Source organism: Streptomyces sp. NPDC048352 (assembly GCF_040651895.1).
Lineage (GTDB): Bacteria > Actinomycetota > Actinomycetes > Streptomycetales > Streptomycetaceae > Streptomyces.
Genome location: NZ_JBEZKZ010000049.1, coordinates 1 through 54303 on the forward strand (window position 1 = coordinate 1; position 54303 = coordinate 54303).

Annotated in this window: 42 protein-coding genes and 1 pseudogene; 17 read left to right on the forward strand and 26 right to left on the reverse strand. The window is 74.4% G+C overall.

Annotated elements, in window-relative coordinates:
* From AB0D45_RS23365 to AB0D45_RS23395, 7 genes and pseudogenes are all read right to left on the reverse strand, one after another.
* Positions 1-514: pseudogene (locus AB0D45_RS23365) on the reverse strand (hypothetical protein); the annotation flags it as partial.
* The gene (locus AB0D45_RS23370; RefSeq protein WP_362462125.1) at positions 511-4059 is read right to left on the reverse strand and encodes a DUF5682 family protein; all 3549 of its coding nucleotides are present in this window, start codon (positions 4057-4059) and stop codon (positions 511-513) included. The gene AB0D45_RS23370 and the pseudogene AB0D45_RS23365, both read right to left, overlap by 4 nt.
* Entirely contained in the window at positions 4056-5210 is a 1155-nt protein-coding gene (locus AB0D45_RS23375; protein WP_362462128.1) for an AAA family ATPase, read from the reverse strand. The genes AB0D45_RS23370 and AB0D45_RS23375 overlap by 4 nt, the downstream gene beginning before the upstream one ends.
* A gap of 94 nt (positions 5211-5304) precedes the next feature.
* Complete coding sequence (locus AB0D45_RS23380; RefSeq protein WP_362462130.1) at positions 5305-10260, reverse strand: DNA-binding protein; 4956 nt, start codon at positions 10258-10260, stop codon at positions 5305-5307.
* The gene (locus tag AB0D45_RS23385; protein ID WP_362462132.1) at positions 10257-11117 is read right to left on the reverse strand and encodes a DUF4132 domain-containing protein; all 861 of its coding nucleotides are present in this window, start codon (positions 11115-11117) and stop codon (positions 10257-10259) included. Before AB0D45_RS23385 ends, AB0D45_RS23380 begins: the two co-directional genes overlap by 4 nt.
* A gap of 219 nt (positions 11118-11336) precedes the next feature.
* A complete protein-coding gene (locus AB0D45_RS23390) occupies positions 11337-12851 on the reverse strand; it encodes an MFS transporter (protein ID WP_362462134.1) in 1515 nt (504 codons plus the stop codon).
* A 143-nt stretch (positions 12852-12994) separates the two neighbouring features.
* The gene (locus AB0D45_RS23395; RefSeq protein ID WP_362462136.1) at positions 12995-13516 is read right to left on the reverse strand and encodes a MarR family transcriptional regulator; all 522 of its coding nucleotides are present in this window, start codon (positions 13514-13516) and stop codon (positions 12995-12997) included.
* A gap of 120 nt (positions 13517-13636) precedes the next feature.
* Between AB0D45_RS23395 and AB0D45_RS23400 the strand changes: the two genes are divergently transcribed.
* Positions 13637-14047 (forward strand): organic hydroperoxide resistance protein, encoded by a 411-nt coding sequence (locus tag AB0D45_RS23400; protein ID WP_007262362.1) that lies wholly within the window; start codon positions 13637-13639, stop codon positions 14045-14047.
* A 12-nt stretch (positions 14048-14059) separates the two neighbouring features.
* Here AB0D45_RS23400 and AB0D45_RS23405 read toward each other — a convergent pair whose 3' ends face one another.
* Positions 14060-14479: a hypothetical protein gene (locus AB0D45_RS23405; protein WP_361610308.1), complete on the reverse strand. Its 420-nt coding sequence runs from the start codon at positions 14477-14479 to the stop codon at positions 14060-14062.
* A gap of 176 nt (positions 14480-14655) precedes the next feature.
* Here AB0D45_RS23405 and AB0D45_RS23410 point away from each other — a divergent pair, with 176 nt between their 5' ends.
* The 3 genes from AB0D45_RS23410 to AB0D45_RS23420 are packed head-to-tail and all read left to right on the forward strand — an operon-like array spanning position 14656 to position 17374.
* Complete coding sequence (locus tag AB0D45_RS23410) at positions 14656-15921, forward strand: sensor histidine kinase (RefSeq protein ID WP_362462139.1); 1266 nt, start codon at positions 14656-14658, stop codon at positions 15919-15921.
* Positions 15909-16562, forward strand: coding sequence for a response regulator transcription factor (locus AB0D45_RS23415; protein WP_361610311.1), 654 nt, complete (start codon positions 15909-15911; stop codon positions 16560-16562). The genes AB0D45_RS23410 and AB0D45_RS23415 overlap by 13 nt, the downstream gene beginning before the upstream one ends.
* Entirely contained in the window at positions 16559-17374 is an 816-nt protein-coding gene (locus AB0D45_RS23420; protein ID WP_362462142.1) for a hypothetical protein, read from the forward strand. Before AB0D45_RS23415 ends, AB0D45_RS23420 begins: the two co-directional genes overlap by 4 nt.
* Before the next feature lie 19 nt (positions 17375-17393).
* Here AB0D45_RS23420 and AB0D45_RS23425 read toward each other — a convergent pair whose 3' ends face one another.
* From AB0D45_RS23425 to AB0D45_RS23470, 10 genes are all read right to left on the reverse strand, one after another.
* Entirely contained in the window at positions 17394-17909 is a 516-nt protein-coding gene (locus AB0D45_RS23425) for a DUF664 domain-containing protein (protein ID WP_362462145.1), read from the reverse strand.
* A 97-nt stretch (positions 17910-18006) separates the two neighbouring features.
* Positions 18007-18636, reverse strand: coding sequence for a hypothetical protein (locus AB0D45_RS23430; RefSeq protein ID WP_362462148.1), 630 nt, complete (start codon positions 18634-18636; stop codon positions 18007-18009).
* 124 nt (positions 18637-18760) lie between these two features.
* On the reverse strand, positions 18761-20827 hold the full coding sequence (locus tag AB0D45_RS23435; RefSeq protein ID WP_362462151.1) for an RICIN domain-containing protein: 2067 nt from the start codon (positions 20825-20827) through the stop codon (positions 18761-18763).
* Positions 20828-21210: 383 nt separating this feature from the next.
* A complete protein-coding gene (locus tag AB0D45_RS23440) occupies positions 21211-21543 on the reverse strand; it encodes a TcmI family type II polyketide cyclase (RefSeq protein ID WP_361610086.1) in 333 nt (110 codons plus the stop codon).
* A 35-nt stretch (positions 21544-21578) separates the two neighbouring features.
* Entirely contained in the window at positions 21579-22058 is a 480-nt protein-coding gene (locus AB0D45_RS23445) for an SRPBCC family protein (protein WP_361610087.1), read from the reverse strand.
* A gap of 1 nt (position 22059) precedes the next feature.
* Complete coding sequence (locus AB0D45_RS23450; protein WP_361610088.1) at positions 22060-22314, reverse strand: acyl carrier protein; 255 nt, start codon at positions 22312-22314, stop codon at positions 22060-22062.
* A gap of 77 nt (positions 22315-22391) precedes the next feature.
* On the reverse strand, positions 22392-23645 hold the full coding sequence (locus AB0D45_RS23455; protein ID WP_362462155.1) for a beta-ketoacyl synthase N-terminal-like domain-containing protein: 1254 nt from the start codon (positions 23643-23645) through the stop codon (positions 22392-22394).
* The gene (locus AB0D45_RS23460; RefSeq protein WP_362462158.1) at positions 23642-24913 is read right to left on the reverse strand and encodes a beta-ketoacyl-[acyl-carrier-protein] synthase family protein; all 1272 of its coding nucleotides are present in this window, start codon (positions 24911-24913) and stop codon (positions 23642-23644) included. Before AB0D45_RS23460 ends, AB0D45_RS23455 begins: the two co-directional genes overlap by 4 nt.
* Entirely contained in the window at positions 24910-25356 is a 447-nt protein-coding gene (locus AB0D45_RS23465; protein WP_361610092.1) for a cupin domain-containing protein, read from the reverse strand. Before AB0D45_RS23465 ends, AB0D45_RS23460 begins: the two co-directional genes overlap by 4 nt.
* 109 nt (positions 25357-25465) lie before the next feature.
* Entirely contained in the window at positions 25466-26563 is a 1098-nt protein-coding gene (locus tag AB0D45_RS23470) for a SchA/CurD-like domain-containing protein (protein ID WP_362462161.1), read from the reverse strand.
* A 292-nt stretch (positions 26564-26855) separates the two neighbouring features.
* Here AB0D45_RS23470 and AB0D45_RS23475 point away from each other — a divergent pair, with 292 nt between their 5' ends.
* Positions 26856-28487 carry an FAD-dependent monooxygenase gene (locus tag AB0D45_RS23475; protein WP_362462164.1) on the forward strand — a complete coding sequence of 544 codons (1632 nt, stop codon included), beginning with the start codon at positions 26856-26858 and terminating at the stop codon, positions 28485-28487.
* Between the two features lie 44 nt (positions 28488-28531).
* On the opposite strand, the gene AB0D45_RS23480 is transcribed toward AB0D45_RS23475, so the two are convergent.
* From AB0D45_RS23480 to AB0D45_RS23490, 3 genes are all read right to left on the reverse strand, one after another.
* Complete coding sequence (locus tag AB0D45_RS23480) at positions 28532-28741, reverse strand: acyl-CoA carboxylase subunit epsilon (RefSeq protein ID WP_361608137.1); 210 nt, start codon at positions 28739-28741, stop codon at positions 28532-28534.
* Between the two features lie 173 nt (positions 28742-28914).
* A complete protein-coding gene (locus AB0D45_RS23485; RefSeq protein ID WP_362462167.1) occupies positions 28915-30732 on the reverse strand; it encodes a galactose oxidase-like domain-containing protein in 1818 nt (605 codons plus the stop codon).
* Positions 30733-30798: 66 nt separating this feature from the next.
* The gene (locus AB0D45_RS23490; protein WP_362462170.1) at positions 30799-31398 is read right to left on the reverse strand and encodes a hypothetical protein; all 600 of its coding nucleotides are present in this window, start codon (positions 31396-31398) and stop codon (positions 30799-30801) included.
* Positions 31399-31706: 308 nt separating this feature from the next.
* Between AB0D45_RS23490 and AB0D45_RS23495 the strand changes: the two genes are divergently transcribed.
* The 6 genes from AB0D45_RS23495 (at position 31707) to AB0D45_RS23520 (ending at position 39271) form a co-directional block, all read left to right on the forward strand.
* Positions 31707-33926, forward strand: coding sequence for an ATP-binding domain-containing protein (locus tag AB0D45_RS23495; protein WP_362462205.1), 2220 nt, complete (start codon positions 31707-31709; stop codon positions 33924-33926).
* A 203-nt stretch (positions 33927-34129) separates the two neighbouring features.
* Positions 34130-35323: a cytochrome P450 gene (locus tag AB0D45_RS23500; RefSeq protein ID WP_362462173.1), complete on the forward strand. Its 1194-nt coding sequence runs from the start codon at positions 34130-34132 to the stop codon at positions 35321-35323.
* A gap of 108 nt (positions 35324-35431) precedes the next feature.
* Complete coding sequence (locus AB0D45_RS23505) at positions 35432-36697, forward strand: VWA domain-containing protein (protein ID WP_361608149.1); 1266 nt, start codon at positions 35432-35434, stop codon at positions 36695-36697.
* On the forward strand, positions 36697-37497 hold the full coding sequence (locus AB0D45_RS23510; protein ID WP_362462176.1) for a hypothetical protein: 801 nt from the start codon (positions 36697-36699) through the stop codon (positions 37495-37497). Before AB0D45_RS23505 ends, AB0D45_RS23510 begins: the two co-directional genes overlap by 1 nt.
* Before the next feature lie 109 nt (positions 37498-37606).
* Positions 37607-38524 carry a MurR/RpiR family transcriptional regulator gene (locus AB0D45_RS23515; protein WP_361608155.1) on the forward strand — a complete coding sequence of 306 codons (918 nt, stop codon included), beginning with the start codon at positions 37607-37609 and terminating at the stop codon, positions 38522-38524.
* A 357-nt stretch (positions 38525-38881) separates the two neighbouring features.
* A complete protein-coding gene (locus AB0D45_RS23520; RefSeq protein ID WP_361608158.1) occupies positions 38882-39271 on the forward strand; it encodes a hypothetical protein in 390 nt (129 codons plus the stop codon).
* 40 nt (positions 39272-39311) lie between these two features.
* Here AB0D45_RS23520 and AB0D45_RS23525 read toward each other — a convergent pair whose 3' ends face one another.
* The 4 genes from AB0D45_RS23525 to AB0D45_RS23540 form a co-directional block, all read right to left on the reverse strand.
* Complete coding sequence (locus AB0D45_RS23525; RefSeq protein WP_362462179.1) at positions 39312-40898, reverse strand: phospholipase; 1587 nt, start codon at positions 40896-40898, stop codon at positions 39312-39314.
* A 348-nt stretch (positions 40899-41246) separates the two neighbouring features.
* Entirely contained in the window at positions 41247-41750 is a 504-nt protein-coding gene (locus AB0D45_RS23530) for a GNAT family N-acetyltransferase (RefSeq protein ID WP_362462181.1), read from the reverse strand.
* A 29-nt stretch (positions 41751-41779) separates the two neighbouring features.
* Complete coding sequence (locus AB0D45_RS23535; protein WP_362462183.1) at positions 41780-44272, reverse strand: serine hydrolase; 2493 nt, start codon at positions 44270-44272, stop codon at positions 41780-41782.
* 275 nt (positions 44273-44547) lie between these two features.
* Entirely contained in the window at positions 44548-44727 is a 180-nt protein-coding gene (locus AB0D45_RS23540; protein WP_362462186.1) for a hypothetical protein, read from the reverse strand.
* A 132-nt stretch (positions 44728-44859) separates the two neighbouring features.
* Between AB0D45_RS23540 and AB0D45_RS23545 the strand changes: the two genes are divergently transcribed.
* From AB0D45_RS23545 to AB0D45_RS23555, 3 genes are all read left to right on the forward strand, one after another.
* The gene (locus AB0D45_RS23545; protein WP_362462189.1) at positions 44860-45330 is read left to right on the forward strand and encodes a VOC family protein; all 471 of its coding nucleotides are present in this window, start codon (positions 44860-44862) and stop codon (positions 45328-45330) included.
* 240 nt (positions 45331-45570) lie between these two features.
* Positions 45571-45828 carry a hypothetical protein gene (locus AB0D45_RS23550; protein WP_362462192.1) on the forward strand — a complete coding sequence of 86 codons (258 nt, stop codon included), beginning with the start codon at positions 45571-45573 and terminating at the stop codon, positions 45826-45828.
* A 150-nt stretch (positions 45829-45978) separates the two neighbouring features.
* A protein-coding gene (locus AB0D45_RS23555; protein WP_362462194.1) for an IS5 family transposase occupies positions 45979-46855 on the forward strand; the annotation gives its coding sequence in 2 pieces (ribosomal slippage) (positions 45979-46341 and positions 46343-46855; 876 coding nt in all).
* Here the strand turns inward: AB0D45_RS23555 and AB0D45_RS23560 are convergent.
* Positions 46836-47570, reverse strand: a complete 735-nt coding sequence (locus AB0D45_RS23560; RefSeq protein ID WP_362462196.1) for a hypothetical protein — start codon at positions 47568-47570, stop codon at positions 46836-46838. The two genes, AB0D45_RS23555 and AB0D45_RS23560, sit on opposite strands and share 20 nt — an antisense overlap.
* 331 nt (positions 47571-47901) lie before the next feature.
* Here AB0D45_RS23560 and AB0D45_RS23565 point away from each other — a divergent pair, with 331 nt between their 5' ends.
* The 3 genes from AB0D45_RS23565 (at position 47902) to AB0D45_RS23575 (ending at position 54270) form a co-directional block, all read left to right on the forward strand.
* The gene (locus AB0D45_RS23565) at positions 47902-48258 is read left to right on the forward strand and encodes a hypothetical protein (protein ID WP_362462199.1); all 357 of its coding nucleotides are present in this window, start codon (positions 47902-47904) and stop codon (positions 48256-48258) included.
* Positions 48259-48730: 472 nt separating this feature from the next.
* Positions 48731-50803, forward strand: coding sequence for an AAA family ATPase (locus AB0D45_RS23570; RefSeq protein WP_362462208.1), 2073 nt, complete (start codon positions 48731-48733; stop codon positions 50801-50803).
* A 239-nt stretch (positions 50804-51042) separates the two neighbouring features.
* A complete protein-coding gene (locus AB0D45_RS23575; protein WP_362462202.1) occupies positions 51043-54270 on the forward strand; it encodes a TIM-barrel domain-containing protein in 3228 nt (1075 codons plus the stop codon).
* The last annotated feature ends 33 nt before the right edge of the window (positions 54271-54303 follow it).

Sequence of the window (54303 nt, forward strand, 5' to 3'; positions counted from 1 at the left end):
CGGCGGGGGCCCCGGCCGCCGCGCCGGCCCGGGCCGCGGCGGCGTGCCGGGCCTGCGACCCGGCACCGGCCCCGGGCTCGTCCCCAGCTCCGTCCCCGGCACCGGCTCCGGCTCCGTCCCCGGCACCGGCTCCGGCTCCGTCCCCGGCTCCGGCTCCGTCCCCGGGCTCGCCCCGGAACTCGGCACCGGCTCCGGGTTCCGCCCCGGGCTCCTCCCCGGCCAGGGGCGCGGCTCCCAGTACCGCCGCCCGGTGCAGGCAGCGCGGTGCCAGCAGGCAGCAGCAGACGGCCTGGTCGGCCCGGGTGACCACCCCCGACGGTCCCGGCCGCACGGTGACCACCGCGTCCTCACCGAACCGGACGGTGACACTGCCGTCCGTCCCGGTCCCGGCGTCCGCACCGCCCCGGCAGCCCTCGATGGCGGCGTCCAGCTTCTTGCGCAGCCGGGCGCTGAGGTTCTCCACCGCGTCCGCGACCACCTCGGCGGTGACGGGCGGCAACAGCGGACTGGTCATCGGGGCTCCCCACGGAGTCGGTCGCCCACCCAGCGGGCGAGGGCGAGAGGGCTGAGCGCGGCCACCGGCATCCCGGCCGCGACGAGTTGCCGCGCGACCGGGACCGAGTAGCGGGGCGCTCCCGAGTCGTCGAGCGCGGCGCAGCCCAGCAGATGGGCGCCGGACGCGGCCAGGGCGCGGACCTCGGCGAGCAGACCGCCCACCGGGGCGCCCTCCTCGAAGTCGCTGACCACGACGACCAGGGTGCGGCTCGGCACCGTGATCAGCGTCCGGGCGTGCGCGAGGCCCGCGGCGATGTGCGTACCGCCGCCGACCCGCACCTCCAGCAGCAGGGAGAGGGGGTCGTCGACGCGGCCGCTCAGGTCCACGACCTGGGTGGAGAAGGCGAGGAAGTGCGTGGACAGGGTCGGGACCCCGCCCAGCACCGCCGCCGTCAGGGCCGACCAGACGACGGACGCCTCCATCGAGCCGGAGACGTCCACCACCAGGACGAGCCGCCAGTCCGCCTCCTGCGACGCCCGCGTGCGGAACACCGGCCGCTCCGGGACCACCACCACCCGGCCGTCGTCCAGGCGCCTGGTGTGCGCCAGGTTGGCCCGCAGGGTGCGCGCCAGGTCGAGCGGGCCGCCCGGCCGGCGGGTCGGGCGCGGGGTCGCCAGACCCGACAGGGCCGGGCGCAGCCGCGTGGCCAGCTCCTTGGCCAGCTCGTCGACGAGCCGCCGCACCAGCGGGCGCAGCCGGGCCAGGTGCGCCTCGGACATGCCGCCGGCCAGCGAGAGCACGGAGGTCAGCAGTTCCACGGACGGGCGCACCGAGCCCGGGTCGAGCTGGGCCAGTACGTCGGTGCGGCCCGCGCCGGCCGCGTCGGCGAGGACCTCCTCGCGGACGTCGGCGCCGAACAGGGACTCCAGCTCCGCCGACCACTCCCGGGCCGTCGGGAAGGAGGCCTCGTCCCCGCCGCCGGAACCGGGGCGGCCCACGTCCGCGGAGCCCTCCCCGCGCCCCGCGCCGTACAGCTCGTCCAGCGCGCGGGCGTAGGGCTGCGCCCCGGCGGGGAGCCGGTCGCGCCGGCGGCCGAGCAGCAGCCGCCACCGGTCGGCGGGCGCCAGCCGGGGCTCCTCCGGCGGCCCGGGCCGGGCCGGCTGCGCGGCGGCGGGGCCCGCGGCGCCGGCGCGCGGGTCGGCGCCGCCCGGGTCGGCGGCGGCGTCCGGCGAACTCCCGGGCAGCGCCAGCGTCTTGAGCGCGGCGAGCCCGGCCGCGTCGGCGGCGGCCCACAGGGCGAGCAGCGCGGGCGGCGCGTCGAGCGAGAGGTCGACCCGGTCGCCGAGCCGCTCGGTGACGGTGTCCAGCAGCCGCTCCCGCGCGGCCGGGCTCAGCACCTCGAACCCGGCGCGCAGTGCGGGCAGCCGCTCCAGGAACGCCGCGTCGGACAGGGAGTCCACCCGGTCCAGCAGCGGGGTGAGGGCGGCCGGGGAGGCGCCCAGCAGCGGCCCGGCGGCGGTGAGCAGCCCGGTGAGCCGGCGGGACAGGGCCCGCCGCCCGTCGGCGGTGGCCGCGCCGTCCACCCAGGCGGCGGCGCGGGAGCCGAGCCCGGCCGCCGGATCCAGATCGAGCAGCACCCGTACGGCCAGGGCCGCGCCCCGCATCAAGGGGCTGCCCTCGGAGGCGAGTTCGGCCAGTGCGGCGTCCATGCGCAGCCCCAGCCGGCGGGCGGCGGCCCGGTCGGCGAGGGCCACCAGGGCTTCCGCGTCGGCGGGGTCGTCGCTGCCGGCGAGACCGGGCAGCGACCGCAGCGCGGCGTCCAGCAGGTCGCCGACGAGCTCCCCGGCGGTGGCCCGCGCACCGTCCGGCGCGCCGGGCAGGTGGCCGCGGCGCAGCCCCTCCAGCAGGTCGGCCGCCTCCAGGAGTTCCGGCACGGTGGCGGTGTCCGGCAGTACGGCCGCCATCTCCTCCAGCCGTACGCCGACCAGTTCGGGCAGGTCGCACCGCGCGGCGGCCTCCAGCCCGGCCAGCACCTGTGCCGCCGTCGGGCCGCCTTCGGCCGCCTGGCGGCGCGCGGTGTCGCGCAGGGTGCCCGCGGCCGCCTGGGCGGCGCTCACGCCGCGGACCCCGGCCAGGTCGAGGCGGGCCGGGACCGAGGGGGTCCAGGACAGCCGCCACCTGCTGCCCAGGGCGGTGCCGTCGCCGGTGGCGGCCACGGCCAGGGGCTCCCCGTAGGAGGCCCCGCAGACCAGCAGCCGGCGCAGCAGGACCTCCCGGCGCCCGTCGAGCTCCGAGCGCAGCGGGTCCAGGCGCACCTCGCGGGGCTCCGGATCGGCGGGGCAGGGCAGCCGCAGCGCGGCCAGCTCCGCCTCCACGGAGGGGCCGAGCCCCGAACGCGGGGCGTGCGGGGTGGTGCGGCCGCGGCCCGTGCCGACGAACACGGCCTCGAGGGCGCGGGCCAGCGCCCGGCCCCGGCCCACGGGTTCGCCCTGCCCGAGCACGGTCGTGACGGCCTCCAGCAGCTCGCCCCGGCCGGGCGCGGGCAGCCCGCGCAGCACCGCCAGGTCACAGGCCAGCCGCAGCGTCTCGGCGGCCTCCCCGGTGCCGGCCGTGTGCCCGGCGCGGCGCAGCTCCCGGCACAGCCGGGTGAGGGCGCCCGCCGCCGCCTCACGCAGCCGGGCGGGGTCCCCGCCCGCTTCGAACACGGCCTGCTGCCACAGGGGGTCGCGGATGCCGGCGGGGTAGCCGGAGCGGGAGTCGAGCAGGTCGTACGCGTACGCCACGAACGAGGTCACCACCGGCGCGTCCGCCCCGCCGGAATCCCCGCCGGAAGCCCCGCCGGGTTCCGGCGCGGCGGCGCAGGCCTCCCCGTCCCCGCCGCCTTCCGCGAGCAGCGCCGGGGCGTGGAACGCGCCGATCACGGCGGCGACCCGGAGGCCGGCGAACCGCGCGAGCACGCCCCGCATGTGGGACTCCCGCGCCAGGTCCACCGCCGCAACGGCGCCGGCGTCCGCCCGCAGCGCCCAGCCGACGCCCAGCGCGGCGCGGCGCACGGCCTCGGGGGAGCAGCCCGGGGCCAGGACCTCCACGGCCCGGTCCCACAGGTCGTCGCCCTCGCGGCCGGTCCCCGAGGCCGCGAGCGCTCCGGCGTAGGACCGCTGCCCGGCCGCGGCGGGGGGTGCGGCCGCACCCCCGTCCGCCGACCAGCCCGGGTCGGACAGCGGCAGGTCGCAGCAGACGACCTCGACACCCCGCCGGCGGGCCCAGCGGAGCGCCGCCAGCTCCGGGGAGAAGTCCGCGAACGGGTAGAAGGCGAGGCGCCCGTCCCGTCCCAGGCCCGCCAGCGCGACCGGCGCGACGGTCTCCGGGTCGGCCAGGTGCGCCAGCCACGGCTGGAAGTCGGCCGGCAGCTCCACGCAGACGACCTCGGGGTCCGCCGCCTCCAGCAGCGCCGGGACCACTGCGGCCAGCGCGGGACTGTGGTGGCGTACCCCCAGCAGGTACGGGGCGCGGCGGGCGGCCAGCTCCTCCACCGCCGCCCGGGGCTCGGCGGAGAGCGTCAACGCAGGCTCCCGCGCAGGTCCCAGAGCCGGCGCCACATCGCCGAGCCGTCCTCGGCGCGGCGGCGGACCGGGCCGTCCCAGTAGCCCAGCAGCCGCCCGTGGTCGGCCGGGTCGTCCTTGCGCACGACGCCCAGCAGGTGCCCCGGCAGCAGGTCCAGCACGTCACCGCCCGGCAGGTACGCGGCCGCCACCCCCAGCGAGGCCGCCACCTGCACGGCCTCGGCGGTGGACATGACCGTGCCCGGCCGCTCCACGTCCCAGCCCTCGGCGCTGCGCCCCGAGCGCAGGTCCCGGAAGACGGTGACGAGCGCGTCGAGGACGGAGTCGTCCACCCCGAAGGCCGCTCCGGCGCGCTCCACGGCGGCGACGGCCTGCCGCCGGATCAGGGCGCTCTCCGCGTCCGGGTCCGCGATCGGGCCGACGGTCTCGAAGTTGAAGCGCCGCTTGAGCGCGGCGGACATCTCCGAGACGCCCCGGTCGCGCAGGTTGGCGGTGGCGATGACGGTGAAACCGGGGGCCGCGGACACCACCGCGTCCTCGGTGGCGGTCAGCTCCGGCACGCTGACCCGCCGGTCGGACAGGATCGACACGAGCGCGTCCTGCACCTCCGGCAGGCAGCGGGTGATCTCTTCGACCCGCGCCACCCGCCCCGTCCGCATCGCGCGGAGCACGGGGGAGTCGACCAGGGCCTGCGGGGTGGGGCCCTGGGCCAGCAGCAGCGCGTAGTTCCACCCGTAGCGGAAGGCGTCCTCGGTGGTGCCGGCGGTGCCCTGCACGGTCAGCTCGCTCGTACCGGACACGGCGGCCGACAACAGCTCGGACAGCATCGACTTGGCGGTGCCCGGCTCACCGGTGAGGAGCAGCCCGCGCTCCCCGGCGAGGGTCACCACGCACCGCTCCACCAGGGCGCGTTCGCCGACGAACTTCGGGGCGATCACCAGCTTGGCCGGCAGTCCGGCGCGGCGCTTGGGCAGGGCCAGTTCCCCGCCCTCGCTGCCGCACACGAAGGTCACCACCGCGCGGGGTGTCAGCGCCCAGCCGGGCGGGCGGGGGCCGGTGTCCTGGGCGGCGAGGAAGGCCAGTTCGGCGGCGTACCGCTCCTCGGCGGGCAGGGCCTGCCGGGCGGGCGCGGACGGTTCGGTGACGGTCATCGGGATTCGGGTCCTCCGGTCATGGAACGTCGGGGAAAGGAAGAAAGGGGGGCCGGCGGCCGGGGCGCGGCGGCACGCCGCGCCCCGGGGGAGCTCAGCGCCGGCGGCCGGCCGCGCGCTTCACCTTCAGCTCCTCGAAGCGGGGTGCGTCGCCCGCGCGGACCCGAGCCCACGCCCGGCGGTAGAGCTCCGCGGCCGGCTCGGCGGGTACCAGCACGCCCAGCGGCGGATGCCCGCCGGCCGCCAGGGCGTACAGCGGCAGCTTCCACGTCTCCACCGGCAGGACCGGCGAGCCGGGCTCCGTCCAGCCGCCGGGCAGGAACAGCGAGCGCCCGGCGCGGGTACGGCTCGCCTGCACCACCAGGTCCGTGGCGGCCAGCTCGGCGCGGGCGGCCTTCGTCCGGGCCGGCTTCCAGCCCGTCCAGCGGGCCGTGTTGCGGTCGGTGGGGTCGGGCATCGCCAGCAGCGCCAGGTACAGCGCGGCGGCGTCCGCGCCCAGCCCGTACGCCCCGGACACCTCCGCCACCAGCTCCGGGACGCTGCGGGACGGGTCCTGCGGCCACCAGGTGCCGTCCTTGTCGGCGGCGCCCGCGACCGGCGCCCCCGGATCGGCGAGCAGCGCGGCGAAGCCCGGGTCGTGGGCGAGGCGCAGTGCCGTCTCGGCGGCGGAGGGCTGCTGGCCGGCGTCGCGCAGCAGCGGCAGGTACGGGTCGGATCCGGTCGAGTCCAGCAGCGCGGGGCGCAGCGCCGGCCGGGGCTGCCCGTCGTGCGTGGCCAGCACCACCGCGCCGTACCGTTCGTACCCCTCGCCGGTCTCGGTGGGAGTGCCCGCCGCCTTGCGGAAGTCGGCGAGGTGGACGTAGTGCCCGACCCCCAGCAGGAGTTCCGGCGCGGCGAGGCGCTGGCGCACCGCGGTGAGCGCGGGCGGCAGGCAGGCCCGCAGGGGGTGCCCGGCGGGCAGCCGGTGGGCGAGCCAGGCCGTCAGGGCGGTGGCGCCCGTCAGCACGTTCGTGTCGAAGGGCCGGGTGACCGGAGTGCGGGGTTCCACGTGGTCCCCCTCGACCTTCCACGCGACATCGCACGACAGCACCGGGGACGCCGCCGCGTCCAGCAGCGCGGGCAGCGCCTGGTGCGGTGCCCAGCCGCCGCGCACCTCCTTGTTGGCGTCGGTGAGCAGCCACTCGGGCACGGGGGTACGGCGGCCCACGCGCTCGTTCCACACCCGCGCGGCGGCGGCCGCGTCCGGGCCGTCCGTCCACAGCAGCGCCGGGTCGGCGGGCAGCAGCGCCGCGACCAGGGCGCGCCGGACGTCCGGGGCCAGCTCCTTCAGGTCGTCGCGGGCGTTCGCGGCGTCCGCGGCCTTGACGCCGAGGGTCGCGCGCAGCGCGTCGGGCAGGAACGCGCGCTCGTACGAGTCCAGGTACGGCAGGCCCGCGAGGACCAGCCGGGCCATGGCGGCCGAGACCCCGGTGAGGCGGCCGAACTCCTCGGCGGCCTCCGGGAACCAGGGGGCCGGGCCGCGCGCGGCGGCCTCCTTCAGGAAGGCGGACAGCCAGCCGGCCGGGCGCTCCCGGTCGCCGACGGGGCCTGCCGTAACTGCCGCGGTGTAGGGGGCGGGCACGGTGAAGGCGCCGGCCGGGTCGTGCAGCAGGGCGTCGAACTCGCGGCCCCGGGGGAACTCCAGGGCCTGCTCGTTCAGGCCGAGCACCGCGCCGCCGCCGAGCGGCATGACCGCGCGGTGCCGTCCGCCCCGGCCGCGCTCGCGGCCGTCGGCCCCGAGCAGGTGGGCGGTGTCGATCCGGACGCGGACCCGCCGCCAGCGCGCGGCGGACCCTTCGGCCGAGGCCAGGCCGAGGGCGTCCACCTCGCCGAGCAGCCGGCACAGCGCGGCCCGCTGCTCGTCGGCCGCACCGGTGACCACCGCGCGGTAGGCGACGGCCGCCGGGGCGTCCAGGAAGAGGTCGGCCCAGGGCAAGGACGAGTGCGCCACCTTGGGCAGGTCGACGTGCAGCCGCCCGGGAACCGCCTGCGCGGCGGTGTCCGCGGCGACGGCGCCCAGGGACCGCAGGAAGCGGTACGTCCCGTCGGCGTCGCCGCCGTAGTAGCGGTGGCCGGGGGTGCCCGTGAGCCCGTCCACGCCGCTGTGGAGCAGCGAGTCGGCCGGGCCCCGGTCCTTGGCGGGCTCGCGCACGGACACCGGCGCGGGCTCCAGCGCGGCCGCCACCTTGGCGAGGGCCTTGCGCTGGGCCAGTGCGGACCGGAGGGCGTCGGCCACGCCGCCGATCAGCGCGGGCGCGCTCACGGCGGGCAGGGCCGCGCTCACCAGCGCGGGCAGCTCCGCGGGCTTGTCCGCCTCGGCGGCGGCCGCCAGCAGCGCCCCGGCTTGCGTCGCGTCCACCGCGCGCAGCGCCGCCGAGCCCTCGGGGTCGCGCGGCCGCAGGCAGTACCAGTAGGCGAGCTGCGGGAGTTCCGCGTGGCCGGTCCAGTAGAGGCCGCCGTGGTAGTCGGCGGAGACCCGGCAGGTGACGGCCCCCTCGGGGTCGACGAGGGACAGGGTCCGCCAGTCCTGGGAGACGGCCCGCGGCCGGTCGTCACCGGGGAGGGTGACGGCGGCGCGCGGGATGGAGCCGCCCTCGGGCACGGTGACGCAGCGCCCCGCGGTGTCGGAGCCGTGCCAGCCCTGCCCCGGGACGCGCACCGCCCGCCAGCCGAGCACCCCGTCCACGGGCGCGCCCAGCACCGAGCCCTCGACGGCGGGCGCCGGCCGCAGCCAGTCCTGGCCGATCCGGTCGGGCAGGAAGCTGCCGTGCGGCCGGTCGCGCAGGGCGTCGGCGAGGAAGCCCGGCAGGGAGCGCCGCCCGACGGCCCCGGAGGCGGGGTCGTACTCCGCCCAGCCCGCGTCCTCCCACCGGTTGCCGTCCTGGTCCCACACCCAGTACGAGGTCCCGTCGGAGATCACCGCCCGCTCGGCCGGCAGCCGGCTGTCGCCCGCGTGCAGGACCGCGGTGCCGCCGGTGGTCCGTCCGCCGCCGGGCAGCGGCAGGGTCACGTGCTCGGAGCGCACCGACCAGTAGGTGGAGGAGGAGTCGAGGGTGAGGACGTCGCCGGGGGCGCTCAGCCAGTAGCCCTGGACCGGGCCGTCGTGGGAGGCCCAGAAGACGAGCAGGTCGCCGTCGGTGTAGTGGAAGCCGTGGCTGTACCGGTCGCCCTGCGGGATCCGCAGGTCGTGGGTCAGCACCGCGGAGTCGGGGCCGATGACCCGCACCTGCGTGGAGTTGGCCACGATGACGTACGGCCAGGCGTCCATCACGGTCAGCCGTGCGCGGCCCCGGCCGGGCGCCAGCTCGGTGACGGCCTCCTCCCAGGCCGGCCAGACCAGCTCCTCGAACAGACCGCCGCGCAGGGTGCGGGCCAGGATCCCGCCCAGGTCGACGGAGGCGGCCCGGGACACCTCCTCGGGGGCGAGGGCCAGGGCCGAGGACGGCAGCCAGGTCAGCCGCCGCAGCGCCTCGGGCAGTTCGGGCAGGGCCGCCGCGGTGGACGCGGCGGCCACCTCGCGGACCCACTCGGCCACCAGCGCGCTGCTGCCGGGAGCCTCGGCGAGGTGCCGCACGACCCCGCGCCCGTCGGACATGTGGGTGTTGAAGCGGTGCAGGGTGCGCAGGAAGACCGGCCGCATCCGCTCGTCGGCGCACAGCGCCCGCAGGTCGCGCCGCTCCGGCGAACGGGACCATTCCTCCAGGCCCAGCGTGCCGTCCGGACCGGGGTCGGCGACGGGCAGGCCCAGCGAGAGCAGCAGGTCGAGCAGGTTCACGTCCTGGAGGGCCAGGCGCAGGCCCGCCTCCCGTTCGGGCAGGGCGAGTTCGGCGCGCAGCCGGGCGGCGCAGCGGGTGACGAGGGGGAGCAGTGCGGGCAGCGGCGGCGGGGTGCCCCAGCCGGCGTGGCGGGCGGCGTGGAAGCGCTCCAGCCAGCCGGCGGTGCCGTCGGTGCAGCGCTCCTCGGCGGGCAGTCCGTCCTCGAAGAGCCCGGCGGTGGCGCCGGACTCCTCCAGCACCTCCAGCCACAGGGCGGCCAGTTCCCCGGCGCCGCCCCCGCCGGAGGGCATGATGCCGAGCAGGGTTCCGCGTACCGCGGGCACGCGCTTGGCGAGGGCGACGAGCGCCGTGCGGTGCGCCTTCCACCAGCCGGTCGCGGCCCGCAGGGTGGCGGGCAGCGGCAGCAGCTCGGCGAGGTACTCCTGCTCGGGCCCGTTTCCGGTCAGCCCGGCCGCCCGGGCCAGCCGGCGCAGTTCCGCGGCGGCCTGCGCGGACGGCGCGAGCCCGCCCGCGGTGCGGCGTACGCACAGGCGGCGGAAGCGCTCGAAGGCCTCGGCGGGGGAGACGCGCTGGGCGAGTTCCCTGCCGTAGCCGGTGAGCACCTTCACCGGCAGGGCGCCGGCCAGGGCGAACTCCAGGAAGACGGCGTCCAGCCGGTCCTCGTCGACGGCCAGGCCGTAGCGGGCCTCGCTGGTGCGGGCCCGGCCGAACAGCTGCGCCGCGTACGTGGTGTTGTCGACGGCGAGGAAGACGCGCGCGGCCTGCTCGTAGAAGACGGGCAGGAAGTGCGGGACGGCGGCGGCGAGCCGGTCGGCCAGCTCGTGGCAGGCGTCGAGGGCGGCCTTGGGCTTGGTCTTGGCCTGCCGGGCCAGCCGGTCCAGTTCGGGGACGACGGCGAGGGCGTGGTGGCCGTCCTGCGGGTGGTGCACCAGCACCCACTCCGGGAAGCCGAGCGCCTGGCGCCGCCCGAGGCCGACGACCTGCGGCTCGCCGTCCGGTACGAGGCCCAGGAAGCCGGCGGCGAGGTCCTCGGCGGGGCCCAGCTCGGCCGCGGCGAGGCGGACCACGACCCGCTCGTCCCCCAGGGCCGGGTGGCGGTAGGCCCGCGCGGTGAGGGGGACGGCCGCGGCGCCCGCCCCGGTGGTGCCGGCGGGCAGGACCGCGCCCGCCGCCAGCAGTCGGGCGCTGTCGCCGGTCGCGCCGGCATCGGTGCTCATGGTGTCGGTGGTGCTCACGCCTCGTCCCCGCCCTCTTCGATCTTCCGCCCGGCGTACAGCGCCGCGGCCATCCGCATGCCCTCGGACCAGGCCACCGGCCCGACCTCGCCGAGCCGTACCGCCCGGCCCTCCCCGTCGTGCCAGTTCAGCGATCCGGTGGCCGACTCGTCCTCCCAGTAGGGCTCGCCGATCCACACGGCCGCCTCCACCGCCCGGCCCGAGTCCCGCACCCGGCAGGTGGCGTAGCCGCCGGTGACCCGGTAGCCGAGGGAGGTCGCGCGGGCCGCCAGGCTGAACCGGCTGGGGAACACGCCGCCCGCGTAGTCCCGCACCTCGGTGGCGGCCGGTTCCAGGTCCGCGGGCTTGTGCCAGGTCGCCCGGTGGATCTGCTCGACCCGCTGCGTGATGTCCAGCTCGGCGGCGAACTCCCGTACGTCGTCCAGGTCGGGCAGCAGCACCGGGTGCGGCAGGGTCACCGTGCGCGGCGAGAGCCGGACGGTCTCGCCGTCGAGGGTCACGACCTTCAACTCGCCCGTGGCGGTGGCGTCGCGCAGGAAGCCCACCTCGTCGGGGTCGCTGTCGGGGACGACCGCCAGGTCGCGCAGCGCGGCCTGCCAGGCCTCGTCGGGCCAGACCCGGGCGAGGAGTTCGGTCGGCACCGGCAGCGAGGACACCATCCAGGTGTCGACCTGGGCGACGCAGGCCGCCTCGTGCCGGCCGAGCCACTCGGCGAGCCGGCGCAGCCGGTCCACCTCCGGATGGTCGCGCAGCGCCTTCGGCAGCGCCTTCAACTGCCGCCCCGCGGGCCGCCGTACGGCGACCCGCCCCTCCACGAGGGAGATCTCGTACCCCTCGTCCAACGCCAGCCAGCCCATCGGTGCGCGCCCCTCCGCCTGTCCGAAAACGGTCTTGCGCAGCCCGGATCGAGGCGCGAGCGCCTGCTGAGCTGCGGTATGCGGGGAGACTAGCGAGCCCCACTGACAACGCCGCCGGGAGGGTTGCGGCCGGGCCGCCGGGTGCCGTCGGCGGCCGGACACGCCGCTGCCCCCGGTCCGGGGGACCGGGGGCAGCGGGCGGGCGGGCCGGGGGTGGTGTCAGACCGCGTCGGCGGTGTCCGCGGCCCTGGACGGGGCGGGGGCCGGGGCGGGGGCCGGGGTGGCCGTCCGCACCACGCGCGGGCCGTGGCCGGAGCGCAGGCCGAGCCAGCTGATCAGCGCGACCAGGGCGAAGGCGGCGGCCCCGATCCAGAAGGTGAGGGTGAATCCGGACTCGGCGGGCAGCGGCGGGACGCCCTTGGGCAGGTGCTCGACGGTCTGCGAGGCGAGGATCGTGGTGACGATGGCGCTGCCGATCGCGCTGCCCGTGGAGCGGGAGATGGAGTTGATGCCGTTGGCGATGCCGCTCTGGTGGTGCGGGACGCTGGACATGATCACCGCGGGCATGGCGGCGTAGCCGAAGCTGACGGCCGCGCCGACGACCAGACCCGCGCCGATCACCGAGAGGGTGTGGCCGTGGTCCAGTGCCAGCCAGCAGAAGCCGGCGGCGCCGAGGGCGGCGGCCACGGAGAGCGCGAGGCGCGGGCCGCGGTGGCGCACCAGCTGACCGCCGACGGGGGAGGCCAGCAGCGAGACGATCGCGCCGGGCAGCAGGAACTGGACGGAGGCGCGCAGGATGGACGCGTCGAAGCCGTAGCCGGTGAGCTTCTCGGGCATCTGGACGAGGTAGGAGACGCCCAGGAAGTTCGCGAACATGCCGAAGCCGACGAGGATGCCGGCCAGGTTGGCCATGAGCACCGGGCGGTGGACGAACATCTTCATGTCGACGAGCGGTTCGGCGACCTTGCGCTCGACGAGCACCCAGACGGCGGTCATCACGGCCGCGCCGGCGAAGGCGCCGAGGGTGCGGGCGGAGGACCAGCCCCACTCGTGGCCCTGGGAGATGGGCAGCAGGAGCAGCAGCAGGGCGATGCCGAGGGTCAGCGCGCCGAGGAAGTCGGTGCGTCCGCCGGTCTTGTGGCGGGTCGCGGGGACCAGGAACACCACGGCCAGCAGGGCCAGGGCGGCGAAGCCGGTCGCCATCCAGAAGGCGTTGCGGTAGTCGGCGCCCTCACCCGAGGTCAGCAGACCGGTGGCGACCAGCGCCAGGCCGCTGCCGAACGCGAGCGTCCCGCTGACCAGCGCCATCGCGCCCGGCAGCTTCTGCGGCCGGACCTCCTCGCGCAGCACCGACAGGGCCAGCGGGAAGATCGCGGTGGCCGCGCCCTGGAGCACGCGGCCCAGGAGCAGCAGCGGCAGGGAGGTGGCGAGGGCGGCCACGACGGAGCCCGCCACCATCACGCCGAGGACGGCCACCAGGGTGGGCTTCTTGCCGTGCTGGTCGCCGAAGCGGCCGAGCAGCGGGGTGAAGACGGCGGCCGACAGGAGGGTGGCGGTGGTCACCCAGCTCACGTTGGCGGTGGAGGTGCCGAGGTCGTTGCGGATCAGGCCCAGGATCGGGACGGGCAGGGTCTGCATCATCGACACGACCATGGCCGCCAGGCTCAGGGCGAAGACGATGACCGTCTCGTTCCTGGTCCCGGCTTCGGCGGGGGCGGGTGCGGCGGAGCTCATGACGGGGAGGACCTTCTTAAAGTGCTTCAGGAAGCAGATGTTTTATGTCATCAAGTACTTTGAAGAAGGTAGCCAGCAATAGTTAAGGTGGTCAAGTAAAAGGTTGACCATGTCAACGATTCCGGTGGAGCCCGGGTGGTGCCCTAGGGGGCGTCCTGCGGGGTGGCGGCGTCCACGGCGTCCACGGCGTCCACGGCCGCGTCCAGGGCGGCCGTGAGGCGGCCCAGCCGCTGCTGGAGCTCGCGGATCTCGGCCAGCTCGAACCCGGTGGCCCTCGCGATCCGGCGCGGCACCTCGACCGCGCGCTCGCGCAGGGCCGCGCCCTCGTCGGTGAGCACCGCCTGGACGGACCGCTCGTCCTCGGCACTGCGCTCGCGCCGGATCAGGCCGGCCGCCTCCAGGCGCTTGAGGAGCGGAGAGAGGGTCCCCGAGTCCAGTCGCAGGTGCTGTCCGAGCTGCTTGACCGGCAGCGTCCCGTGCTCCCAGAGCACCAGCATCACGAGGTACTGGGGGTAGGTCAGGCCCAGGTCCTTCAGGACGACCCGGTAGAGCCCCCCGAAGGCGCGGTTCGCCGCGCCCAGCGCGAAGCAGATCTGCCCGTCGAGGCGGAGGAAGTCCTGGTCGCGGAGGGGTGCGCGGAAGGCGTCGGCAGGCTGCTCGGTCATGGGTCCCAGTGTATCGGAGCCATCTTGAGCGCGATTGAGTTGTGCACAATTTAATTGTGTGCTCTAGTGGTGGTCGAGGGTCGGCCACCGGCCGCCCCGCCCCTCTGAAAGGACCTCCCGATGGACGCGCTGTACACCGCCGTCGCCACCGCCAACGGCCGCGAGGGCCGCGCCGTCAGCTCCGACGGCCAGATCGACCTCCCGCTCGCCATGCCGCCGGCGCTGGGCGGCAACGGCCAGGGCACCAACCCCGAGCAGCTGTTCGCCGCGGGCTACGCCGCCTGCTTCGCCAGCGCCCTCGGCCTGGTCGGCCGGCAGGCGAAGGTCGACACCGGTGACGTGTCCGTCACCGCAGAGGCCTCCATCGGCCAGGACGCCGGCGGCTTCGGCCTCGCCGTCACCCTGCGCGTCGAGCTCCCCGCGCACCTGGAGGGGGAGACCGGCACCCTGCTGGTCAAGCAGGCCCACGAGGTCTGCCCCTACTCCAAGGCCACCCGCGGGAACATCCCCGTCGAGCTCGTCATCGAGTAGGGCCCGCCCGCCTCAGGCGGTGCGCCGCGCGGCCACCACCGCGCAGGCCACCGCCAGCGGCAGCTCCGCGGCGAGCGCCAGCAGCACCGCCGTGCCCTGCCCGGCCGTACCCGCCGAGGTGACGACGTCGAGCCAGGCGTCGGCCGCCAGCAGCGCCGCCGTCGCGGCCGCCACCGGCGAGGCCCGGGGGTCCTGCCTGCGCAGCAGCAGCCCCGTCCCGGTCAGCCCGGCCGCCAGCAGGGCGTCGAAGCCGATCCAGGCGGTGGACCAGTGGGGCACCTCGGCCGTCTGCGGCAGCGTCCCCGCCAGCACCACCATCCACGGCAGCAGCGCCACCCCGGCCCCGGTGAGCACCGTCGCGAGGCGCGGCGCGCGACCGCGCGCCGCTGCGGGCCGGCTGCGTACCTGGAACTGCGGGGCGGCGAGGGCCATGGCTGCGGGTCTCCTTCCGGTCCGGCGGTCGCTCCGCCGGGCACGCCACCACTCTGTCGGCCCGCGGGGGAAAGATCAGTAGCTCCACCGTCCCGCCCGGGGGTGGTGCCCGCTCCACCCCCGCCGGGGTGCCAGGGTGGTGGTACGACCTTGATCCATACGATTACCGTACGGACATGGCAGTTGGCGGCGCCCTGAGGCGTATGTACACCTGGACCGCGTCGCACACCCCCTGGTCGGCGTGGGCCTGGCGCAACACGGCCTTCACCACGGCCGCGATCCCGCCCGCCCTGCCCCTCGTCACCGGCCTCGCGCTCCTGGTGGCGCTCCCCGGCCACAGCCCCGTGCCGCTCCTCCTGGTCCTCGCGCTCCGCCCGCTGCTGACGCTGCTCCAGCGCAGCCGCTTCCGGTCGCTGCTGGACCTCGAAGTGCCGCCCGTCGTACGCGAACACCGCTGGGCGAGCGCACGCGGCCTCGCCGAGCGGATGCGCTCCGAGTCGACCTGGCGCCAGTACGGCTACCACCTCCTGGTCAGCCCGCTCGCCGCAGCCGGAGCCGCCGTCCTCGTCCTCGTCTGGGCCGGCGGCGCCGCCTCGGCCTCCGTCTACGCCTGGTACTGGCTGCTCCCCACCGACGGCGGACCGCCCGCCCCCGACTGGAACGAGCAGTACGACCTGATCACCGTTGGCGGGGTGCTCGCCCTGCTCGCCGCGCCCTGGCTGGCGGCGGCCCTGGCCCGGCTCGACGCCACCGCGGCGGCTGCCCTCCTCGGCCCCAGCCGGGCCCGCGAACTCGAGCGGCGCGTCGAGGACCTCGCCGAGAGCCGGGCCGGCGTGCTCGACGCCGCCGACCTGGAGCGCCGCCGCATCGAACGGGACCTGCACGACGGCGCCCAGCAGCGCCTCGTCTCCCTCGCCATGAACCTCGGCATCGCCCGCGCCACCCTCACCGGCCTGCCGCCCGAGGCCAGGGCCGTCATCGACGAGGCCCACCGCGAGGCGAAGGAGGCCATCGAGGAACTCGGCAACCTCGTACGGGGCCTGCACCCGGCCGTACTCGAGGACCGCGGCCTGGACGCCGCGCTCTCCGGCATCGCCGCCCGCGCCCCGCTGCCCGTCGAACTCGCCGTGGACCTCGCCGAACGCCCCGGCCCCACCGTCGAGGCCGTCGCCTACTTCGTCGTCTCCGAAGCACTCGCCAACGTGGCCAAACACGCCCGCGCCCAGCGCTGTTCGGTTCGTGTGACCCGCGTGGCGGGCGGCGCCGGCGACCTGCTGCGCATCGTCGTCACCGACGACGGCGTCGGCGGCGCCGATCCCGCCGCCGGCACCGGACTGACCGGCCTGCGCAAGCGCGTAGGGTCGGTCGACGGAACGATCTCCATCAACAGCCCCCTCGGGGGCCCTACCGTCGTCACCGTGGAGCTGCCGTGCGGGCTGTGATCGCCGAGGACTCCGTCCTGCTGCGCATAGGTCTTGTCAAAGTCCTCGAAATGGCCGGATTCGAGGTGGCCGCCGAAACCGGCGACGCCGAAGGGCTACTGGCCGCCGTGGAGGAACACCGGCCGCACCTCGCCCTCGTGGACGTCCGGATGCCGCCCGGCTTCACCGACGAGGGCGTCCGGGCCGCCCTGATGATCCGCAGCCAGAGCCCCGGAACGGCCGTGCTGCTGCTGTCCCAGTACGTGGAGGAGCGCTACGCCGCCGACCTGCTGGCCTCGCAGAACGGCGCGGGCATCGGCTACCTGCTCAAGCAGCGCGTCGCCGACGTCGAGGAGTTCATCGACGCACTGCGCCGCGTCGCGGCCGGCGGCACCGCCCTCGACCCGCAGGTCGTCGCCCAGCTGCTGCTCCGCCGGGGCGGCCCCGACCCGCTGGAGCGGCTCACCCCGCGCGAGCGCGACGTCCTCGCCCTGATGGCCGAAGGCCGCTCCAACGCGGCGATCGCGGCCGGACTCGTCGTCAGCGAGAGCGCGGTGGCCAAACACATCAACAACATCTTCGCCAAGCTCGACCTGCCCCCGGCCGCCGAGGGCCACCGCCGCGTCCTCGCCGTCCTGCGCTTCCTGGACGGCACACCGTGACCCGCCCCGCCGCCGGCGGCCGCCGGCAGCGCCTCGCCTGGTACACCGCCGCCGCCCTCAGCTCGGTCCTCGTGCTGGCGGCGGCCGCCTGGCAGGTGGGCACGGACTCCGGGCTCCGCAGCCGTACGGTCGACGGCGGCAGCGGCGGCCGGGCGGTGGCCGCCGTGGAGGTCGTGGCGGGCGCGTCGGAGGTGAGCATCACCCCGCGCGGGGACCGGCAGGTCGGCTACCGGGCCGACTTCGCCTGGCTGTTCGAGGAGCCCGCCGTCGAGGAGAGCTGGCTCGGCGACACCCTGAAGCTGACCCCGCACTGTCCGCGTGACGCCCTCACCCTCAGCACCGGGCCCGGCTGCTCGGTGCGGCTCGCGGTGACCGTGCCCGCCGGCATCCCGGTGCGGGTCTCCGGCGGCTCGGGCCGGATCAGCGTCAGCGGCCTGGCCGGGACCGTCGACGCCGAAACGGGGTCGGGCACGCTGGCCCTGGCCGATCTGCGCGGCCCCCTGCGGGCGAGGGTCGGCTCCGGCACCCTGCGGGCCACCGGCCTCACCGTCCCCCAGGCCGACATCCGCGCCGGGTCCGGCCGGGCCGACGCCCGGTTCGCGGCCCCGCCGGAACACGTCACCGCGCGCGCCGGGGCCGGCCGGCTGGACCTGGCCCTGCCCCCGGGCACCCGGTACCGCGTCACCCAGCGGGCGGGCCCGGGGCATTGCGAGGTGGAGGACGCCCTCGACGACCCCTCCGCGGCCCGCACGCTGGACATCGCCGCCGACTCCGGCCGGGCGGGCGCGGCCTACCGGCCCGCCGGGGCCTGAGCCGGTCGCCGGGGCCCGGCTACGCGGACCTCCGCCGGAGGACCCCCCGGACGTAGGCCGCCTGGCCCGCGTGCTGGAGGTCGTCCGTGAGGACGCTGACGAGCCGCACCCCCAGGCTGACCGGCGGGTCCCAGCGTTCGTCGACGATCCGCTCCAGGTCGGCGGCGGCCAGGCCGCGCACGTAGCGCAGGCTCTGTTCGTGCACCGCGTCGTAGTAGCCCAGCAGCAGCTCCGGCGCGTCCACGCGGACCGTGCCGGCCTGCGCGGCGGTGTGCCCGTAGCCGATTCCGTCGGCGGGCAGCGGCAGGCCGAAGCGGTCGGCCCAGCCCCCGGCCCGCCACACCTGTTCCAGCCCCGCGGCGTCCGCGACGTGGTCGTCCTGGACGCGGGTCAGGTGCCAGACCAGCCAGGCGATCGAGTTCGCCGCCGGGTCGAGCCGGGCGTTGAGCTCCTCGGCCGTGAGGTCCGCGACCGTCTCGTGGACCACCTCCCGGATGCGTCCGAAGCCGTCCGCCAGTACCTCCGTGGCCTTCATGCCCAGTCCCCAGCCGTGTCTCTCGTCGTGTACGCCGTCGCGCCCTTCGCGGGACCACCATGCTCGCCCGCCGCCCGGTGCGGCGGGCGACACTCCGTCAGCGTCGGGAGCGGCGCAGGAACACCCCCGCGAGCGCGCCGGCCAGGGCGATCCCCGCCACTCCGGCGGTGGTCCACCAGCCGCCCGGGCCACCGGAGTCGCCGGACGGCGCGGGCGCGGCGGCAGGCGTGGACGGGGCGGAAGGCGCGGAAGGGGCAGCGGCGGGTGGGGCGGCGGGCGCGGGCGCCGAGGCGGTGGCCGGAGCCGACGGGGCCGAAGGGGCCGGGTCCACCACCGGTACGGAGATCTCCTGCCGGGCGTGCCCGAGCGAGGGGAAGCCCGCGTCGACGGTCACCGTCCACGCGCCGGGCGGCAGCGCCTCGGCGGTGATCCACCCCGCCGGCTTGCCGGGGTCGCGCACCAGCCGCCAGGGGCCCGCCGTACGGGCCCCGTCGGCGGTGACGGCGTTCACGGTGGCGGCCACGGCCTCCTCGACGGCGTCCCCGTCGTTCTCCCAGGTGACGTCGGCGGTGACCCGGCCGTCGCGCTGGCCGGTGACGACCACCTTGAGCGTGTCGCCGTGGGCGCGGGCGGGGACGGCCAGGCCGACGGCCTGGGCGAGGCACAGCAGGGGCAGGGCGAGTACGGCGAGGGCCAGGGCGGCGAGGCGGGGAAGGGGTCGGCGCATCGGCACGGTGCTCCAGTGAGGGGAGTCGGGGGAGGGGAAGCGGTCGCGGGCGGCAGCGGCGGTCGCGGGAGAGCGGAGGGCGGGCGGCCGTAGGGGAGTACGGCCGCCCGCCGGTTCGGTGCGGTCAGCCGGCCTTGCGGGCCGTCCAGACCTGCGCGGGACGGCCGTCCGCGCGCTGGAGGTCGAGCAGCCAGGTCCCGTAGTAGGGCCGGTTGCTGACCGTGAGGGCGAAGCCGCCGCTCGCGTCGGTGATGGTCACCGCGCCGTCGCGGGCGTTCACCCGCCACTGCTGGGCGGCGGAGTTCCCGCAGGGCTGCTGCGCGATCCACATGTTCGCCGCGGGAGCGCCGCCGGGCTGGAGGCACTTGCCGGACGCCGCGGACTTGATCCGCACCGTCCCGTTGCCCGCGTCGTCGAAGTACCACTGCTGCTGCGCGTAGCCGTTGGTCCGGTTCGCGACGAGGACGGTGCCGTCGGCGGTGCGCCCGCCCCACAGCTCGGCGGCCATGCCGCTGCTGCCGTTGCCGAGCACGTAGCGGGTGCCCGGGGTGGTGGCGCCGTCGCCCGTGCCGGTCGTACGGAACGAGGCGGCCTTGCCGGGGCCGCTGTCACGGCCGGAGCCGTCGCGGACCGACACGGCGGCCGTGTACGCGGTGCCGGGCTTGAGGTTGTACACGCGCAGGGAGGTGGACTGGACCCAGGTCAGGTGCTTGCCGTTCAGCAGGACCTGGTACCAGGCGGCGCCCTCGGCCTTGGGCCAGCTCAGCACCACCGAGTCCGACTGGATCTGGCCGGCCGTCACCGCGGGGGCCCCGGTGGGCTTCGTGGTGGGCGACGGGGTCGGCTTGGCCGTCGGTGACGGGTTCGGGTTCGGGGTGGTGCCGCCGCCACCGCCCTCGCCGCGCATCAGGAACTGGTTGTCGGCGATGTTCCAGTGGGTGGCCAGGTAGCTGCCGGCCTTCGGACTGGTGTGGAAGTAGTCGTCGTGGTTGCAGTCCAGGATGTTCTCGGCGGCCTTGTTGGTGCAGATGGTGCGCATCTGCGGGTAGTACGGGGTGTCCGAGTAGCACATGACGTCCCACTCGTCGGTGCAGTGCGCGCCCCGGCTGGTGTTGGGCGCGCTGTTGTTGACCGCGCCCAGGTTGTGGCCGAGTTCGTGCGCGGCGGTGTGGCCGCCCCAGCAGCCCGAGTCCGTACGCCCGTAGGAGGGGCCGAAGTTGCTCAGGTTGTTCTGGCCGGGCCGCTCGTCGCCGTTGAAGGTGCCGATGCCGCAGTAGACCTGGGTGTCCGCGAAGATCATGTACTTGCGGTCGCGGCGGTCGAGGCCCTTGCCGGCGAGTGCGTTGTTGGTGGCGCTGAACTCCGACAGTGCGGAGTCGGGCAGCTCGATGTTGAGCACCGAGGGGGTGCAGTCGGCGGCCGTCACGTAGCGGATGTGCCGGACGCCGCCGGTCTCCTTGGCGCTGGCCGCGTAGATCAGGTCGGCGTCGGCCGCCCACTTGCGGAACGAGGCCACGTACTCGGCGTACCGGTCGCGGCCGGGGCCGTGCACGTACACGACCTGGACGCGGTTGCCGGTGCTGCCGTCGCCGTCGCACTGGACGGTCTGCCCGGCCGGCCCGGCGGCGACCGCCTGGCTGCCGGACGCCGGCGGGGCCGGGGCCTTCGCGCTCGCGGCGCTGCGGGCGTCGGCGGCGGGCGCGTCCTGAGGACGCCCGCCGCCTTCCGTGGCGGCCGGGTCGGCGTCGGCGGGGGAGGCGGGATCGGCCGCGGGGGCCTTGGTGCGGACCACGGGCTCCACGTCCCGCTTGATGTCGACGCCCCCGGGGGGAGCGTCGGGGCCGTGCGTGCACAGGCCCGCCTTCGTGCGGTAGACGCCGACGCAGCGGTCGCCCTGGGGCGCCGTCTCGAGGCCGTCGTACACCATGCCGCGCGAGCCTTCGTTGGCGGGCGCCTTGGGGAGGGGGGCCGGTTCCGCGTCCCGGGCCGGTGCGGCAGCCGGTTCGGCGGGGGCGGAGGGTGCCGCGGCCAGTGCGGGCGTGGTCGCCTCGGCGTCGCCGCCGAGGCCGGAGTAGGCGATGCCTGCCGCGAGGACCGCCGCCGAGGCCATGGCGGCGGTCAGGAGTATCAGCTTCCGGGGTTTGCGCCGGTGGCCGGGCTTGCGGCGCCGGCCGGTGGATCGTGCTGTCATGCGCACCTCAAGTCCTGGTCAGGAGAGTGGGTGCGCGGAAGCTTGCCAGATGAGCGGCTCGGAGAATTCGGACAAAGGGGAGCCCGGCCCGAGAAATCTATCCGTTACCTTGTTGCGTGATTTGATGAACTGTCAACTTGCTTTGTAAAAGGGGGAGTTACGCGCGTCGCACAGGAAAGGTCCAGGCCTTTTCCGCTATCTCGTTACCAAATCGAGATATGAGGCGGAACCTTGTTGACGGGAATTCAGTCAGGTATTCATTCAAAAACTACCTGCCGAATTCTCCCCGTCACGAGCCGTGAAGCGGGAGGCGTGCGCCGCCCGCGCCCGTGGGTGCCCAGGCCGCCCGGAAGGCGCCGCGCCGGCATGGGCACCCCTACGGACTACCGGACGGCGTCCCGCTCCCAGACGTAGAACCGCTGGGCCATCGCGTCCTTCGGGCCCCGCCAGGTCTGCGGGTCGTGCGGGCTGACGAAGGCCGAGAGCCGCTCGCTCAGGTCCACGAACTCCGGGTGCCCGGTGACCTTGGCGATGGCCGGAGCCGGATCCGTGTCGGACTCGATCAGGTGCATGTACACCTCCCCGAACTGGAAGAGGCTGCGGCGCCTGACCCCGACCAGGCGGGGCAGTTCACCCGCGTCCGAGGCGGCGAACAGGCCGGCGATGTCGGGCGCCGAACCGGGTGCCATACGGGCCACGATGAGGGCTTGGTGCATCGGGGGGTGCCTTTCGACTCGGGAGGGGCGGTGCCTCAGCGGCGGCCGGCGACGGCCTTGCGGCCGCTCCGCTCCCGCTGCTCGATCTTGTCCCGGATGAGTTCCATCTGGATCCGGGAGTTGAGGTTGATGCGGTCGGTCATGCCCGCGTCGTCGATCGGCGCGTCCGGCTTCATGGCGAAGTCCTGCACCCACCGCATGCGGGTGCCTCCGGGCACCTCGCCGTACTCCCAGTGGATGTCCATGTGCGCGAACGGACCGGTCTCCACCCGGCGCGCCCTCACCGTCAGGCCCTCCCGGTCCACCGTCCGCTCCGAGACCCAGCTCCACACCACCCCGTTCTCGTCCGGGTGCATGGCGAGGCGGAACCGGGTGGTGTTCCCGGCCTTCTCCAGGATCTCGACCGACGCGTACTCGCTGAACAGCTTCGGCCAGTTGGGCAGGTCGTTCGTCACGTCCCACACGACGTCGACGGGGGCTTTGACCACGATCTCGTTGTCGGTGTGTCCAGGCATGTCAGGCTCCGGTCATGAGGCTGTTGTTGACGAGGTCGACGAACTCGCGGGGGCTCTTGCAGCGGTCCGCGTCCGCGGGCAGCGCGCGGCCCCGCCGGTTCTCCAGCTCACCGACGATGCCGAGCAGGCCCAGCGAGTCCAGGCCGTAGTCGTCGAACCGGGAGTCCGGGCGGCTCGCCAGCTCCGCGGGGTCGACGGTGATGCCGGCGGACTTCATGAGCGTCGCCAGCTCTTCCAGGGTCAGTCGGTCGGACATGGTGCCTTCTCTCTTTCCAGCTTCCCGGGACCGGGCCCCTTGCCCGCACCCGGCCCTGACGAACGGGGTACCGGTCCCTACACCGCGGATCCGGGCCCCTTGCGGAGGACGAGGGCCGCGTTCGACCCCATCCGGCCCCGGCTCAGGACGAGCGCGGTCCGCAGGGGGGCGACACGGGCGCTGCCGGTGACCACGTCGAGGTCGTGGCAGACGTCGAAGACGTTCGGGGTGGGGGGCACGACCCCGTGCTCCAGGGCCAGGACCGCGGCGGCCGCGTCGAGGGTGCCGGCCGCGCAGTACGCCCGCCCGGTACCGGTCTTGGGCGCGGTGACGGGCACCTTCGCCCCGTACCCGCCCAGCGCCTCCCGGATCGCCCGCGCCTCCGCCGCGTCCGCCTCGGGCGTGCCCAGGGCGTCGGCGAAGACCACGTCCACCTCCTCCGGAGCCAGGCCGGCCTCCTGCAGCGCCCCGCGGATGGCATGGGCCAGGCCCTCCGCGGACTCCTCGGGCCGCCCGGGCCCGGTGAAGGTGGCCGCGTGCCCGGCCACCAGGGCCCGCACCGGCGCGCCGCGCCGCTCGGCCGCCGCGGCGTCCTCGACGGTGAACATCGCGCCGCCCTCCGCCGGGACGAACCCGCAGGCCTTCGCGGTGAAGGGCCGGTAGGCGCGCTCCGGGTCCTCGGCGGTGCTGAGCCCCTCGTACCCGAGCTGGCACACCACCGAGTACGGCGCGAGCGGCGCCTCCGTCGCGCCGACCAGCATCGCCCGGCTGCCCTGGCGGATCCCGCGGGCGGCGTGCGCGAAGGCGTCCAGCCCACCCGCCTCGTCGCTCGCCACCACCCCGCAGGGGCCCTTGAACCCGCGCCGGATGGAGATCTGGCCGGTGCTCGCCGCGTAGAACCAGGCGATCGACTGGTACGGCCCGACGTAGCGGGGGCCCTGCCCCCACAGCCGCTGCAGCTCGCGCTGCCCGAACTCGCCGCCGCCCGAGCCGGCCGCCGTGACGACGCCCACCGCGTACGGATCGTCCTCGTAGTCCGCCCTGCCCAGCCGGGCGTGCTCCAGCGCCAGGTCGGCCGCCGCCAGCGCGTAGTGGCTGAAGCGGTCGGTCTGGACGAGGAACCGCTCCTCGACCAGCGCCCCGGGGTCAAAGCCCCGCACCTCACCGGCGACCCGCACCGGAAGGTGCTCGCACCCCTGGCGGGTCACCCGGTCCAGGACGCTGTCACCCGCCTGGGTCGCCTTCCAGAAGGCGGCCGCGCCGATCCCGTTGGGCGCGACGACCCCGATGCCCGTGACGGCCACCGACGTGCCGGCAGTACGGCTGTTCACGCGCGTACCTCCTTGGGCTGGGTCATGACCACCGCCGACTGGAAGCCGCCGAAGCCGCTGCCGACGGACAGCACGCTGCGCAGCGTGTGGCTGCGGGCGGTCCGCGGCACGTAGTCCAGGTCGCATTCCGGGTCGGGGGTCTCGTAGTTCGCGGTCGGCGGCACCACGTGGTGCTTCATGGCCAGCACGCAGGCCGCGAGTTCGATCGCCCCGATCGCGCCGAGGGAGTGCCCCACCATCGACTTGATGGAGGTCATCGGCGTCTTGTAGGCGTGGTCGCCGAGGACCCGCTTGACGGCCGCCGTCTCGTGGCGGTCGTTCTGCTTGGTGCCGGAGCCGTGCGCGTTGACGTAGTCGACGTCCCGCGCGTCGATCCTGGCCTGCGCCAGGGCCGTCTCGATCGCCCGCGCCATCTCCAGGCCCTCGGTCGTCAGCCCGGTCATGTGGTGGGCGTTGCCGAAGGTGGCGTAGCCGCCTATCTCGCAGTAGACGCGGGCCCCGCGGGCCCGGGCGTGCTCCAGCTCCTCCAGCACCAGGACGGCGCCGCCCTCGCCGAGGACGAAACCGTCCCGGTCGGCGTCGAAGGGCCGCGAGGCGTGCGCCGGGTCGTCGTTGTTCGCCGAGGTCGCCTTGATGGCGTCGAAGCAGGCCACGGTGATGGGGGAGACGGGGGAGTCCGACGCGCCGGCGACGCACACGTCCATCCGGCCCTCCTGGATGGAGTGCACGGCGTACCCGACGGCGTCGAGCCCCGACGTGCAGCCGGTCGAGACCGTCTGTACGGGGCCGCGCGCCCCCGCTTGCTCCGCCACCGCCGAGGCGAGGGTGGCGGGGGTGAACGCGCGGTGCAGGAAGGGGGAGGAGAGGCGGTGGTCCACGTCCCACCACGCCCCCTGCTGGCTGACCGCGACGTAGTCGTGCTCCAGCCGGGTGGTACCGCCGACCGCCGTGCCCAGGGAGACGCCCGTACGCCAGGCGCTCTCACCGTCGAGCTCCAGCCCGGCGTCGGCCATCGCCTCCCGGGCGGCGACCAGGGCGAACTGGATGTAGCGGTCCGCCCGGGCCGCCTCGTCGCCGGTGAGGCCGTGCTCACGCGGGTCGAAGTCGACCTCGGCGGCTATCCGGGAGCGGAACCCGGACGGGTCGAACAGGGTGATGCCCCGCGTCGCCGTACGCCCGTTGGACAGCAGGTCCCAGAAGGCGGAGGTACCGATGCCGCCGGGGGCGACGACGCCGACCCCGGTGACCGCCACCCGCCGGCGCGTCACGAGACCACCCCGGAGCGCTCCGGGGGACGCTCCGCCCAGGCCGAGGCGTCCGGGTTCGGCGCCTCCTCGGTGTCCACGTGCCCCAGCTCCGGGCGCGGGGCGAGCGGGCCGAGGTGGAAGACCATCCGGGCCTCGGTGCCGCCGGTGTTGCGGAACCGGTGGCGCACGTTCAGCGGGACCAGCAGTCCCTGGTCGGTGCGCAGCGGGTGGGTCTCGCCGTCGAGGTCCACCTCCAGCGTGCCGGCGACCACGTACACGAACTCCTCGGAGTACGGGTGGTAGTGCTCGGCGATCGACTCCCCGGGAGCCATCACCGCCAGGCCCATGAAGCCGCTGGTCGAGCCCACCGAGGTCGGGGTGAGCACGGCGCGCAGATCCCCTCCGCGCCTGCGGTTGGGCTGGGTCTCGCTGAGGTCGACGATGCGCGGCTGATGTCTGGTCATGCTGACTTCCTCCTGGCGGATCGCAGCCTGGTCGTGCGCATGGGCTGCCGGGTGGGGACGGGGGTGGGGCGGGGGGCCGGATCCGGGCGGTGCCCGCGGCCCGTCCGGATCAGGCCTGCGCCGGAGCCCGGCGGTCGGTGATCAGGTCCATGGGGTGGGGTGCGTCCGGCGCCGAGCCGGGCGCCCCGGCCAGCAGGCGGCGCAGCACCGCGGCCCTGCGGGGACCCTCGATGCCGAAGCCCGCCGCGAACCGGGCGTCGGCCGGGCCCTTGACGTCGAGGAGGCGGACCACGACGTCGTCCCGCTGGAAGATGCTGCTGCTCAGCACCGGGGACGTGGGGACCTTCGCGGCCGCCTCGTCCTGACGGGCCAGGAAGCGGGCGACGAGCGGCCCGCAGCCCGCCTTCGCCGGGTAGTACAGCGCGTGCCGCGTCACCTCGTCGGGCTGCGGCCCGTGCGCGGCGACGTGGTGGACCGCAGGCAGGGCCGCCCGCATGAAGAACATCCGCGCCGACTCCGGGTCGGACAGGTCCCGGTCCTGCTCCAGGTATGGGTTGATGGCCTCTTCGACGGCCCGCACCTCGGGCTGCTCCGACACGTGCCGCAGCGCCGCCGTCAGGTCGCCCTGGACCTCCACGGCCCGGACCACCCGGTTGCCGTGCATGAACAGGGAGGTGCGGCAGAGCCGGGTGTGGTCGTCGACGCGGGCCGCCGGGGAGGTGTACGAGGACAGGATCCGGGCGACCTCGGCCTCGCTGCCCGGCTTGACCGTGAACGTCAGCGCGTGCCGCACGACGCCCTCCCCGAGCCGGGGCGCGACCTGGAGCCGGCCGCGCGACGCCCGCTGGGGGGCCTCGTACCGCTTTCCGGTCTCCCGCAGCACGGTGAAGGTCAGCGGCCGCATCGAGCGGGCGCAGGCGCCCAGCGGCCGGACCTGCTCGGCGTGCTCCTCGCTGTTCACCCACGCGAGGTACTGCGGCGCGCTCTCCCACTCGCTGGTGATCAGCCACTGCGAGGGGTTCGCGAAGGACTGGCAGAGCTGGTCGCCCAGGTGCCCGGGGACCGAGGCGATGTCGTGCCGCAGCTGCTCGTAGGCGTCGAAGAACCGCTGCTGGGCGCCCTCGTGGAGGTCCATCAGCAGGACGACCCGCAGCATGGAGCCGTCGAACGCGGACTGCGACACCCGTTCGGACAGGGTGGTTGTCATCTGCTCACTCCTTCGTGAGGGCCTGGGACCGGCGCGCGCGATGCGATGCGTCGTCGGCGGCGACTGCCGGGGGCGCGGGCCCCTGCGGGCCCCGCGGGCCTGCTCGGTCCGGGAACGGCGGACGCTGTGGCCCAAGTGGGGCCGCCGCTGTCGCTCATCGTCATCCGGCCGGGTACGGATCGCTACATCTCCGGATCAAGCGGGTGACAAGACGCGACTCGCCAAGGCAGGAACGCTGATCGGGGGCATAAGGCGTCCACTGCCCCCCATACGAAACAGGAGCCCGCAGCCGATGGAAGAACATGCCGATGTCCGCGTACCGGTCCTCGTCGTGGGCGGTTCCCTCGTAGGCCTCTCCACCTCGCTGTTCCTGAGCCGCCACGGCATCGGGCACATGGTGGTCGAGAAGCACGCCGGGACCTCCGTCCACCCGCGCGGACGGGGCATCAACGCCCGGACGATGGAACTGTTCCGGACGGCGGGCGTCGAACCCGCCATCCGCAAGGAGGCCTCCGCCCTGGAGGCCAACCAGGGCATCCTGCAGACGCAGGCCCTCATCGGCGGCGAGCACAAGTGGCTCATCAAGGCGGTCGACCCCACCGGGGCGCTCGCCCGCTTCAGCCCCACCGGCTGGTGCCTGTGCAGCCAGAACAACATCGAGCCGGTGCTGGCGGCACAGAGCCGCGCCCAGGGCGCCGACGTGCGGTTCTCCACCGAACTGATGAGTTTCGACCAGGACGCCACGGGCGTGACCGCCCTGGTGAAGGACCGCGAGACCGGGGAGCACCTCACCGTCCGCGCCGACTTCCTCATCGCCGCGGACGGCCCGCGCAGCCCCGTCCGCGAGGCACTGGGCATCCGCCAGACGGGCAACGGCGAGCTGTTCCACAACGTGAGCATCGTCTTCCGCTCCGAGCGCCTCGCCGAGGCCCTGGGCGACCTGCGCTTCATCGTCTGCTACCTGATGCGGCCGGGCGCGGACGGGGCGCTGCTGCCGGTCGACAACGAGACCCAGTGGGTCTTCCACGCCCCCTGGCACCCGGAGACGGGCGAGACGCTGGAGGACTTCACCGAGGAACGCTGCACCGCGCAGATCCGCGAGGCCATCGGCGTGCCCGACCTCGACGTGGAGATCGGCGGCAAGGCCCCCTGGCACGCCGCGGAACGGGTCGCCGAGCAGTACGCGGTCGGCCGGGTCTTCGTGGTGGGCGACGCGGCCCACGAGATGTCCCCGACCGGGGCGTTCGGCTCCAACACCGGCATCCAGGACGCGCACAACCTCGCCTGGAAGATCGCCGCGGTGCTGAACGGCTCCGCCGGCCCCCGCCTGCTGGACAGCTACGAGGAGGAGCGCCTCCCCGTCGCCCGCGCCACCAGCGAGCGCGCCTCCGCCCGTTCGGCCGAGCACAGCCACCCCGGCTACGTGCCGCCGCCCACCATGGGCGGCGGTCCCGGCAGCGGGGTCCTCACCACGGCCATGGGCTACTGCTATCCGCGCGGCGCCGTCCTCGGCGGCGACCCGTCCCGGCCCGTCATCCCGGAGGAGATGCGCCTCAAGGGCGACGTCGGCACCCGGGCGCCGCACATGTGGCTCACCCGGGACGGCGAGCGGATCTCCACGCTGGACCTGTACGAGCGCTCGTTCGTGCTGCTGAGCGGCCCGGGCACGCCCTGGCGGGAGGCGGCCCGGCAGGCGGCGCGGGAGACGGGCGCGCTCCTGGACGCCTACACCGTCGGCTCCGCACCGGACGCCGACCTGGTCCAGCCGGACGGCGCCGACTGGGCGGAGCTGCACGAGCTGCCCGCCGACGGCGCCGTCCTCGTACGCCCGGACGGGTTCGTGGCGTGGCGCGCGGAGGGCCTCCCGGCCGATCCGCGGGGCGAGCTGACGGACGCCCTCAAGCGGCTGCTGCGCCGCGTCTGAGGGCGGTTGCGGGCCGGTCCGGCGGCAGGCGGTGCCGGGCCGGCTCACCGGCACGCCCAGCACCCCGCCCAGCACCCGTGGCCGGCGGCCCGGGGACGCGGGCGGTGGTGCGCGCGCCGGCCCGGCCGGGGCCGCGGCTGTGCGGCCCGGCCCGTGAGGCAGGCGACCACCACCGCGATCGCGGCCAGTTCCTCCGGCTCGGCGGTGCCCCGGTGCACCCGGAGCAGGCTGGCTATGGAGACGTCGCTTCCCATCGGTACGGCCTCTCGTCGGGAGACCCCCCTGACCGCTCCGGCCCCGCGGGGGCGGAGCGGCCGCGTGCTGACGACGCTACGAGGCCCCCGACGGCGTGTCGTGCGGGGAAGCCCCGTCCGCACCCATCCGGGCGACCCGCCCGCAGGCACCGGGACATGGAGCGGGAAGGCGGCTACCGCCGCCCGAGCTTCACCCACTTGGCCGTACTGGGCACCCCGCGCCCGTCGAGCAGGAACAGCATGTAGTAGCCGGGCGGAGCGTCCGCCGCCGTCGGCGGGGTCCGCAGGGCGAGGGTGTCCCCGCGCACCGCGGTGATCGGCAGCTCCAGGTGCCGCTGGCTGGTGTTCACCGCGTGGGTGACCGTGGTCGGGGCCAGCAGCACGGCCCGCCGGACGGCGGAGGCGGTGGAGCTGCGCACCTCGAAGGCGGCGCCGTGGGCGAGCTCGCCCCGCGGTGCCCGGTCGAGCGCGGGCCGGGCGCCCCGGTGCAGGTAGGGGGGCTCGTAGAGCTCGATGCTGCCGTCCATCGAGTCACGGATGTCTGGGTCGTTGGCGATCTGCTGGAGTTCGTCGCCGGTCACCATCACCCGCCCGTCGGGCAGCACCAGCGCGTTGGAGTGGTAGCCGCGGGGCAGCCGCTGCGCCGGGCCGAGCCGCCAGTGGCCGGCGGCGTCGCGCAGCTCGGTGTGGCGGTACTTGAGGTCGGCCTCGGGGTTGAAGGGGCCGTGGCCGTAGTCGCGGGTGTCCAGGGCTCCGTTGACGGTGAGCAGGGTGGCGTCCGGGAGGATCAGGGTGTCGTCCTGGGTGCGGCCGAAGGCCCGGGGCTCCTCGGTGGTCCACCGCCCGCCCGCGAGCCGGTAGGTGTGGGGGTCGTGCGGGTCCCCGCCGAGCACCAGCACGGAGTCCGGGCCGCGCAGCCCCGCCGGCAGCGGCACGGCGGAGCCGTAGCCGCGGAAGTCCGCCGGGCGCCGGGGCAGGTCGCTGCGGGTCTCCCTGACCGGGTCGAAGAGCCACTGCTGGTCGGCGTCCCGGCCCAGCCCGTAGATCATGCCGTCCCGCAGCGAGAACAGGTGCGGGTAGTCGTTGCGGAAGGGGGCGTCCGCCCGGAACCGGTCGACCGCGACGCCCAGCGGGATGTCGTACGGGCGCCAGGGCACCCGCAGCCCCTTCGCGGGGAACCGCTCCACCACCGGGGTGGGGGTGCCCGTACCGCGCTCGGACTGGCCGGACATGATGAACTGGCGGCCGTCGGCGCCGGTGACCGCGGAGGGGTACCAGCGGCCCACCGACATGTCCCGGTTGCGGTACCAGTGCTCGGTCCACGGGTCGAAGACGAAGGAGAGCTTCGCGCCGCTGCCGCCCTTGCCGCCGGAGTTGCCGCCGAAGACCGCGAGCATGCCGTTGGGCAGGAACGCGTGCCCGGCGCAGAAGAACGGCGCGGGGCGCGGGACGTACGTACCGTCCGGCATCAAGACGGTCGGCGGCCGGACCTCCTTGAAGGCGCGGGCGCCGGTCCCCCTGGCCGGGTCCCAGAGGAAGGCGCGGCCCGCGTTGGTCGGGCCGATCCGGTCGGTCGGGCCGGTCTCCTTGGTGGGGTCGACCTCGACGCGTTCGAAGGAGAAGAGCAGCACCTTGCCGGTCGGCAGCTGGGCCAGGTGCACCCCGAAGTCGGGGGAGGGGAAGAAGTCGGTGAACCGGCCCGACTCCTGCGGCCGGAAGGCCCGGTTCGCCAGCTCCTGTGACGCGGTCAGCGCGGCCAGGCCGGCGGTGCGGGTGGCCTGCGGGTAGTCGGTGCCGCGGGCGGCCCGGCGCCGCTCGGCGTGCGCCCGCGCGTGCTCCTGACCGATCAGGGCGGCCTCGCCGGCCTCCGTGTCCGACCGGTCGTGGGCCGGAGCGGCCGCGACGGCCGGCTGGGACAGGAGGACGGCTGCGGCCAGCACGGCGGCCACGGCGGCGGACCGGTGTGCCGACCGGTGTGCTGCTCGGGACATGCGACTCCTCGGTGTGCGACGACCGCAGGGACGGGAGGGACGCCATGCTAGAAGATCACATGCATATCACCTCATATGACGCGGACCCGCTGCCTCGTACGGGTGCGCGGCGGCGCGGTGCCGGCGGCGGTAGGAGAGGGTGAGGGCGCCGAGCAGCGGGCCCCAGGCGGCGAGCGGCAGGTAGAGGAACCCGATCAGGGTGGCGCCGGTGGCGGTCAGGTCGGGGTGCGGGACGAGCCACCAGAAGGCGAACGGCGTCCACACGAGGGTCAGGACGACGGCGCACGCCCCGGCCGCGGCCACCACCCGGCCCGGCGCCGACCGGCGCCCTCCCACCAGCGGCACCCGGCGCGGGAGCTCCACCCCCCAGGGGCGCACCAGCCCGAGCGCGAGCAGCGCGAGCACCTCGCCGGCCACGCTGAGCAGGACGACGTACACCCGGCCCCAGCCCGGCAGGCCGGCCGCCGCGTAGCCGGCTTCGGTGTAGCCCGCGAGGAAACCGGCGGCGAGGAACAGCCGCCAGACGCCGGTCGGCAGGGTGAGCAGCGCGGTGACGTGCGCGGCCCGCACGGCCCAGCGGGGCGCGGCGGGAACGCCGGGCGCTGAGGGGACGACGGGCGCTGAGGGAACGGCGGGAACGGCGGCGGTGGAGCCGGTGCTGGTCATGGCCACCATGCTGTCGGCCCCCGCCGGTCCCGGCGTCGGCCCCGGGAAGGGGCCGCAGGACCGCACTCGGCAGGACTCCCGCGTACCCGCCTCCCCCGCCCGGGGGAGGGGCCGTCCGCCCGCAGGCAGCCCCACGCGCACGAAAAACGCCCCGGATGAATTGACGTCCGGGGCGTGCTCCTGCGTATATTCAATAGTTCACGCCCTCGAAAAAAGGAGGGCATGACGAAGCTTTACGGGGACATCGTATCGCGCAGGGAGTGGAATTGTCAAACGCCGAATTTCAGAGCGAGCAGGAATTCATCAGCATGCTCTACGCGCGGCTCGAAGACCTCCGGGACCAGGCCGAACGGGCCGTTCAGGGCGCCCTGGGGGAGGGCGGCACCGGCTTTCAGGCGCGCCTGGAAAGGGACGTCCTGGTCGCCGAGCAGTCCGGGCTGCTTTCCGCCCTGAACTCCGCCGAGCACGGCCTGTGTTTCGGCCGGCTCGAGTTCTCCGACGGCCGCGACCACCACATCGGCCGTATCGGCATCAGACAGGACGACGCCGAACGCACCCCGCTCGTCCTCGACTGGCGCGCCGAAGTGGCCCGCCCGTTCTACCTCGCGACCGGGCACGTCCCCATGGGCCTGCGCCGCCGGCGCCACATCACCACCGAGGGAGGCCGGGTCACCGCCCTGCACGACGAGATCCTCGACCTCGCCGACACCGAGCGCACCGGGTACGAGGGCGCCGACGCGGACGCCGTGCTGCTCGCCGCGCTCGACGCCGCCCGCACCGGCCGCATGCACGACATCGTGCGGACCATCCAGGCCGACCAGGACCGCGTCATCCGCTCCCCGCACCAGGGCGTCCTCGTCGTGGAGGGCGGCCCCGGCACCGGGAAGACCGCCGTCGCCCTGCACCGCGCCGCCTTCCTCCTCTACGCCCACCGCGAGCTCCTCGCCCGGCGGGGCGTGCTGATCGTCGGCCCCAACCCCGCCTTCCTCGGCTACATCGGCGAGGTGCTGCCCGCCCTCGGCGAGACCGGGGTGCTCCTGGCCTCCCCCGGCGACCTGTACCCGGGGCTGCGCGCCACCGGCACCGACCGCCCCGGCGCCGCCGCCGTCAAGGGCCGCGCCGGCATGGCCGAGGTCCTGGCCCGGGTCGTCGCCGACCGCCAGACGCTGCCCGAGGCGGTTCCCGCCGGCAGTGGGGAGGACAGCGCCGTGGTCCCCGAACCGGCACTGGAGATCGACCACGACGACTACGGCACGCTCCTGCTCGACCGGACCATGGCGCACGCGGCCCGCGACCGGGCCCGCGCCACCGCCCTGCCCCACAACCCGGCCCGCCCCTACTTCGCCTTCGCCGTCGTCGACGCCCTCACCGAGCAGCTGGCCGACCGGCTCGGCGCCGACCCCTACGGCGGCCCCAACCTCCTCGGCCCGGACGACGTCGCGCAGCTCGGCAAGGAGATCGCGACCAGCCCCGCGGTGCACGCCGCCATCGACACCCTCTGGCCGCGCCTGACCCCCGAGCAGCTGGTCGCCGACTTCCTCGCCGACCCCTCCCACCTCCCGGCGCGGGAGGCCGAGCTGATCCGCCGCACCTCCGGCGACTGGACCCCGGCCGACGTCCCGCTCCTCGACGAGGCCGCCGAGCTCCTGGGCGTGGACGACAGCGCGGAGCGGGCGGCGGCCGAGCGCGACCGGCTGGAGCGCATCGCCTACGCCCAGGGCGTCCTGGACCTGTCGGCGGGCTCGGAGTCCTACGAGTTCGAGGACATGGAGAACGAGTACCTCGCGGCCCACGACATCATCGACGCCGAGCGGATGGCGGAGCGGCAGGAGGAGGCCGACCACCGCACCACCGCCGAACGCGCCGCCGCCGACCGGACCTGGGCGTTCGGCCACGTCATCGTCGACGAGGCGCAGGAGCTGTCCGAGATGGCCTGGCGGCTGCTGATGCGCCGCTGCCCGACCCGCTCCATGACCCTGGTCGGCGACCCGGCGCAGACCGGCGAGGAGGCCGGCTGCGGCTCGTGGAAGCAGATCCTCGACCCGTACGTCGGCGACCGCTGGGAACACGTACGGCTCGGCGTCAACTACCGCACGCCGGCGGAGATCATGGAGCTGGCGGCCGCGGTGCTGCGCGCCCACCGGCCCGGCTTCGAACCGCCGCGCTCGGTGCGCTCCACCGGCGTACGGCCCTGGGTGCGGGCGGCGCCCGACCTCGCCGGCGCGGTCGCCGAGGCGGTGCGCGAGGGCGCCCCGGCCGAGGGCCGGCTCGCGGTGATCGCCCCGCGCCCGCTGCACCCGGCCCTGGCCGCCGCGCTGCCCGGCGTACGGGCGGGGCAGGAGCCGGACCTGACCCGGCCCGTGGTCCTGCTGGACCCGCGCCAGGCCAAGGGGCTGGAGTTCGACACGGTGATCGTGGCCGAGCCCGCGGACCTCGAACCGAGCGACCTGTACGTCGCGCTCACCCGCGCCACCCAGCACCTCGGGGTGGTGCACACCGGCCGCCTCCCCGAAGGACTGCGCGACTGACGGACGCGGCCCGCGGCGCCCGCCCGGCGGACCGGAACCCGGCCGCCCTCCGCCCGGCGGACCGGAATCCGGCTCTCCGCCCGGACTCGGCGGCGGGCCGGAATCCGGTGCCATCCGCCCGGGGCAGGAGACCGGCCATTCGCGCGCAGGAGTGGCCGGATTCGCCCGTCTCCGGGCGGCTTTGCCCGTCGTAGTGTGACCGGATGCCTGTAGTTGACATCAGTTCCAGCGCTCCCGACTTCGACTCCGATCCCCACTCCTTCTACGCGTCGCTGCGCGCGGCCGGGCCGGTGCACCAGGTCAGGGGCGTCACGCCCGGGGAGGATCCGTACTGGATCGTCGTCGGGTACGAGGAGGCCCGCCAGGCCCTCACCCACCCGGACCTGCTGAAGGACTGGCGTACCTCCGGGCTGTATCCGGACATCGAGCCCAGCGCCTCCAACGCCAACATGCTGGAGTCCGACCCGCCCCACCACACCCGCCTGCGCCGCCTGGTGGCCCGGGAGTTCACCGCCCGCCGGGTGGAGGCGATGCGCCCCCGCGTCCAGCAGGTCACCGACGAGCTGCTGGACGCGATGGCCGCCCGCCCCGCGCGCACCGCCGACCTGATCGAGGCCCTCGCCTTCCCGCTGCCGATGACGGTCATCTGCGAGCTCCTCGGCGTCCCGGACCTCGACCGCGAACGCTTCCGCCGCTGGTCCAACGACATCGTGGCGCCCCGCCCCGAGGCCACGAACGCCGACGCCCACGTCCAGCTCAGCCTCTACCTCACGGAACTCCTCGCGGCCAAGGCCGAGTCACCCGGCGACGACCTGCTCAGCGCGCTGATCCGCACCCGCGACGAGGACGGCGACTCGCTGTCCCCCGACGAGCTGATCGGCATGGCCTTCCTCCTCCTCGTCGCCGGCCACGAGACCACCGTCAACCTCATCTCCAACGGCGTACGGGCCCTGCTGGCGCACCCGGACCAACTGGCCGCGCTCCGCGCCGACTACGACGGGCTGCTGGGCGGCGCCGTGGAGGAGATGCTCCGTTACGACGGGCCCGTGCAGAACGCCACCTACCGCTACGCGGCCAAGGACGTGGAGCTCGGCGGCGTCCTCATCCCCGCCGGGTCGGTCGTGCTCGCCTCCCTCTCCGGCGCGGGCCGGGACCCGGGCCGCTTCGCCGAGCCCGACGTGTTCGACATCCGCCGCGCCCCCGGAGGGCACCTCGCCTTCGGGCACGGGCTGCACTTCTGCATCGGTGCCCCGCTGGCCCGCATGGAGGGCCGGATCGCGCTCCGGAGCCTGCTGGAACGCTTCCCCGGCCTGGAGCTGGACCCGGCCGGCGGCCCCCTGGAGTGGATCCCGGGCAGCCTGATGCACGGGGTGAGCCGGCTGCCGGTGCGCTGGTAGCGGCCGCCCCCGCCGGGCGGCGCGCGCCGTGCCGCCGCCCGGCCCGGGCGAATTCCGCCTGCTGGTCCGCGTTTTGGATTGGTGCCCGATCCTCAATACGATCCGGCGATGATCACAACAAAACGGCTGGCGGCAGGGGCCTGCGGCCTGTTCGTCGCCGTGACCGCGGGACTCTTCCCACCCACCGCAGCCGCCGCCGACGGGCCGGCGAAGGAACCGCCCAAGGTCGAGCTCGTCCTCGACGTCAGCGGCTCGATGCGCGCGACCGACATCGACGGCCAGTCCCGGATGGCCGCCGCCAAGCAGGCCTTCAACGAGGTGCTCGACGCGGTCCCCGACGAAGTCCGCCTGGGCATAAGGACCCTGGGCGCCACCTACCCCGGTGAGGACAGGGCGCTCGGCTGCAAGGACACCAAGCAGCTCTACCCCGTCGGCACGGTGAACCGTACGGAGGCCAAGACCGCCGTCGCCACCCTCGCCCCCACCGGGTGGACGCCCATCGGGCCGGCCCTCCAGGCCGCCGCCCAGGACCTGGACGGCGGCAACGCCACCCGCCGGATCGTCCTCATCACCGACGGCGAGGACACCTGCGCCCCCCTCGACCCCTGCGAGGTGGCCCGCGACATCGCGGCCAAGGGCATCCACCTCGTCGTGGACACCCTCGGACTGGTCCCCGACGCCAAGACCCGCGCCCAGCTCACCTGCATCGCGGAGGCCACCGGGGGCACCTACACCTCGGTGACGCACACCGCCGAACTCTCCGGCAGGGTCAGACAGCTGGTCGACCGGGCCGCCGACCCGGTCGCCACCCCGGTGGCGACCGAGGGCGCCAAGCAGTGCGAGGGCGCCCCGCTGCTGAAGGCCGGCCTCTACAGCGACCGCGAGACCTTCGGCGAACACCGCTGGTACCGGGTCGAGGTACGCCCCGGGCAGGAGCTGCGGGCCTCGGTCAGCATCGGCTCCGACCGGGCCGTCAACAACGACTACGGGGTACTGCTGCGCGCGACCACCGTCCACGGGCGGGAGATCGTGCGCGGCTCCGAGGCTGGGGACGGCCGTACCGACGTGATCTCCACCGGCCTGCGGTACCCGAAGGCCGAACTCGACGGGGACGCCGCCGAGACCCCGGAGACCGTCTGCCTCCAGGTCAGCAACTCCTTCTCCGCCGGCCCGGCCGTCAAGACCGCGCCGGGGATGCCCGTCGAGCTGACCGTCGACCTGGTCGACGGCCCCGACGAGGGCTCCGACGTGGCCTCCTTCGGCCTCGGCCGGGGCTGGTGGCTGATCGGCCTGCTGGTGCTCACGGGCCTGCTGACCGGTCTGGTCTGGGGCTGGATCTCGCGCTGGCGCATCTCCGTCTGGAGGACCAACTGATGCGTACCGTACGCACCCTCGCCGCCGCCCTGCTGGCGGGAGCCGCGCTCCTGGCACCGGCCGCCGCCGCCACCGCCGCCCCGAGCCCCACCCCGAGCACGGGCCAGGGCACCGGCAAGGACGGCCGGGCCCCGACCGAGGCCGGTACGGGCTTCCGCACCGCCGCCCTGTTCCGGCCCGGGCAGAAGGCCACGGCCTCCGCGGCCACCGGCGACTACCTCTACTGGGCGTTCCCCGCCGACACCGGCCAGCGCGCCACCGTCCGGGCCGCGGTGACGCTCCCGCAGAGCGCCACCCGGCACGGGGCGCAGACCTGGCGGCTCGACGTGTACGACGGCCTGCGGCGCCGCCAGCCCTGCGCCTACGGGAAGCAGAGCACGGCGGCGGCCAGGGAGGCCGCCACCGTCGAGCTCTCCTGCACCCTGCGCACCGTCCGCTCGGGGGCGGAGGCGTGGTCCAACGACCCGCTGCCGGGCAGCTACTACGTCCGCCTGACCGTCGCCGGGGTGCACGAGGAGGACCTCGGGCTGCCGGTACGGGCGCAGGTGGAGGCCGCGATGACGGAGACGGGCGGGGCCGCGGCCGTGGACGCGGCCCTGGCCGAACCCCTGGTCCCGGGCATATCCGGCGCCTCGGAGTCGCAGCGCGAGGCGCGCGCCCCGGAGGGCGGCTGGTCCGGCGGCTGGTGGTCCGACCGCTGGCTGTGGACGGCCGCGGGCGGGGTGCTGGCGGCCCTCGCCGGCGTCTACGGCCACTCCCTCACCCGCGGCTCGGGCCGCCCCTCCCGGCCGCAGGCGTGAGCGGGTGCCGCCGCGCCCGAGGGGGTGCGGCGGCACCGTGCCGGGCGATCATCCGGCCACGGAGCGTGGGCTATGTTGGAAGGAGAGTGACGTGAGAAGGAGGCCGCCGGTGTCATCGGGGCAGCAGGCACGCGCGCAGGCGGCCGCGATCAAGCCCGGCGGGACCCCGCCGGAGCAGGAGAGGCCGCCGGCCGAGCGGCTCCTCGCGCTCTTCGACGGCCACCGCCTCTCCCCGGGCCAGCGGCGGATCGCCCAGTACCTGATCGACCACCTCACCGAGGCGGCCTTCCTGTCCATCACCGAGCTCGCGGAGCGCGTCGGCGTCAGCCAGCCGTCCGTCACCCGGTTCGCCTCCTCGCTCGGCTTCAGCGGCTACCCGGCCCTGCGCGACGTGCTCCAGCCGATCGCGCTGTCGGCGGTGGCGGGCACCCCGGACACCCGGGAGCAGATCCGGCGCAACGAACTCCAGGCCGCGGTCGACGCCGAGATCGAGAACCTGGAGCACGTGCGCCGGCTCCTCGCCGACACCAACCAGGTGCTGGACATCGGCCGCGAGCTGGCCGGCTCCGTCCCGCTGACCGTGCTGGGCCTGCGGATCTCGGTCTCCCTGGCGGAGTACTTCGCGTACGCGGCCCGCCGCATCCACCCCGACGTGCGCCTCGTGACCCGCGGCGGCAGCGTGGCCTACGACGCCCTGCTCCAGTGCCGGGCCGCGGGCGGCACCTGGGTGCTCGCCTTCGCCATGCCCCGGCACGCCAACGAGACCCTGGCCGCACTGCGCGCGGCCCGCAGCACGGGGCTGCGCGTCGTCCTGATCACGGACCCGACCGTGGGCCCCCTGGTGGAGGCGGCGGACGTGGTGCTGACCGCCGGCACCGGTTCCCGGCTCGTCTTCGACTCGTACGCGGCCCCCGGCATGCTGTCGGCCGCCCTGCTCCAGGCGATGGCCGACGCGGACCCGGAGCGGACCCAGGCGCGGCTCGAACAGTACGAGCAGGTCGCCGACCAGCACGGTTTCTTCATGTAGGGGCTGGTTCCACCCGGTCTCGACCCCCGGTTCCACCGGTCTCCCACCCGCACGCCGAAGCGGGATATTCAGAGCCGGGACATGCATGAAATTTTTCATACTCTTGCTTACTCGACGGTATATATGTTTACTGACGGCGGCGCTCCGGATCCCTCAGACGCCAAAGGCGGACGCTCCCCACGTCCGCCTCGAACGGACACCCAGTACGCCGAACCTCCTCACGGCGGGACCGGGTGCCCAGTCAGGGCTTGCGGATCCCCCGGAGGAGCGCCCCTGGCGGCCTCGGCCAACCCCTGGGCCGAGGCCGCCCACAGCAGTGTCTCGATCAGAGTTCGACACCCCTCGGAAGTGACGAGAATGCCCCAGACGGCCACCCTCACGCGCAGCCCGGACTGGCCCCTTCAGGTCAAGGCGCCCGGCACGCACGACTGGGAGCGCACCGCCACCCGCTGGCTGCGGGACCTCCTCCCCGCCCGCTACGGCGGCTACCTGACGCTGACCCGCCACCACGCCCTCCTGGCCCGGCACGTGCAGCTCCAGCTCCAGCACGAGATGCGCGCGGTCCGCGTCGCCCTGCACACCAGCCGGGCCGACCTGCCGACGATGGGAGTGGCCGAGTCGGTCATCGAGAACACCATCCGGATGTACGCCATCGAGCTCGAACAGCTGGGCCGCCTCGCCCGCGGCGCCCGTCTCGTCTCCGAGGCGCTCCTGGGCAGCGCCGCCCCGGGCCAGCGCAGGCGCTGACCCGGGACGCCGTCCGCCGTCGCCGTCCGCCGCCGGCCGCTCAGGCCTGGCAGAGGCCGCGCGCGTAGTCGTACGTGGCCGTCGCCCGGGAGTACGTCCACTGCGGAGCCAACAGGGAGTCCTTCAGCTGGTTCGCGGCGGCCGGGCTCTCCACGACGTAGCCGAAGTCCTGGAGCCAGGACGGGTAGAGGTTCTTCGAGCCGATGTAGAAGGCCGCGTCGTCCACCGAGACCAGCTTGTGGTGCTGGGCGTACGGCTTGCCGTCCGCCCACGCGGCCCTGTCCGACGCCCGGAAGGTCGCCAGTTGCAGGCTCTGGCACATCGCGGCCTTCGCCTTCCCCTCGTCACCGGCCAGGACCGTCAGACGGCCGCGCAGCGCGTCGCTCACCTCGGACAGCGACTTGATCTGCGAGTAGCCGTCGCTGCCGACCGCGCCCCGGTTCGCCGGGTCGCTGACGACGATGCGGACCTTCACCCCGGCCAGCAGCTTCGCGGCGAGCGTGTCGTACAGGCGGACGTCGTAGCGGGGGAGCGGCGGGCAGGTCGCGTTCAGGTCCTGCTGGGAGATCTCGACGTGGCTCTTCGCGCTCGCGACCAGCGCGCGCAGGGCGCTCTCCTCCGGGTTGACCGTGTCGTAGTCCCGGTCGGCGTTGGTGTTGTCGTGGACGCCGATGCCGCACTTGGTGTCGGGGGCCGTCGGCAGCACCGGCCTGAACGCCGAGGCGGGGTCGGACTGGCGGATGCCCACGCCGAGACCGCCGACCGCCAGCGCGGGGACGTCCCCGCCGCCGGCCGGAACGGCCGGCCGGGGCAGCGTGGGCAGGCAGCCGGCGCCGTTGGAGGAGGCGAACCAGACGCTGCTCCAGCTGCTCTTGTTGCGGCAGGTCCAGTCCCACAGCGTGTCCAGGTAGCGGCCGGCGGAGCCCGCCGCCGGACCGGACAGCGCGAGGTCGACGTCGTTCACCGGGTGCGCGGTGTCGAGGTAGTCGTCCTTCCAGCTGTTGATGCCGCCGGTGATCACCGAACCCCCGTCCACCACCACCAGCTTGGAGTGGTTCCAGGAGAAGCCGGTCTTCGAGGTGGTCATCGAGGCCACGTTGAGGGTGACGTTCGCGGCCGCCGGCCCCAGCTTGGCCACCATCTCGTCGCGGTACGAGGACGGGATCACGTTGGCGTGGTAGATCGGCGCGGCGCCGACCAGGATGCGGACCTGGAGGCGGTTGCCCTTCTGCACGGCCTCCTTGAGGCCGGCCACGATCGCGTCCTGGAAACCGCCGTTGGGGAAGGGGGCCAGGGTGGAGATGTCCACGCTCTCACGGGCCCCGGCGATGTCCTGCCGCGTCTTGTCCAGCAGGCGGCGCGACCCCGGGCGCTCGGTGCAGGCCGGGTCGCCCCAGCAGCCGGGCGTCTGGAGCAGCCAGTCGGAGCCGCCCGGCGCGGAGGAGCCGAGACGGTTGCCGGCCGTGCGCTCCCACACCGAGCCCTCGAGGCCGGGGGACACCTGGCGCAGCGTCTGCTCCACGGAGTCCAGGTGCGGGGTGGGCGCCTCGGCGAACGCCGGCGCGGCCGGCAGCAGGGCGAAGGAGAGGGTGAGCGTGAGGGCCGTCGTGCGGACGGTGCGTGCCAATGTGGTTCCTTGGTACTGGGGGGGTGGCTCCGGCCGGGCGGCACCGCGGAGCGGGCCCCGGCCTTGATCAACTCGCGCAAGTTACCAGCCCGTAAGCCCTTGTTCACCCGACCGGGGTCGCCTTCCGGCCACCGCCGGTGAGCGGTGGGACGAGCCCCGCCGCGCGGTGTCCGGCCACCCCCCGCGGCAGCGTGTCCGGAAGCAGACGCGGGGACACGGCCGTCCGGTCGGCGCGGGGTGCGGCACGAAGGACGGCCGCAGCGCACCCTTCCCCCGCCGCCCGGGCAGCTGCCGGACGGCTCTTTCGGCGTCCGCCCGGCCCTGCTCGCCGTCGCGAACCCGTCACCCCTACCGCTGCGCGGCGTAGCAGCGTACGGTCACCAGCCGGTCCGGACCCCACCGCTGCTCGACGGTCGCCAGCAGGCTCCAGCCGAGGCGCTCGTACAGCGCGGCGGCCGCCGTGTCGGAGGCCACCACGTCGAGCACCGGATGCAGCCCGAGCTCCCGCGCTTCCCGCACGGCCCGCGCCATCAGCAGGGCGCCGATCCCGTGCCCGCGCGCGCCGGGCGCGACGAACAGCCGGCTGACGACGGCCACGCGCTCCACGGGCACGCCCGTCCGCCGGCTCCACAACCCCGGCGCCGAGTCTCCGGGTCCGCTGCGGCACAGGCCGACATGGCCGGCCACCGCGCCGTCCCGCTCCGCGACCCAGCCGCCGAGCAGGGCGGGCGGCGACAGCCATTCCCGCGGCCGCTCGGGCCAGTCCACCGGATAGCCGTCGCCGCGGTGCACCTCGGCGAGTACGCGCACGCACGCGCCGAGATCGTCGTCTTCGCGTCGCCGGATCTCCATCCGGTCATGCAACCACGGCCGCATCCGCCTCAGGACAGCCGGGTGATCCTCGCCCCGAACGAGGGCTCCCGCAGGTCGGTTCGCACCGCGACCGGCACGCTCTTCGCGCCGCTCCCCTCGCCCACGGTCAGTACGCCGACCTCCGTCCCCGCCCCGGCCCCGTGCGGCACCGGTCGGGCGCCCGCCCCCAGCGTCAGCCGCAACCGCTGCCCCGGCACCCCCGCCACGGCGAGGTCCTTCGCCGCCACGAGCGGGGTCGTGCCACCCAGCCCGTCGGACACGTGCCCCACCAGCTGCCCCTTGCGGATCACGGTGACCTGGCCGAGCGCCGAGCGGACCGCCTCGATGACCTTGCGGCTGTTCTCCTTCACCAGCGCCAGGCTGTTGGCCGCGTCGGGGTCGGGGCCGTCCACGTGCTGGTCCATCATCGTGCCGAGGATCAGCGGGGTGTCGCCCCCGACCGACTTGTACGCCGCCCACATCAGGGTGCCGCCGGCGGGGGTGCTCGACCCGGTCTTGATGCCCCTCACGCTCAGACCCGGTGCGAGGAGCAGGTCGGCGTTGTTGTTCTTGATCGGCTCGGGCAGCCCCTCGATCGTGGCGTTGGGCATGGCCACCACCGCACGGAACGCCTCGTCCCGCATCACCGCCTCCGCCAGCTTCAGCTGGTCGACAGCGGTGCTGACGGTGCCCGCGTCCAGACCGCTGGGGTCCGTGTACGTCGTGTCCTCCATGCCGAGGTCCCGGGCCGCGGCGTTCATCTTCGCGACGAAGGCGCTCTCGTCGTCGCTGCCGGCGTCCCAACGGGCCAGCAGACGGGCGATGTTGTTGGCCGAGGGGATCATCAGCATCTTGAGCATGTCCTGCTGGCTGAACTTCGTCCCCGCGGTCAGCCCCTCGATCCGGGACTCGTGCTCCGAGGCGCCGTCGGCCACAGCCTTGGCGTCGACCTCGATCCGCGGGCCGGGGTCGTTCCTGCGCAGCGGATGCCCCTTGAGGACCACGTACGCCGTCATCACCTTCGCCACGCTGGCCGTCGGCACCGGCCTCTGCTCACCGAAGGTGCCGATGTCACCGGAGCCGGCCACGCGCACGGCCGCCTGCCCCTTGGCCGGCCAGGGGATGGGCGTCGAACCGTCGAGGGTGTACGAGGCCTGCGCCGCGACGAGCTGCGGGGCGGGCAGCGGGCGCAGCATCTGGCCGCCCACGACGGCGGCCCCGAGCAGCAGCACGATCGGCGTCCACACCTTGACGCGGCGCGTGAGGGTGCGGCCCCGGGTCTCCGGCGGGGCAGCGGTGTTGGTCAACTCCGCCAGCAGCTCCAGGGGCGGCTGCGGCACGGGACGCGTCGGAGCGCCGGCCGGCACGCGGGGGCGGCCGGTCGGTACGGCTGCCGGGCCGCTGCCCTGGGGCCGGGTCGCGTCGGTGGGCGCGGCGGGACGGGCCGGCCGGTCCGGGGCCGGCGGCTTGGGTCCGGCTTCCTTGGCGGGCCGAGCCGGTGCCGTGTCACCCGGCACGCGGGGGCGGGCGGTCGGTACGGCTGCCGGGCCGCTGTCTTGGGGCCGGGTCGCGTCGGTGGTTGCCGGGGGACGGTCGGCGCTGGCCGCCCGGTCCGTGACCGGCGGCTTCGGCCCGGCTTCCTTGGCCGGCCGTTGCGGTGCGGCGCCGCCCGCAGCGGGCGGCGACTCCTGGTTCTCCTTGCGTTGGGGGGCGGTTGCCCCGGCTCTGCCGTCACCGTCCTTCGCCCATGACGGGCGCGGACGGGACTTCCCGGCCCCGGACGGCGTGGAGTCGCCCGGGCCGCCCGCGCGGTCGGGCAGGGCGGAGGGGGACTCGCCGCCGTCGGGGCCTGCGGCGGCGTTCGCGTCGCCGGTCTCTTGCGCCGGGGCCGACCCGTCGGGGCTGTCCGCCGGGGACGCGCTCCCGTCGGGCTGCGCAGCGGGGGAGCCGCCGTCCGCCCGGTGCGGAGTCTCGCGTGCGGCCGCCACCCGGTCACCCTCGGCGGCGCCGTCCGCCCCGGGGGCGCGTACCCCCGCGGCGGAACCCCGGGCTGCTTCCGGCGCGGAGGCCCTGGCACCGTTGACGGCCTCGGCCCGCCCGGTGCGGCTACCGCTCTCCGACTCCGCGTCGGTCCGCTCGCCCCCGGCCGGCTCCCGCTCGGCGCGGGCGCTGCTCTCCGTCTCCGCGTCGGCGTCGGCCGGTTCCCGCTCGGCGGGGCTGCCGGTCTCCGTCTCCACGACCGTGTCGGCCGGTTCCGCTTCGGTGTCGGCGTCGGTCTGCTCGCTCCGGCCGCCCGGCTGCTGCTCGGCGCGGGTGCCGGTCTCCGTTCCCGCATCGGCGTCGGCGGGTTCCCGTTCGGCGGGCCTGCCCGTCTCCGCTTCCGGGTCGGCGTCGGCCGGGTCCTGTTCGGCGGGGGCGTCGCTCTGCTTGTTCACGGTGCGGGGACCGGAGTTCGCCCGTTCCCGCCCGGCAAGGACAAGGGTGTTGTCCGTTCCGTCGCTCGCCACCGATTCCGCCTTCATCCGTGCCCACCTTGCTGTTCGCACCCGGCTCTGCCGGTTCTCGCCGTCACGTCGACGCGCCTCCCGGCCCGCCGATCACCTAGATGCCCCGCCCGGCCTCCGCGTTCCGCCCTCGCAGCGTTGTGACGGTTCGGTCATACTCCGCAGACCGCCAGTACCTCAACGCGCCCCGCCGCCACCGGGCGCGGCCCTCGCGGGCGATGCGGTTGGGCGGAACCGAGCCAGACCCTGACCAGGGTCGTGGGAACCTACACGAGTCTCTTTCGGTCCGGCGGTCAGATCGCCCTGGGGAGGTAGGGCGATGCTGCGACCTGGGCCATCGTCCGAAGGTTCGTGAAGTAGGAGGCGCAGCACTCCTCGTTGATCAGGGGCGCGATCTTGTCGAGGTCGGCGATGCAGCCCCAGAGGAAGGCGACGCTCCTGTCGTCGAGTCCGCCGTTGAGTTCCCTCTGCACGAGGCCGACGACATCCGCGTCCAGGAGGACCAGGTTTACGCCGTCGAAGTCCACACCGCGGAAGCCGTCGGGGATCAGTGCGCGCAGGTGGTCCTCCCACAGCCGGGCGAGTCCGCCAACGGCACGCAGCGCATGAGCCTTGCCGCCGCCGGGCTCGACGTGCGCGGGGTTCCGTCAAACCCGGCGCCGGGCTTCGGCGCTCTAGACTGCGCGGTCATGACACAACGATGGCCCTTCATTCACCACGTCACCTTCATCGCCTCGGACCTCGAGGCGAGCACCCGCTTCTACACCGCCGCCCTCAAGCCTCTCGGTGTGGTCCGGGAAGCGTCCGACGGCGGAGCGGAGTTCTGGGAAGAGGAGTTGGACACCCCTTCCTTCGGCCTGTATGCGGCGGGCGACGCCACGGTGACCCGGGGTGCGCACATTGCGTTCACCGCACGCGACCGAGCGGCGGTTGACGCCTTCTATGAGGCCGCCCTGACCGCTGGTGGCACGTCCCGGCACGAGCCCCGGCTTTGGCCTGAGTACCGCGCCTATTGCGCGTTCGTCGACGACCCGGACGGCAACAACATCGAAGCCGTGCACAAGGAGCAGCAGTAGGTCAGTCGGGTGTGGCCCTCCGCTCAAGGAGAGCCACACCCGACTGGGTACGGCAATGGCTGTCTCGGCGCGGGTAAGGCCGTCGGGGATCATGGTGCGGTGTTGGTCGAAGTAGAGGCAGTGCAGCCCACCCCCTCGGGGCCCCTGTATGTCCGAGTGCACTCGGCGGTGGGTGCAGTGGTGGCGCTCTGGCAGGGGGCCCCTGAGGCCGTGGGGCGAGAACACCGGGTCGAGTGGAGCGTGGACGAGGACATCGTCTGGGCGGTGAACGCCTGGCCATGCGACTCGGGCGTGTACGAGCTGCGGGAAGACGGTGACCGCGTCGTTTTTCGTGGGCAGCTGAGCCTCTTCGAAGACCGAGGGGCTGCCCTGGACGTGGGCGGCACACAGATCCTGTTCGACGTTGCGGACCGGGCACTGCCGGAAGGTGCCGATGGATCGTGGGTTGAAGTTCGCGCGACACGGGACCATGTCACCGTCTGGCCCTACGAGGTCTGAGTGCGGAAAGGCCGGGTGTCGCGCCAGTTCGGGGTGGATCCACGGGTGAGTCGGCGGCTCATGGGGTCGATCATCGCGAAGCGGATCACGGCTTCGGTGCGGTGCGGGTGGGCTTAGGCCGGTTCCTTCCGATCATCGGATCGTCGGTCTGTGGTGTCGTTGACTGATGTCCAGTGGGCACGCATCGAGCCGTTGCTGCCGGAGCGGACACCCCGGCGGGGCGGGCGGTGGCGTGATCACCGGCAGGTGATCGACGCGATCGCGTTCAAGTACCGGACCGGGACGCCGTGGATGGACCTTCCCGAACGGTTCGGGTCGTGGAAGGGCGCCCACAACCGGCTGCGGACGTGGGCGGCCGACGGAACCTGGGAAAAGGTCTTCATCACCCTGCTGGCCCAGGCCGACGCCGATGGCGACCTTGACTGGGTCGTCGCAGTCGACTCCACCATCGGCCGAGCCCACCAGCACGCCGCCGGGGCCCGCCAAAAGGGGCCCGGAAGGCGGGCCCGCCGACCATGCCCTCGGACGCTCCCGTGGCGGACTGACCACAAAGATCCACCTGGCTGCCGACAACCGCTGCCGGCCCCTGGCCTTCGTGATCACGCCCGGCCAGGCCGGTGACGCACCCGCGTTCCCGCAGATCATGGCCCGAATCCAGGTTCCGCGGCCGGTCGGCAGGCCTCGGGCAAGACCGGACGTGGTTCTGGCCGACAAGGCGTACTCGTCCCGCGCGATCCGTTCTCACCTACGTCGGCGCGGGATCCGGGCGGTGATTCCGCAGCCCGCCGACCAGGCCGCCAACCGCAAACGCCTCGGCAGACGTGGCGGCAGGCCGCCGGCCTTCGACCGCGAGGCCTACAGGCAAAGGAATACCGTCGAGCGTTGCATCAACAGGCTCAAGCAATGGCGCGGCCTGGTCACTCGATATGACAAGACCGCCACCATCTACCTTGCCGGACTCCACCTGCCATCCACATCTGGTCAGCGAGGTGATCCGAAGACGCGGCCTAGCTGCAGTCCCACATGAACCGGCCTTCGAGGTGGTCGGAGCTGAGGAAGAGGAAGCCGGTTCCGTAGCCGAAGTTGAGGAAGAACGGGTCCTCCTTCGCCTCACCTCGATCCTCGAACTGGCAGAGGAACCGCCAAGAGGCATCGATGCCGAAGGCCTCGTTGTTGGGGTAGATGGCCTCGCCCCCCAAGAAGTCCTTGGGCCACTCCTCCTCGGGGTATTCGACGTCTGGGCCCTCGCCTCGCAGCCACCGGGAGCAGGCGGCGGCCTGGTTGGCTGCCTTGTCGAGTTCGGGCGGCATCGGAGCCAGGTCTGTGAGCCATTCGACGGGAACCTCCGTGTAGTCCGGACTCCACCGCCACAGGGTCCGCCCCTGTGTGCCGGGGGAGCCGATCGACGCGAAGGGCGGTATCCGCCCACCCGGCTGGACCAGAACGACGGCCTCGCCGTTCTCCGGGGTGTCTCCGCCCATGACCACACCCTCCTCATGCAGGAACAGGTACGCGAGGCGCACCTCGTCTCCCGGCACTCGGAACTGGCCGATGAACACCAGGGGCTCGCCTGTACGGGGATGCTCTGGCCAGGCCGGTTCGTCCAGCCAGACCGGCTGTCCGCCGAACTTCGACACCGGGTCCGTGACCGGCCCGGGTGCAGCCCGGAAGGACATGCGCAGCCGCGGCAGGAAGGCTGCATCGTAGGGGCCCTCGGCCTGGCTCGTCGGCTCGGAGATCATGCTGCCGACGCTACGGCACCCCATCGACAGGAACCCAGCTTGGGCCGTCCTCTTGCATCCTGCCTGACCTGCAAGATCCGGAAGAGACGGCCTAGCAGCCGCGGGCCCAGCCGGCGGTGTTTCATGAGCCAGCCGAAGTCCGCTCGAGAGGACTGCGTGCATGATCCGGCCAAGGTCGCGCTCGGGTGAACGGCCGATGTTCAGGCCTTCCTTCGTCGCTCGGCCCGCTAGCCTCCAGACACCTTTCCCACAGCAAAACGCTCCTTTGAATCGCGTTTTGTTTGGCTCACCGACTCGGCGGGATGTCAGTGGGGTGTGGGAGCCTCCGGGCATGAGTTACGACCTGGCTGTCTGGGAAGGTGAGAGACCGGCGGATGACAAGTCCGCCGGCCGGATCTCCAACGACCTGTACGACCGCTACATCGACGGCGAGGTGGATGAGTCTCCGTCCGAAGGGATCGCGGCCTACGTCGCCGCGCTGCTGGAGCGGTGGTGCGACATTACGGAAGACGAGGAGGACATGTCGCCATGGTCGACCGGCCCGCTGATCGGCGAGGCCAGTGGGCCGCTGATCTACTTCCCGATGCGGTGGAGCATGGCAGAGGAGGCGTCGGCCTACGCGGCAGCCGTTGCTGAGTCCATGGGGCTGGTCTGCTTCGACGTGCAGCGGGACCGGCTCAGGCCGTGAGCAGGGACGCCAATCGGCGGTAGCCGACCAGTGTTGCGGCTATGCCGACGAAGGCGAGGAAGTGTCGGTTCCTGAAATCGGCAACCCGCTGCACGTTGACCACCAGCCCGAGGCTCCATGAGCCCGGGATGCGGCCCACCTTCCTATCCTGCCGACCGCCGGGAAAGCGCGAGGTGGGGAACCTCTGGGTCTCTGCCGTCACACCGGCGAGTGCCGCCGATACCTCGTCCCCCATTTCCCCCGAGAGTGGCGGAACATCGCCGATATCCCGCGTGGGCTCGTCATTAAGGCATGCGGGTGGCCAGAGCGCACATCCTTGATATGCAGAACGGTGGAATGCGGGTATGCCAGGCCGCCGGCCGTCGTGGATTCGGTCCCAGGGCCATGGCTGGTCAGGTAAGTCAAGACTTACCTTCAGATGGCTTTGATCGTATGGTGTGGCTCGAATCGAAGGAGCCCCCTGTTGTCGAAAATGAATGATCCCGCTGTGCGTGCCGTGGCATTGGAGCGGGATTATGTGTCCTCCTTATACGAGTTGCTCACCGAGAGGCTTTCCGAGGCGCGAGCCCGTCGGGAAAGTGTGCTGAAGGCTCCGGCGGAAAGCGCCGGCGAGGTATACGAGAGGGACATCGCCGCCGAGCGTCTGGCGAAGGAAATCGGCCGGCTGGAGGGCGCCGAAAAGGGGCTGGTCTTCGGGCGCATCGACCGGACGGACGGCACGGCCCTGCGCATCGGGCGGATCGGACTGCACACGGAGGACGACGACCTGCCGCTGCTCGTGGACTGGCGCGCGAACGCGGCGCGGCCCTTCTACGAGGCGACACCCGTCCACCCCATGAACCTGCGGCGGCGCCGGCACCTGCGCCTCGAGGAGCGCACGGTCGTCTCGGTGAGCGACGAACTGCTGGACGGGACCGCCCCCACCGACGAAGACGTCGTCGGGGACGGCCCGTTGACCGAGGCCCTGTCGGCGCGGCGTACGGGCACGATGCACGCGGCCGTCGCGACGTTGCAGGCCGAGCAGGACGAGATCGTCCGCTCCCCCCACCGCGGGGTGACCGTCGTGCAGGGCGGGCCCGGCACCGGCAAGACGGTGGTCGCCCTGCACCGGGCGGCCTATGTCCTGTACGCGTTCCCGCGCGCCGCGGAGGAGGGTGTCCTGGTGGTCGGCCCGAACGCCCGGTTCCTCGACTACATCTCCCAGGTCCTTCCCTCGCTCGGAGAGAACGACGTCGTTCTGGCGACCTGCCGGGAACTGGCCGGAGTGCCCACGGACACGGCGGACCCGTTCGACACGGCGCGCCTCAAGGGCGGTTGCGACCTCGCCGACGCCTTGGCCGGTCTGCTGCGCGCCCGCCAAGCCCCCGCCGGCGACTTCACCGTGCGGGTCGGACAGGAACGGGTCCACCTGTCCGGCGAGGAGGTCGCCGCGGCACGCGACGCCGCCGTGGCGGCCGCGCCCGGGCACAACCCCGCGCGCCAGGTGTTCAGGGAGCTCTTGGTCGACGCCGTCACCGACGCGCTGCAACGGGACATGGGCGACCTCCTGGAGCAGATCGACGCCGATGCCGAAGCGATGACGGGCATCGACCTCGACCGGTTCACCGGAGTCGCCCAGCGCCGTGCCGAGGGTGCGGCCGACCCGGGTCCGGTCCACGAGCTGGACCTGGACGCCATCCGAGCCGACCTCCTCGACGACGACGGCGTCGACCGGACGGTCGAGGCGTTGTGGCCGCGGCTGGTACCCGGTGACCTCGTGAAGGCGCTCCTGACGGACGCCGGCGCGCTCGCCGAGCGCCTTCCCCGCCTGACCGCGCAGGAGCGGTCCCTCCTGTTGCGCGGTCCGGACGCCCCGTGGACCGATGCCGACGTGCCGTTGCTGGACGAGGCGGCAAACCTGGTCGACGGGCCCCCGGAGCGGACGTACGGGCACGTCGTCGTCGACGAGGCGCAGGAACTGACCGCCATGCAGTGGCGGATGATCCTCCGCCGCTGCCCCGCAAGGGCGATGACGCTGGTGGGCGACTTCGCCCAGGCGGGCCCCGTCGCGACGGCACGCGACTGGAAGGAGGCGCTGAGCCCGCACGTCGGACCGCGGTTCAGACTGCACGACCTGACCGTCAGCTACCGCACCACGCAGGAGATCCTGGAGAGCGTCCGGGAGCTGCTCGCGCGGATCGCTCCCGACCAGAAGCCCACCCGGTCGCTGCGGAGCAGGGAGAGCCCCCGCACCCTGACCACACCTGCGGACGGGTTGGTCGCCGCCGTCGTGCGGGAACTCCGCGCCCAGAGCACCGCACACCCGGGCGAACTCCTGGGCGTGGTCTGCGCGGACACCAGGGTGAGCGAGCTGAGGGCCCGGGGCATCGCTCGGCACGCCCGCATCGTGCCGGCGTCCGAAGCGCGCGGCCTGGAATTCGACGGGGTCGTCGTCGTGAACCCCGAGGAAATCATCGCGGCCCGCCCCGGCGGGGAAAGGGACTTGTACGTAGCCCTGACCCGGGCCACCAAGCGCCTCTGCACCATCGCCGTCCAGCCCGCCTGACGGCTAGGCGCCCGCGTCGTTGCCGCGGGCGCACCCGCCGCCGTACGGGCACCGGCCCGCGCGCACAGGGCCGCTCGCCACCCCCCGCTCATGGCGCGCCCCGTAGTCGCGTGCGCAAAAGTGCTCGGTACCGGACTACTTCAAGCAGGTTCCTTCAAATGACCGGCTTCCGTCCGCTATCTTGCCCGGTGCATGCCAAGGCGGTGTGTCCGCGATCCGGACCGCACGAGGAGCTGCCCATGAGCGCGATGAGACTGTCCCCGAGGCGCCACCGGCACGACCCCCCACCCGAGCACCGCCGCCGCGGCCGCCCCGGCCGCCACCGGACCCGCCTCGCGGCCCTGCTCGCCGCCGCGCTCGCGGCCGCCGGCCTCGCCGCGGCGGGCCCCGCCACCGCCCGCGCCGCCGGCCTCGCCGCGGCGGGCCCCGCCACCGCCCGCGCCGCCGCCGGACCGGCAGCCGCCGGACCGCCCGCCACCGCCCGCACCGCCGCGGCCGGGCCCGCCGCCGGACCGGCCGCCACCGCCGGGAGCGTCACCGGTCTGTCCCAGTCGGGCGGCACCTTCACCGTCAGCACCTCCAGCGGCGCCAAGGCCCGCGTCGTCGTCGCCCGCGCCGACATCTTCCGCCTCTGGCTCTCTCCCGACGGGTCCTTCACCGACGACCCCGCCGGCTCCGCCCTCGCCGCCACCACCGACTTCGGCCCGGTCAACGCCGGCTACACCGACGCCGGCGGCTACTTCCGCATCACCACCGGGGCCCTCTCCATCCGGGTCAACAAGTCGCCCCTGCAGTTCTCCGTCTACCGCGCCGACGACACCACCCCCGTCTGGCAGGAGGCGCAGCCCACCAGCTGGGGCGGCGGCAAGACCACCCAGTACCTGGCGCGCGGCGCCGACGAGCAGTTCTACGGCACCGGCCTGCGCCTCGGCGAATGGGCGCTGCGCGGCAAGACCGTCCCGGTGGCCGTCGACAACAAGTGGCGCGAGAACGACAACGCCAGCCCCGCCCCCTTCTACATGTCCACCAACGACTACGGCGTCATGCGCAACACCTGGGCCCCGGGCTCCTACGCCTTCACCGCCCCCACCGCCCTCACCCACGACGAGACCCGCTTCGACGCCTGGTACTTCACGGGCGACTCCCTCAAGTCCGTCCTCGACGCCTACACGGACGTCAGCGGCAAACCCTTCATGGCGCCGATGTGGGGCTTCGAACTCGGCAACGCCGACTGCTTCAACGCCTCCAACCCCGCCTACCAGGGCGACCACGACCGCCCGCGCCACCAGACCACCCCCGACGTGGCCGGCTACGCCGCCGACGCCCGCGCCACCGACATGCCCTCGGGCTGGTTCCTGCCCAACGACGGCTACGGCTGCGGCTACACCGCACCCCTGAAGTCGACGGTCGACGCCCTCAAGGCCAAGGGCTTCCAGACGGGCCTGTGGACCTCCACCGGCCTCACCGACATCGCCGCCGAAGTGGGCACCGCCGGGACCCGCGCGGTGAAGACCGACGTGGCCTGGATCGGCAGGGGCTACAAGTACGCCTTCAACGGGGTCCAGCAGGCCGTCGACGGCATCGAGAAGAACTCCGACGCCCGCCGCTTCGTGTGGACCGTCGACGGCTGGGCCGGCACCCAGCGCAACGCCGTCGTCTGGACCGGTGACACCTACGGCACCTGGGACGACATGCGCTGGCACGTCCCCGCCATCGCCGGCGCAGGCCTCTCGGGCCTCAACTACGCCTCCGGGGACGTCGACGGCATCTTCGGCGGCAGCCCGAAGACGTACGCCCGCGACCTCCAGTGGAAGGCCTTCACCCCCGCCTTCATGACGATGTCCGGCTGGGGCGCCGTCAACCCGTCGGCCGGCTACCAGGACAAGCAGCCCTGGCGCTTCGCCGAGCCCTACCTCTCCGTCAACCGCAAGTACCTCCAGCTCAAGATGCGGCTGATGCCCTACCTGTACACGATGAGCCGCACCGCCCACGAGAGCGGCGTCCCCAGCACCCGTGCGATGGTCCTGGAATACCCCGACGACCCGGTGGCCCGCGGCAACCTCACCAGCGGCCAGTTCATGGCCGGGGACTCCTTCCTCGTCGCGCCGGTTGTCTCCGACACCTCCGTCCGCGACGGCATCTACCTGCCCGCCGGTACCTGGACGGACTACTGGACCGGCAAGACGTACGCCGGCCCGGGCTGGCTGAACGGCTACCGGGCGCCCCTCGACACCCTGCCGCTCTTCGTCAAGGGCGGGGCGATCGTGCCGATGTGGCCGCAGATGAACCACTCCGGTGAGAAGCCGCTCTCCACCCTCACGTACGACATCCACCCGCGCGGCACCTCCGCCTTCAGCCTGTACGAGGACGACGGCCGCACCCGCGCGTACCAGACCGGGGCCTACGCCCGCCAGCGCGTCGACGTCACCGCCCCGGCCGCCGGCTCCGGTACGGTCACCGTCTCCGTCGGCGCCCCCACCGGCGGCTACGCCGGCCAACCCGCCTCACGCGCGTACGAGTTCACCCTCCACGTGGCGTCCGCTCCCACCACCCTCACGGTGGACGGCGCCGCGCTGCCCCGCCTGGCCGACAAGAGCGCGTACGACTCCGCCGCCACCGGATGGTTCCACGACCCGGCCGACCGCGCCGGCGTCCTGTGGGTCAAGACCGGTACCAAGACGGGCGCGTTCCGCGTCACCGCCGCCGGCACCTCCGTCCCGGCGGCCGACCCCGTCCCCGTCACCTCCCCGCCCGTCCCGCAGGCGGCCTGGACCCTGGTCTCCGCCGACAGCGAGGAGACCGCCGCCGAGAACGGCGCGGCACGCAACGCCTTCGACGGCGACCCCGCCACGCTGTGGCACACCGCCTGGTCCTCCGGCAAGCCGGCGGCCCTCCCGCACGAGATCCGCATCGACCTCGGCGCCCGTTACACCGTCGACGGCCTCGGCTACCTGCCCCGCCAGGACGGCGGGGTCAACGGCCGGATCGGCGACTACGAGGTCTACGTCTCCGACACCACCAGCGACTGGGGCACCCCGGCCGCCACCGGCACCTTCGCCGACACCCCGGCGGCCAAGAGCGTCGCCCTCGCCCCCAGGACCGGCCGCTACCTGAGACTGCGGGCCCTGACCGAAGCCGGCGGCCGCGGCCCCTGGACCAGCGCCGCCGAACTCACCCTCACCGGCCGCCCGACGCCGCTCCCCGCCGACGCCACCCTCGTCAACGCGGCCTCCGCGCGCTGCCTGGACCTCCCGCACAGCGCCACCGCCCCGGGCACGGCCCCCACCCTCTACTCCTGCCACGGCGGCCCCAACCAGCGCTGGACCCTGCGCGGCGACGGCCGCCTCACCGGCCTGAACGGGGTCTGCCTCGATGCCGGCGACCCGGCGAAGGTCACCGTCCAGGCGGCTGACCGTCGAGGGGCTGGAGTTCTACTACCGCGACTTCTACGACGGGCGCGGCGGTGAGGGCGCCGGCACGGTCTTCGGGCGGCTCGGCGG

What these genes read in the sequence shown, in the direction of transcription:
- AB0D45_RS23440 (WP_361610086.1), bottom strand. Translation starts at nt 21,543, where the DNA reads ATGCACCAAGCCCTCATCGTGGCCCGTATGGCACCCGGTTCGGCGCCC.
- AB0D45_RS23530 (WP_362462181.1), bottom strand. Translation starts at nt 41,750, where the DNA reads ATGGAGATCCGGCGACGCGAAGACGACGATCTCGGCGCGTGCGTGCGC.
- AB0D45_RS23565 (WP_362462199.1), top strand. Translation starts at nt 47,902, where the DNA reads ATGAGTTACGACCTGGCTGTCTGGGAAGGTGAGAGACCGGCGGATGAC.
- AB0D45_RS23500 (WP_362462173.1), top strand. Translation starts at nt 34,130, where the DNA reads ATGCCTGTAGTTGACATCAGTTCCAGCGCTCCCGACTTCGACTCCGAT.
- AB0D45_RS23485 (WP_362462167.1), bottom strand. Translation starts at nt 30,732, where the DNA reads ATGTCCCGAGCAGCACACCGGTCGGCACACCGGTCCGCCGCCGTGGCC.
- AB0D45_RS23390 (WP_362462134.1), bottom strand. Translation starts at nt 12,851, where the DNA reads ATGAGCTCCGCCGCACCCGCCCCCGCCGAAGCCGGGACCAGGAACGAG.
- AB0D45_RS23435 (WP_362462151.1), bottom strand. Translation starts at nt 20,827, where the DNA reads ATGACAGCACGATCCACCGGCCGGCGCCGCAAGCCCGGCCACCGGCGC.
- AB0D45_RS23465 (WP_361610092.1), bottom strand. Translation starts at nt 25,356, where the DNA reads ATGACCAGACATCAGCCGCGCATCGTCGACCTCAGCGAGACCCAGCCC.
- AB0D45_RS23505 (WP_361608149.1), top strand. Translation starts at nt 35,432, where the DNA reads ATGATCACAACAAAACGGCTGGCGGCAGGGGCCTGCGGCCTGTTCGTC.
- AB0D45_RS23430 (WP_362462148.1), bottom strand. Translation starts at nt 18,636, where the DNA reads ATGCGCCGACCCCTTCCCCGCCTCGCCGCCCTGGCCCTCGCCGTACTC.
- AB0D45_RS23570 (WP_362462208.1), top strand. Translation starts at nt 48,731, where the DNA reads ATGAATGATCCCGCTGTGCGTGCCGTGGCATTGGAGCGGGATTATGTG.
- AB0D45_RS23425 (WP_362462145.1), bottom strand. Translation starts at nt 17,909, where the DNA reads ATGAAGGCCACGGAGGTACTGGCGGACGGCTTCGGACGCATCCGGGAG.
- AB0D45_RS23560 (WP_362462196.1), bottom strand. Translation starts at nt 47,570, where the DNA reads ATGATCTCCGAGCCGACGAGCCAGGCCGAGGGCCCCTACGATGCAGCC.
- AB0D45_RS23475 (WP_362462164.1), top strand. Translation starts at nt 26,856, where the DNA reads ATGGAAGAACATGCCGATGTCCGCGTACCGGTCCTCGTCGTGGGCGGT.
- AB0D45_RS23470 (WP_362462161.1), bottom strand. Translation starts at nt 26,563, where the DNA reads ATGACAACCACCCTGTCCGAACGGGTGTCGCAGTCCGCGTTCGACGGC.
- AB0D45_RS23445 (WP_361610087.1), bottom strand. Translation starts at nt 22,058, where the DNA reads ATGCCTGGACACACCGACAACGAGATCGTGGTCAAAGCCCCCGTCGAC.
- AB0D45_RS23520 (WP_361608158.1), top strand. Translation starts at nt 38,882, where the DNA reads ATGCCCCAGACGGCCACCCTCACGCGCAGCCCGGACTGGCCCCTTCAG.
- AB0D45_RS23385 (WP_362462132.1), bottom strand. Translation starts at nt 11,117, where the DNA reads ATGGGCTGGCTGGCGTTGGACGAGGGGTACGAGATCTCCCTCGTGGAG.
- AB0D45_RS23510 (WP_362462176.1), top strand. Translation starts at nt 36,697, where the DNA reads ATGCGTACCGTACGCACCCTCGCCGCCGCCCTGCTGGCGGGAGCCGCG.
- AB0D45_RS23545 (WP_362462189.1), top strand. Translation starts at nt 44,860, where the DNA reads ATGAGCCTTGCCGCCGCCGGGCTCGACGTGCGCGGGGTTCCGTCAAAC.
- AB0D45_RS23410 (WP_362462139.1), top strand. Translation starts at nt 14,656, where the DNA reads ATGGCAGTTGGCGGCGCCCTGAGGCGTATGTACACCTGGACCGCGTCG.
- AB0D45_RS23450 (WP_361610088.1), bottom strand. Translation starts at nt 22,314, where the DNA reads ATGTCCGACCGACTGACCCTGGAAGAGCTGGCGACGCTCATGAAGTCC.
- AB0D45_RS23400 (WP_007262362.1), top strand. Translation starts at nt 13,637, where the DNA reads ATGGACGCGCTGTACACCGCCGTCGCCACCGCCAACGGCCGCGAGGGC.
- AB0D45_RS23535 (WP_362462183.1), bottom strand. Translation starts at nt 44,272, where the DNA reads ATGAAGGCGGAATCGGTGGCGAGCGACGGAACGGACAACACCCTTGTC.
- AB0D45_RS23575 (WP_362462202.1), top strand. Translation starts at nt 51,043, where the DNA reads ATGAGCGCGATGAGACTGTCCCCGAGGCGCCACCGGCACGACCCCCCA.
- AB0D45_RS23375 (WP_362462128.1), bottom strand. Translation starts at nt 5,210, where the DNA reads ATGACCGTCACCGAACCGTCCGCGCCCGCCCGGCAGGCCCTGCCCGCC.
- AB0D45_RS23490 (WP_362462170.1), bottom strand. Translation starts at nt 31,398, where the DNA reads ATGACCAGCACCGGCTCCACCGCCGCCGTTCCCGCCGTTCCCTCAGCG.
- AB0D45_RS23480 (WP_361608137.1), bottom strand. Translation starts at nt 28,741, where the DNA reads ATGGGAAGCGACGTCTCCATAGCCAGCCTGCTCCGGGTGCACCGGGGC.
- AB0D45_RS23495 (WP_362462205.1), top strand. Translation starts at nt 31,707, where the DNA reads ATGCTCTACGCGCGGCTCGAAGACCTCCGGGACCAGGCCGAACGGGCC.
- AB0D45_RS23405 (WP_361610308.1), bottom strand. Translation starts at nt 14,479, where the DNA reads ATGGCCCTCGCCGCCCCGCAGTTCCAGGTACGCAGCCGGCCCGCAGCG.
- AB0D45_RS23395 (WP_362462136.1), bottom strand. Translation starts at nt 13,516, where the DNA reads ATGACCGAGCAGCCTGCCGACGCCTTCCGCGCACCCCTCCGCGACCAG.